This is a genomic window from Pseudomonas sp. TWI628 (assembly GCF_039673865.1).
In the GTDB taxonomy this organism is placed as follows: domain Bacteria; phylum Pseudomonadota; class Gammaproteobacteria; order Pseudomonadales; family Pseudomonadaceae; genus Aquipseudomonas.
The window spans coordinates 56,262-99,980 of the sequence record NZ_JBDJMM010000027.1; the positions used below are offsets into that span (position 1 = coordinate 56,262).

Below are 43,719 nucleotides of genomic sequence, written 5' to 3' on the forward strand. Positions count from 1 at the left end.
GCTCGATCGCGTGTTCGGCTTTCATCGTTCAGACTCCCGGCCAGCACGTGCCGCACGTTCCTGCAGGCGGCGGGCACCGGCTTCGTCACCCTGGGCAGCCAGCAACGTGGCCAGGTGCAACAATGCCTCAGGATGCTGCGGCTCCAGGTACAGTGCCTTGCGATAAAGGCTTAACGCCTGTTGTGCATCACCTTGCGTATCGCTCAGCAGCCCCAGCCAGTAATAGACCTGGGCCTTGGGTGGGAACTGGCGCAGGTAGCGCTCGCAGCTGGCGCGGGCCTGGGCGCTGTCACCGGCATTGGCCTGGCGCGCGATGTTGGCCAGCAACTCGCTCTCGCTCTCCTGCGGTTCGGCTGCCAAGGCAGCAGGTGGCACCACACGCAGGGGCCGCGCAGGTGGCACCGATGCGGGCCGCGGGCGGCTTGAAACCACCGCAGCGGGCAGCTGCCGTAGAGGCTGGGCGGGTACAGCCGGCACATCGGCAGGCTGACGAACGTAGGCAAACGACTGGGCAATGCCCAGCGGCCGCATGCCCAACCGCGCCAGCAAGCTGCCTTCGGCAGGGCCAATGAACAGCACGCCCTGCGGTTGCGCCAGGCGCTTGAGCACTTCGAACACCCGCTGCTGGGTCGGTACATCGAAATAGATCAGCAAGTTGCGGCAGAACACGAAATCGTACTGGCCATTGCGGCCGGCCAACGCCGGGTCGAGCACGTTGCCCACTTCCAGATTCACCTGCTGGCGTACCCGCTCATCCAGCTTGTGGCCGTCTTCATGTTCACGGAAATGCCGCTCGCGAAAGCCAAGGTCGGTGCCGCGGAACGAGTTGCGCCCATAGACGCCCTGTATGCCTCTGGCTACCGAGCTAGGGCTGATATCGATACCGTCGATACGAAAATCGGCCGGGTTCATACCCGCATCGAGCAAGGCCATGGCCAGCGAATAAGGTTCCTCGCCGGTGGAGCACGGCAGGCTCAGCAGGCGCAATGGCCGCTCACCGGCCAGTTCGGCCAGCCGTTTCTGGGCCAGGCCGACCAGCGCAGTGAACGACTCCGGGTAGCGGAAGAACCAGGTTTCCGGGACGATCACCGCCTCGATCAGGGCCAGTTGCTCATCCGGCGATTGCTGCAGGCGCACCCAGTAGTCATCCAGATCAGCGGCATGCAACGCGACGCAGCGCTGGCGCAGGGCCCGCTCCACCATCGGCACGCCAACCGACTCGACATCCAGGCCGATACGTTCCTGCAGGAAGCGGAAGAAACGTTGCTCGCTCATGGCGCCACCTGTTCTGGCGCTTGCGGGAACAGCAGTTCGCGCACGCGCTCTGTCAGCAGGTCATCCACGTCTATCCGTTGCAGCAGGCCCTGGGCGTCCTGGCGGACCGGGCCCAAATAGCGCGCTTCGCCGTTGTCCAGGCCATAGGGCTGGAACTCATCCGCCATGCAGCGCAAGGTTTCGGTCGCTTGCTCAAGGATCAGGCCCAGCACCTGTTCGTGACGGTAACGCACCAGCACCAGACGCGTGCTGGTGCGCTCGGCGGCCGGCTGGGCAAAGCTCAGCGCGCTGAGGTCGACCACTGGCACCAGGACACCACGATGCGCCAGGATGCCAGCCACCCAGGCCGGCGCCTGGGCAATCGGCTTGAGCGGCCGGCGTGGCAGCACCTCGATCACTTCGCGCACATCCAGGGCAAAGCGCTGCTGGTTGAGGCGAAACTGCAGGTACAGCGTGCCCTTGGCGCTGGCCACCGCTGCCGGGGAAGAATGCAGGTCGGTCATGGTGGTCAGACTTTGAAGCGCGATACACCACCGCGCAGGCCGGCGGCCACCTGGCTCAACTCATCGATGGCGAAGCTGGCCTGGCGCAGCGACTCCACCGTCTGGGTGCTGGCATCGCTGAGCTGAGCCAACGCCTGGTTGATCTGCTCGGCACCAGTGGCCTGGGCCTGCATGCCCTCGTTGACCATCAGCACCCGCGGCGCCAGGGCCTGGACCTGGTGAATGATCTGGCTCAGTTGTTCACCCACCTGCTGCACCTCGAACATGCCCCGGCGCACTTCTTCGGAGAACTTGTCCATGCCCATCACCCCGGCCGATACCGCCGACTGGATCTCGCGCACCATCTGTTCGATGTCGTAGGTGGCCACGGCAGTCTGGTCGGCCAGGCGTCGCACCTCGGTGGCGACCACGGCAAAGCCACGACCATATTCGCCGGCCTTTTCCGCCTCGATGGCGGCATTGAGCGAGAGCAGGTTGGTCTGGTCGGCCACCTTGACGATGGTCACCACCATCTGCGTGATGTTGCTGGCCTTTTCGTTGAGGATGCCCAGCTTGGCGTTGACCAGATCGGCGGCGCCCATCACCTGGTGCATGGTTTCTTCCATGCGCGCCAGGCCCTGCTGGCCAGAACCGGCCAGGCTCGAGGCCTGGTCAGCGGCGGAGGTAACCTCGGTCATGGTGCGCACCAGGTCACGCGAGGTGGCGGCGATTTCACGCGAGGTGGCGCCGATCTCGGTGGTAGTGGCGGCGGTTTCGGTGGCGGTGGCCTGCTGCTGCTTGGAGGTGGCGGCAATCTCGGTGACCGACGTGGTCACCTGCACCGACGAGCGCTGCGCCTGGGCCACCAGGTTGGCCAAGGCTTCGGCCATTTCGTTGAAGCCGCTTTCGATGGCGCCGAATTCATCCTTGCGGTCCAGGCTCATGCGCATGCTCAGGTCGCCCGAACGCAGTTTGTCGAGGGCATGCACCACGCGTTGTACCGGTGCGGTGATGGCGCGCATCAGCAGCAAGCCGCATATGCCGGCAGCCACGATCGCCAGCAGCAGCGAGACCATCATGCTGCCCTTGGCAGTGCTCACGGCACTGACAATTTCATGGGTCGCCGCGTCTGCCGACTGACGGTTGTGCTCGATCACCGTGTTGAGGTGCTTGCGCCCTTCCACCCAGGCCGGGGTGAGCGTTTCGACAATCAGCCGTTCGGCTTCGGCGTAGTTGTGCTGCCGATAAGCTTCAAGCACCTGGCCGACGATCTTCAGGTAGTTTTCCTCAAGTTTGACGAAGGTGTCGAAGCGCTCCTGGTCGTCGGTATCCTGGATGGTGCCCTGGTAGCTGGCCATGTACTGCTTGAGGCGATCCTCGAAGCTCTTGAACAGCTCCATGTCGGCCGGGGTGATTTCACGGCGGTTGGACAGGCCCACCAGCTGCTGGCTGGTGACGTAGCTGTCAACCCAGGCGCTGCGGATCATCGAGCTGTAGTAGACACCTGGAATGCTGTCTGTCCCCACGGCCTCCTCGGCACTTTCGATCGTCACCAGCCGCGAGTAGGCGGCTACGATCATCAGCAGCATGATGGCGATGATCACGGCGAAACTTGCCAGGATCCGTTGGCGCAAGGTCCAGTTCTTCACATTCAGCCCTCAGGAATTCACAACGAGCGGGAAAAATCGCCGAAGTATAGCCCAGGCTTCCTACGCTTTTGCGGCTGAAATGCGAGGTATTCAGGCCTCTATCCCTGACGGACAGGCCATTTGCCCGTTCATTGGCCTGCGGCAAGCCGCACCTGGCTCTCCAGTTCCTGGCGCAGGGCCGGGTCAAGGCGCAACTGACGGGCCAGTTCGTCGAGGTAGGCGCGCTCCATGAAGTTTTCCTGATCGACCATCATCACGCTGGCCAGGTACATCTCGGCCGCCATCTCCGGCGTTTGCGCGGCGCGGGCGACTTCGGCCGGGTCCAGCGGCTTGTTCAGCTCATCGTGCAGCCAGTGCTGCAGGTCGCGGTCGCTGTCCAGGCGGGTGAGCTCGCCTTCGATCAGGGCACGCTCGCGGTCATCGATATGGCCATCGGACTTGGCCGCCGCCACCAGTGCACGGAGCACCGCCTGGCTGTGCTGCTCGGCCTGGGCCGGCGGCAGGCGGTCGAGGGTTTGCGGCTCGGCGCCCTGGCCTGCGCCCTGGCGTGCCTGCCAATTGCCATAGGCCTTGTAGGCCAGCACCCCCAGCGCGGCCAGGCCACCGTAGGTGAGCACCTTGCCGCCATATTTGCGGGCCTTCTTGCTGCCCAGCAACAGGCCCAGCGCCCCCGCCCCCAAGGCACCTCCTCCGGCCCCGGATAGCAGGTTGCCCAACCCACCAGCGCCAGCCGACGGTTTGCCCGCAGCAGATTGCTTGCTGAGCAGCTCCTGGCCGGATTTGAGCAACTGGTCGAGCAGGCCCCGGGTGTTCATGCGCATGTCTCCACGGTACGGAAAGGAACGCCCAGAGTAAGGCTTGCCACCCGGCACGCCACCCAAGGATTTGCTTCCGGATGTTGCGTTAGCTGGCAAAAAGCCAACTAGACTCGTCATCGCCAAGCACTTGCACAGGCGACTACGCTTATAACCATTGCTTCACTGCTTTCTTGACGACTGCCCCGACCAAGATCTCCAAGAAGAGGGAACACCATGTCAGTGCACAAGACCGCATTGCTCGGCGCCGCAACCGGCGCGCTGCTGGCCAGCGCCGGCCTGCAGGCTGCCGAGATGCCCAAGGCCCTGGGCGCCGGCGAAGGCCGGCTGGATATCGTCGCCTGGCCCGGCTACATCGAGCGCGGTGAAAGCGACAAGGCCTATGACTGGGTCACCGGTTTCGAAAAGGAAACCGGCTGCAAGGTCAGCGTCAAGACTGCGGCCACTTCCGATGAAATGGTCAGCCTGATGACCAAGGGCGGCTACGACCTGGTCACCGCATCCGGCGACGCCTCGCTGCGCCTGATCGTCGGCAAGCGCGTACAGCCCATCAACACCGCGCTGATCCCCAACTGGAAAAACATCGACCCGCGCCTGCAGAACGGTGACTGGTACGTGGTCGACAAACAGGTGTATGGCACGCCGTACCAGTGGGGCCCGAACGTGCTGCTTTACAACACCAATACCTTCAAGCAGCCACCGACCAGCTGGAACGTGGTGTTCGAGCCGCAGGACCTGCCCGATGGCAAGCCGAACAAAGGCCGCGTGCAGGCGTATGACGGGCCGATCTACATCGCCGACGCGGCGCTGTACCTGAAGACGGCCAAACCCGAACTGGGCATCAAGGACCCGTACGAACTCAATGAGGCGCAGTACAAGGCCGTGCTCGAACTGCTGCGCCAGCAGCAACCGCTGATTCACCGTTACTGGCACGACGCCACCGTGCAGATGAGCGACGTGAAGAACGAAGGCGTGGTCGCCTCCAGTTCGTGGGGCTACATGGTCAATGGCCTGAAGGCCGAGAACCAGCCAGTTGCCTCGACCATCCCGAAGGAAGGCGCTACCGGCTGGGCCGATACCACCATGCTGCACAGCGAGGCCAAGCACCCCAATTGCGCCTACAAGTGGATGGACTGGTCGCTGCAACCCAAGGTGCAGGGCGATGTCGCCGCCTGGTTCGGCTCGTTGCCGGCAGTGCCGGCAGCCTGTACCGGCAGTGAACTGCTGGGGGCTGAAGGGTGCAAGACCAACGGTTTCGACAACTTCGACAAGATCGCCTTCTGGAAAACCCCGCAGGCCCAGGGCGGCAAGTTCGTGCCGTATAGCCGCTGGACCCAGGATTACATTGCGATCATGGGCGGGCGCTGACGCCGGTTGATAGCCGGTACCGGCCTCTTCACGGGTTTACCCGCGAAGAGGCCGGTACCGGAGACAGACATTGTTCGGAGCCCATGCATGCCCCTAGCCGTCCAGTTCACCCAGGTTTCCCGCACCTTCGGCGAGGTCAAGGCCGTCGACCAGGTCAGCATCGACATCGATGACGGCGAATTCTTCTCCATGCTCGGCCCCTCCGGCTCGGGCAAGACCACCTGCCTGCGCCTGATCGCCGGCTTCGAGCAACCGAACAGCGGCTCGATCCGCATCCATGGCGTCGAAGCCGCTGGCGTGCCGCCCTACCAGCGCGACGTCAACACCGTGTTTCAGGACTACGCCCTGTTCCCGCACATGAACGTGCGCGACAACATCGCCTATGGCCTCAAGGTCAAGGGCGTGGCCAAGGCCGAACGCCATGCCCGCGCCGAAGAAGCGCTGGCCATGGTCGCCCTGGCCGGCTACGGCGAACGCAAACCGGCGCAGCTTTCCGGCGGCCAGCGCCAGCGCGTGGCCCTGGCCCGCGCCCTGGTCAACCGGCCACGGGTGCTGCTGCTCGACGAGCCGCTGGGGGCGCTCGACCTGAAGCTGCGCGAACAGATGCAGGGCGAATTGAAGAAGTTGCAGCGCCAGCTGGGCATCACCTTCATCTTCGTCACCCACGACCAGACCGAAGCGCTGTCGATGTCGGACCGGGTGGCGGTGTTCAACCGCGGGCGCATCGAGCAGGTCGACACGCCGCGCAACCTGTACATGAAGCCCGCGACCACCTTCGTCGCCGAATTCGTCGGCACCTCCAACGTCATCCGCGGTGACCTCGCCGAACAGCTCAGTGGCAGTCGCTCACCGTTTTCCATTCGCCCCGAGCATATCCGCCTGGTGGACATGCCCGGCCAGGCGCAAGACGTGCAAGTCAGCGGCCTGCTGCGCGACATCCAGTACCAGGGCAGTGCCACCCGCTATGAGGTGCAGCTGGACAGCGGCCAGCTGCTGGCCGTAAGCCACGCCAATGACCGCTGGCAGGCGCAACCACAGCCCTGGCAGGCCGGCCAGCACGTGCAGCTGCGCTGGCCACGCGAAGCAATGACCGCGCTGCAGGAAACCGTCCTGGCCGAGGCCCGCTGACATGCGCCGCGTATCCGACCTGCTGTACCGGCGCCCCAACCTCTACCTGGCATTGCTGTTGATCCCGCCGCTGACCTGGTTCGGCGCCATCTACCTGGGCTCGCTGCTCAGCTTGCTGTGGCAAGGCTTCTACACCTTCGACGACTTCACCATGGCGGTAACCCCGGAGCTGACCCTGGGCAACTTCGCCGCGCTGTTCAACCCGTCCAACTTCGACATCATCCTGCGCACCCTGGCCATGGCCGTGGCGGTATCGTTGGCCAGTGCGGTGCTGGCCTTCCCGATTGCCTACTACATGGCGCGCTACACCAACGGCAAGACCAAGGCGTTCTTCTACATCGCGGTGATGATGCCGATGTGGGCCAGCTACATCGTCAAGACCTACGCCTGGACCCTGCTGCTGGCCAAGGGTGGCGTGGCCCAGTGGTTCGTCCAGCAGCTGCACCTGGATGCCCTGCTGCAGGCGGTGCTGGCCGTGCCCGGCGTTGGCGGCAGCACGTTGTCGACCTCGCACCTGGGGCGTTTCATGGTGTTCGTGTACATCTGGCTGCCGTTCATGATCCTGCCGATCCAGGCCTCGCTGGAGCGCCTGCCGCCGTCATTGCTGCAGGCTTCGGCAGACCTGGGGGCCAGGCCTGGGCAAACGTTCTGGCAGGTGATCCTGCCGCTGTCGATCCCCGGCATTGCCGCCGGCTCGATCTTTACCTTCTCGCTGACCCTGGGTGACTTCATCGTGCCACAGCTGGTCGGCCCGCCGGGTTACTTCATCGGCAGCATGGTCTATGCCCAGCAAGGGGCGATCGGCAACATGCCGATGGCAGCGGCGTTCACGCTGGTGCCGATCGTGCTGATCGCGGTGTACCTGTCCATCGTCAAGCGCCTGGGAGCCTTCGATGCACTCTGAAAAAGCGTCTGTCGGCCTGCGCCTGGCGGCCTGGGGCGGGTTGCTGTTCCTGCATTTCCCGATCCTGATCATCTTCCTGTACGCCTTCAACACCGAAGACGCGGCATTCAGCTTCCCGCCCAAGGGTTTTACCCTCAACTGGTTTGCCGTGGCCTTCGCCCGCCCCGACGTGCTCGAAGCCATCAAGCTGTCGCTGCAGGTGGCCTGCCTGGCCACGCTGATCGCGCTGGTGCTCGGCACCCTCGCCTCGGCGGCGCTGTACCGGCGCAGCTTCTTCGGCAAGGAAAGCATCTCGCTGATGCTGATCCTGCCGATCGCCCTGCCCGGCATCATCACCGGCATCGCCCTGCTCTCGGCCTTCAAGCGCCTGGGGATAGAGCCCGGCGTGTTCACCATCGTGATAGGCCATGCCACGTTCTGCGTGGTGATCGTCTACAACAACGTGATCGCCCGCCTGCGGCGCACCTCGCAGAGCCTGATCGAAGCGTCCATGGACCTCGGTGCCGACGGCTGGCAGACCTTTCGCTACATCATCCTGCCCAACCTCGGCTCGGCCCTGCTGGCCGGCGGCATGCTGGCGTTCGCCCTGTCATTCGACGAGATCATCGTCACCACTTTCACCGCCGGCCACGAGCGCACCCTGCCGATCTGGCTGCTCAACCAGCTCAGCCGCCCGCGCGACGTGCCGGTGACCAACGTGGTCGCCATGCTGGTGATGCTGGTGACCATGTTGCCGATCCTCGGCGCCTATTACCTGACCCGTGGCGGCGAAAGCGTTGCGGGCAGCGGCAAATGACCCCCAAGGAGTCCTCCATGCAAAGCAAAATGCTGATCAACGGCACGCTGGTCGCGGGCGATGGCCCGACCTGGACCGTGCTCAACCCCGCCGAGGGCAGCGCCCTGGCGCAGATCAACGAAGCTACCGAGGCTCAGGTCGATAGCGCCGTGCGCGCCGCCGACCAGGCTTTCGACAGCTGGTCACAAACCAGCCCCAAGGAGCGCTCCCTGGCGCTGCTGGCCCTGGCCGATACCATCGAAGCCCATGGCGATGAATTGGCCCGGCTGGAGTCGCAGAACTGCGGCAAGCCGTTCGCTGCCGCCCTGAACGACGAAATCCCGGCCATCGCCGACGTGTTCCGTTACTTCGCCGGGGCCGCCCGCTGCCTTGGCGGCTCGGCGGCAGGCGAATACCTGCCGGGCCATACCTCGATGATCCGCCGCGACCCGCTGGGCGTGGTGGCCTCGATCGCGCCGTGGAACTACCCGCTGATGATGCTGGCGTGGAAGATCGCCCCCGCCTTGGCGGCCGGCAATACCGTGGTCATCAAACCCTCCGAATTGACCCCGTTGACCGCCTTGCGCCTGGGCGAGTTGGCGAAGGGCCTGTTGCCACCTGGCGTGCTCAACATCCTGTTCGGCCGCGGGCAGACGGTCGGCAACCCACTGGTTACCCACCCCAAGGTGCGCATGGTCTCGCTGACCGGTTCCATTCCCACTGGCGCGCACATCATTGGCGCCACCGCCAGCAGCGTGAAACGCATGCACATGGAGCTGGGCGGCAAAGCGCCGGTGCTGGTGTTCGACGACGCCGATATCGACGCAGCGATCGACGGCATCCGCACGTTCGGTTTCTACAACGCCGGCCAGGACTGCACCGCAGCCTGTCGCCTGTATGTGCAGGCGGGGATCTACGAGCGCTTCGTCGAGCGCCTGGGCAAGGCCGTTTCCAGCCTCAAGGCAGGCGTGCAGGATGCCGAAGATACAGAACTCGGCCCACTGATCAGCGCCCAGCACCGCGACAAGGTGGCTGGCCTGGTCCAGCGCGCCATCGCCCAGCCGCATATCCGCCTGGTGACGGGCGGCAAGGTGATTGCGGGGGATGGCTTCTTCTTCGAACCGACCGTGCTGGCCGACGCCTTGCAGGATGACGAGATCGTTCGCAACGAGGTGTTCGGCCCGGTGGTCTCGGTGACCCGCTTCAGCACCGAGGAGCAGGCGCTGGAATGGGCCAACGATTCCGAATACGGCCTGGCCTCATCGGTGTGGACCCGCGACACCGGCCGCGCCCACCGCCTGGCGGCGCGGTTGCAGTATGGCTGCACCTGGGTCAATACCCACTTCATGCTGGTCAGCGAAATGCCCCATGGCGGGCAGAAGCATTCGGGGTATGGCAAGGACATGTCGATGTATGGGCTGGAGGATTACACCTGTGTGCGGCATGTGATGATCAAGCATTGAAGGCAATGCCTGGATTGAGGCTTGGACCTCAAACCAGGCGCTTTCCTACATTGCCTTCAGCCCATTCCTGATCTTGCTTCCATTACTTTGTGATCATCGAAAACACACGATCAGGAAGCCAGAAGGCATGGAATATCGGGGACACCGAGCAATAGTGAAATACAGCAAAGAGGATCGCTTGTGGGTGGGGCATCTTTGCACCACCCGCGATATCGTCGGGTTTCATACCCGATCACGTCGAACGCTTTCTGGAGCCTTCAAAGAAGCGGTGGATGACTATCTGGAAGTCAAACACCAAGTCCGGATGTAACGCAACCATTGTGGGAGCCGCGCTTGCCGACGATGGGCCGCGAAGCGGCCCCACGATCTCAAGGTTGTTGCATAAATTGCCGGGGCCGCTTTGCGGCCCATCGCCGGCAAGCGCGGCTCCCACAGGGTCTACGGCCCTTATCAATCGCGCAAATCCGACTCGTGAATCGGGTTGGCGCGGCTGGTCGCCCGTTGATACTGCGCAGGCCAAGTGGCCTTGTTACCGCCCAGATCATCATCGGCATGCAGCGGCCAGTAAGGATCGCGTAGCAGCTCCCGCGCCAGGAAGATCACGTCGGCCTGCCCGGTGCGCAGAATATGCTCGGCCTGGGCCGGTTCAGTGATCATGCCGACGGTACCGGTGGCGATTTCCGCCTCCTTGCGCACGCGCTCGGCGAAGCGAGTTTGGTAACCAGGGCCAGTGGGGATTTCGGCGTTGACCGAGGTACCACCGGAGGACACATCGATCAGGTCGACACCCAGCACCCGCAGCCGACGGGCCAGTTCCACGGTTTCATCCGGGTTCCAGCCATCCTCAACCCAATCGGTCGCCGATACCCTGACAAACAGCGGCAATTCAGCCGGCCAGACGCTGCGCACCGCTTCGACCACTTGCAGGGTCAGGCGGATACGGTTCTCGAAGCAGCTGCCATATTCATCGCGGCGCTGGTTGCTCAGCGGTGAAAGGAACTGGTGCAGCAGATAACCATGGGCGGCGTGGATTTCGACCACCTTGAAGCCGGCCTTGAGCGCCCGCTCGGTCGAGGCGACGAAGGCGTTGATCACGTCCTGAATCTCGTCCTTGCTCAACTCGCGTGGTGGTGTGTGTTGCGGATCGAAGGCAATCTTCGACGGCCCCACGGGCTGCCAGCCGCCGTCTTCGAGCTTCACACTGCCCTGCTTGCCCAGCCACGGCCGATAGGTACTGGCCTTGCGCCCGGCGTGGGCCAGCTGGATACCGGGGACGGCGCCTTGAGCGGTGATGAAACGGGTAATGCGCTGCAACGGGGCAATCTGGTCGTCGTTCCACAGGCCGAGGTCTTCGGCAGTGATGCGACCATCGGCAGTCACCGCGACGGCTTCGCTGATGACCAGGCCAGCGCCACCCACGGCGCGGCTGCCCAAGTGAACAAGATGCCAATCGTTGGCTAGGCCATCGACGGCGGAATACTGGCACATCGGCGAGACCGCGATGCGGTTGGGCAGCGTCAGCTGACGCAGGGTGTAAGGCTCGAGCAGCAGGCTCATGAGGGCACCTCCCAAGGACTCCAATGGTGATCCGGCCCGGACACTCAAGTGCACATCCCTGGCCCGATGCCGGTCATTAATCAGACTAGACCAGATTGGTGGGGGGGAAGGTTCAGTGGGATTGCTGACTGGTCCGACGCATGTATCAGACGTTTCCTACGCATATGAACTGGCGGTGCCTGGCTGAGGAAAATATCCTACAAGCCCTGTCGACTCGCGTCTGATTGTCCCTGGAAACACCGCCCTTTAGGCTTTTCGTGTCGCTGAAAACATCAGCGATGCGGGTGTGGAAACCCGGACAATCTTCAAGTGCCTGTCGTAATGGCAGCTGTACACGGGAGGCCGTATGGCCTACCGGGGTTCCTTGAAGACCGGTTTTCCACCCCGTGTACAGTTGCCGCCCTTCGTGTGGAAACGGCGGTGGCAACTCCTTTAATCTTCAAGGAATTGCTATGAAAAAGATCGTCCCCGATCCACCCCATCATTTCGACCTTCCCTCCGACAAGACCCTCACCAACGCCGTCAGCGAGGGCATCGTGCCCATCGACCACGTGGTGATGAACGTCACCCATTACCTGATGCTTGCCTACAACCATTGCCACCGAACCCTCGATGCCATCGAAGATGACCGCACCCGGGAATCGCTGGTGAATGGGCTGCGTGCCATGCAGATTGCATGGGGCCAGGCGGATGCGCTGTCACTGGCCTTGGAGCGGAGTACCAACCTTCATTGAGGTTGGAGTTGCGGGCCTCTTCGCGGGTAAACCCGCGAAGAGGCCAGAACAGGCCATCAAAAAATTTCAGGAGAGGAATCGATGACCACAGACGACACCCAATTCACCGTCGGCAAAACCACGTTTTTCCAAGGCGAACACCAGACCCATCCCCTGTTCCGCATCGAACCCGGCATCCCCTGCCGGGATGCCCGCGAGCAGGCCTCGGAGTTGATGGGCTATGTAAGAGAGCTGACCATCATCGGCCTGATGGATGAAAAACCGATGATGATCTGGGCATCCCATTACCTGAGTGCCATGGCCAAGGCACTGATGGATGATGCCGAGCTAGGCATGACACGCTAACGTGTCTGGGCGGCCAGGTGTTCGCCGAAAGGACTGCAGCGCTCGATTTGTGCCCCACCGCAAAAACCAAGGCAGGCACCTGGCGATAAACTCAGCGCGGCTCCATATGCGCAATCATCAACTGCACACTCTCATTCCCACGAAACTCGTTCACATCCAGCTTGTACGCCAGCTCCACCCAACGCACCGTCGGGTTCGGCCACACCTCACGGTCTATACCAAAGGCAATACCATCCAGCCGCACCGAGCCACACTCACTCTTGAGCACCACCTTCAAGTGCCGCTCGCCGACCACGCGCTGCTCCACCAGCTGGAACACCCCATGGAACAGCGGCTCGGGGAAGTGCTGCCCCCAAGGCCCGGCATTGCGCAGGGCCTTGGCCAGGTCGAGGTGGAATTCTTCCACGGCCAGGCTGCCGTCCGAGAGCAGACGACCGGTCAGGTCCTCCTCACGCAGCTGGCGCCGCACTTCTTCATCGAAGGCTTCAGCAAACGCCGGGAAATTGCTTTCGGGCAGGGACAGCCCCGCCGCCATGGCGTGCCCGCCGAACTTGCTGATCAACTGCGGGTGGCGCGCCGCCACTGCATCCAGCGCATCGCGGATATGGAAGCCCGGCACCGAACGCGCCGAGCCCTTGAGCATGCCGTCGCCAGCATCGGCGAAGGCGATGGTTGGCCGGTGGTAACGCTCTTTCAGGCGCGAGGCGAGAATCCCGATCACGCCCTGGTGCCAATCGGCATCGAACAGGCACAGGCCATAAGGCATGGACTCGACCGGCAGGTCCTTGAGCTGGGCCAGAGCCTCGCGCTGCATGCCCTGCTCGATCGACTTGCGGTCCTGGTTCAGGTCATCCAGCTGCTGGGCCATGTCCTGGGCCAGGGCTTGGTCCTCGCACAGCAGGCATTCGATGCCCAGGCTCATGTCGTCCAGGCGCCCGGCGGCATTGAGCCGTGGGCCGAGGATGAAGCCGAGGTCGGTGGAGGTGATGCGCCGATGGTCGCGCCGCGCCACTTCCAGGATGGCCTTCAGGCCAGGCCGCGCGCGGCCGGCGCGGATGCGCTCGAGGCCCTGGTGGACGAGGATGCGGTTGTTGGCATCCAGCGGCACCACGTCGGCGACACTGCCCAGCGCGACCAGGTCGAGCAGCTCGCCGATGTTCGGCTGCGGCTGCGTGTCGTAACGCCCCAGGCTGCGCAGTCGGGCGCGCAGGGCCATGAGCACGTAGAAGATCACCCCCACGCCGGCCAGCGACTTGCTCGGGAATTCGCAACCAGGCTGGTTCGGATTGACGATGGCGTCAGCATCGGGCAACTGCTGGCCCGGCAGGTGGTGGTCGGTGACCAGCACCTTGAGCCCGGCAGCCTTGGCGGCGGCAACACCTTCAACACTGGAGATACCGTTATCGACGGTCACCAGCAGGTCCGGCTGGCGCTCGAGCGCCACCTGGACGATCTCCGGGGTCAGGCCATAGCCATATTCGAAACGGTTGGGCACCAGGTAGTCGACGTGGGCCGCGCCCAGCAGGCGCAGGCCGAGCACGCCAACGGTACTGGCGGTGGCGCCATCAGCGTCGAAGTCGCCAACGATAAGGATGCGCTGGCGCTGATCGAGGGCTTCGACCAGCAGGTCCACCGCCGCCTCGATGCCCTTGAGTTGCTGATACGGCACCAGCCGCGCCAGGCTCTTGTCCAGTTCAGCCTCGGACTGCACGCCGCGGGCGGCATACAGGCGGGTCAGCAGGGGTGGCAGGTTACCCAGAAATGGCAGGGTCGGGGGCAGCGGGCGGGGTTCGATACGCATGGTGTCTTCGGCAGTCAGGTGTCAGTCGGTTCAGCCACGCTCACCGAGCAGCCATTGCAGTTGCACTTCGTGCTGGCCACGGTCATCGGTGACGAACACGGTGCCTTCGCTGATCATCACATCCCACTTGATGGTACGTGGCATGTCGGTGGCCAGGACTTCCAGCACTTCCTGCGGCACGGCGGCAATGCTCAGGTTCTTCAGGCCTTTGACTGCGCTCACTACCTTGCCTTCCCACACGCGCAGGCTGCCGTAGGCCAGCAGGCTGGTGCGCTCGGTGCGGCGCGAGCACCAGGTCAGGCGATCGGCATCCGGCTGACCGACTTCGATCCAGTGCAGGATGCGGTCATCCAGGCTCTTTTCCCACAGCGCCGCTTCATCGACATCAGACAGGCCACGGCCGAACGACAGATTCTCGTTGTACCACAGGGCATAAGCCAGCAGACGCACGGCCATGCGCTCTTCGGTTTCCGAAGGGTGACGAGCGATGGTCTGGCGGACGTTTTCATACACGCCGCGATCGAGGTCGGTCAGGTTCAGTTCGAATTTGTAGGTGGTGGACGGCTGGGCCATGGTCGAATGGGCTTCGTGCGTAGAGAAAAGTCACCTAGTCTAACCGATCCTGCCTGCGCTTGCGCCGGAGCAGTATCGGTGGCTGCGGACCTATGCTAAAACCACGGCTCTGACCAGTTGCCACGGATGCCCCATGTCTACGCCCAGCAAACCCCTCGCCGGCCTGAAAGTCATCGAGCTCGGCACCCTGATCGCCGGGCCGTTCGCCTCGCGCATCTGCGCCGAATTCGGCGCTGAAGTGATCAAGGTCGAGTCGCCAGACGGCGGTGACCCGCTGCGCAAATGGCGCAAGCTGTACGAGGGCACGTCGCTGTGGTGGTTCGTGCAGGCGCGCAACAAGCAGTCGCTGACGCTCAACCTCAAGCACCCCGAAGGCCGTGAAGTGCTCAAGCGCCTGCTCGGCGAGGCGGACATCCTGATCGAGAACTTCCGCCCCGGCGTGCTGGAAAAACTCGGCCTGGGCTGGGACGTGCTGCACGCCCTCAACCCGCGCCTGGTCATGGTACGCCTGTCCGGCTTTGGCCAGACCGGGCCGATGAAGGACCAGCCGGGGTTCGGTGCGGTCGGTGAATCGATGGGCGGGCTGCGTTACATCACCGGCTTCGACGACCGCCCGCCGGTACGCACCGGGATTTCCATCGGTGATTCGATCGCTGCACTGTGGGGGGTGATTGGCGCGCTGATGGCACTGCGTCATCGCGAGGTTAACGGTGGCCAGGGCCAAGTGGTGGACGTGGCGCTGTACGAGGCGATCTTCGCCATGATGGAAAGCATGGTCCCGGAATTCGACGTGTTCGGGTTCATCCGCGAGCGTACCGGCAACATCATGCCGGGCATCACGCCCTCCTCCATCCACACCAGCGCCGACGGCAAGCATGTGCAGATCGGCGCCAACGGTGACGCTATCTTCAAGCGGTTCATGCAGGCCATCGGCCGCACCGACCTGGCCGATGACCCGAGCCTGGCCAGCAACGATGGCCGCGACGCACGCCGTGACGAGCTGTACGGGGTGATCGACCGCTGGGCCAACAGCCTGCCGCTGGACCAGTTGATGCAGGTGCTCACCGACGCCGAAGTTCCGGCCAGCCGTATCTTTTCGGCCGAGGACATGTTCAGCGACCCGCAATACCTGGCTCGGGAAATGTTCCTCCAGGCACGCCTGCCTGACGGCAAGCCATTCAAGATGCCGGGCATCGTGCCCAAGCTCTCGGACACCCCAGGCTCTGCCGAGTGGGTGGGCCCGAGGCTCGGCGAACACACCGATGCCGTGCTGGCCACCCTGGGCTATGACCAGGCGGCAATCGCCAGCCTGCGCCAGGCGGGCACGGTCTGAGGCTGCCGCAGATGCGTACGCTGGCCCTGTTCGGGGCGCTGCTGCTGACCCTGCTGGTGCCACCGGCACAGGGCAAGGAGCGCCTGCTGTGGCTGGTGCGCGACCTGCCGCCCTTCACCGTGTTCGAAGGCACGGAGAAAGGCCAGGGGGTTATCGACCAGATGCTACCGCTGCTGATCGAGCAGATGCCCGAATACGAGCACAGTATCGTCCGGGTCAACCGTGCTCGCGGGATCCAGATGCTTCAGGACCCATCCAGCTTTACCTGCGACCCGACACTGCTATGGACCGCGGAGCGCGCGAAGTTCGTACATTTCTCGCAACCGTCGCTCGGCGTGATGAGCAGCGGCGTGGTGGTGCGCAACACCGCTCAGACGATGCTGGCACCGTTCCTTGACGGCCAGCAGGTCGACCTCAAAGGCTTGCTCGGCAATACCCGGCTGAAGCTCGGCATCGTCGCCGAGCGCAGCTACAGCAGCCAGGTCGACGAGATCCTGCGCCAACTGCCCGACTCCGCGTTCAACCGCCATTACGGCAACGATGCCACAGCCAACCTGCTGCAGATGCAACAGCTCGGGCGCCTGCAACTGGTGCTGGGCTACTGGCCGGAAGTGCGCTACCTGATTCAGCAACACGGCGGCTCGCCAGCGGACTATCAGTTCCATCCGATCCAGGGCGTGGACCGCTACCAGTTCCTGCACGTGGGCTGCTCGGACACGCCGCTGGGGCGCGCCGCCATCAGCCATATCGACCAGTTGCTACCGGCCCTGCGCCTGAATACCCTGCCTGCCCTGTATGCACACTGGCTTGACCCCGAGCTGCGCGCTGCCTACCTGGAAGAGAGCAAGCACTTCTTCGAAGCGCGTTAGCCAGCGCGCAAAAGAAACCCCGGGCGCTGGGGAAGACGCCCGGGGCCAATCGAAAGTCCTCATGGACTTCCCGTGACAACCTGCCAGTACCGGAGCTGTGCACTGGCCGGCTGCCCCTGATGATTATGATAGGCCACTCAGGCAAAGGTTCCCTGTGGCTGCTGGCGCTGTTGCAATGCCGCAATCACACAGGGCTGCAAGCGCCCCTCGACAATCTGCAGGTCTCGGTGCAGGCCGTCTACCAGGTCGATCAGCAGGCTTTGCTCCTGCAGCTGGCGCTGGCTGACCGTACGTTGCAAGGCCGTGCCGCCGAGGCTGTCGTATACGGTCAATTGGCGGTTGCCGCTGGCATCCGTGGCTCCCAGCCTGGCCTGGTAGGGGGTAAGGGCGTCGTTGAGCAGTCTGCAGATTCTTTCCATCCGGATCACTCGCTTGTAATGGGACATGAAGGAACTGACCAGCAAGCGTGGCGAAAAGTTCGTTACGCCACGGCTGTGTCAGTGAGCATGCGTGGGCGACGTGACAGTTTGAATACGTTGCAGGGCTTGTTGCCAGCGCCCGACAGGCAAGGGCCAAGGGAGGTCGGCAAGGACCCACAGGCCTTGGCGCCGGGCTTCATGGGCGAGGTTCGGGCAGCCTGCACTGGCATGGCCGACGAACAGCACGGCACGGGCGCAACAGGCCCGTTCGAGCAGGGCCAGGCCGTCGCCCACGGCATGGTCGAGGATCAGCAGGTCGGCACTCGGTTGGCGGGCCAGGCAAGTGTCGAGGTCGGCCAGGTCGTGGGTGACGCGCACATTGAACAGGCCTTGGGCGTTGCAGGCCTGGTGCAGGAGGATCTGGTGGGATGGGCGTGCCGGGTGGATCAACACGTAGGGCTGTCGCATGTGCCGCTCCTTGGGGGAAGGACCGGTCACTCTAGGCAAGGCTTCAACAGCCTTACATAGGACAATTCCGATAGAGGTATAGGAAAATCCTGAAATCCGGGGCTGCTTTGCAGCCCCGACGTTCATGCGATTACAACGGCTTGCCGCGATTACCATGCTGGCTGACAAAGGCTTGAACAGCCTTCAGGTCATTGGCCAACACGGTGCAACGCTCTTCACGGCTGAACAGGTCGCTCAGGTGCGCCGGCAGTTCCAGCGCCTTGCCGACACCGGCCTTCTCCACCGCTTCCGGGAACTTGACCGGGTGTGCGGTGCCCAGCACCACCATTGGCGTATCCAGGCTGCGGCGGCACTCGCGGGCGGCCTTGACGCCGATCGCGGTGTGCGGGTCGAGCACTTCACCGGTGGCGGCGAACACCTCGGCAATGGTCTCGCAGGTCTGCTCGTCGCTGACCGCCAGCGAATCGAACAGCTTGCGTGCCTCGGTCCAGCGGTCTTGCTCGACGCTGAAGCCGCCACCCTGCTTGAAGGTGGCCATCAGCTCGGCCAGCGCGGCACCGTTGCGGCCATGCAGGTCGAACAGCAGGCGCTCGAAGTTGGACGAAACCATGATGTCCATGGACGGCGACAGGGTCGCGTGCAGGGTTTCCTTGACGTACTGGTTGCCGCTCATGAAGCGGTGCAGGATGTCGTTGCGGTTGGTGGCGACGATCAGCTGGCTGACCGGCAGGCCCATGTTGCGCGCCAGGTAACCGGCGAAGATGTCGCCGAAGTTGCCGGTCGGTACCGAGAACGCCACCGAACGGGCCGGGCCACCCAGCTGCAGGGCCGCGTGGAAGTAGTAGACGATCTGGGCCATGATCCGCGCCCAGTTGATCGAGTTGACCGCGACCAGGCGGGTGCCCTTGAGGAACGATTGGTCAGCGAAGCTGGCCTTGACCATTTCCTGGCAGTCGTCGAAGTTGCCTTCGATGGCGATGTTATGGACGTTGTCGCCGAACAGGGTGGTCATCTGCCGGCGCTGAACTTCCGACACACGCTGGTGCGGGTGCAGGATGAAGATGTCGACGTTCTCGCAGCTGCGGCAGCCTTCAATGGCGGCGGAGCCGGTGTCACCGCTGGTGGCGCCGATGATCACCACACGCTCGTTGCGCTTGGCCAGCACGTGGTCGAGCAGGCGGCCGAGCAGTTGCAGGGCGAAGTCCTTGAAGGCCAGGGTCGGGCCGTGGAACAGCTCCAGCACCCACTCGTTGCTGTTTAGCTGGCGCAGCGGGGCGACCGCAGCGTGGGCAAACTCGCCGTAGGTTTCTTCGAGGATCTTCTTGAAGTCGGCGTCGGCAATGCTGCCTTCGACGAACGGGCGCATCACCCGGAAGGCCAGCTCGTGATACGGCAAGCCGGCCCAGGAGGCGATTTCTTCCTGGGTGAAGCGAGGCAGGTTCTCAGGGACGTACAGGCCGCCGTCGCTGGCCAGGCCAGCCAGCAGCACGTCTTCGAAGTTCAGGGCCGGAGCCTGGCCGCGGGTACTGATATAGCGCATGGGTGCAAACCTTCGATGCTAGGGCCGCCCGAGCGGCCCGATTGGCAAATTAATTCAGCTGTTCGACGCGGATGCGCACGACCTTGCCGACCACGTCCTGCAGGGCTTCCAGAGCGACAATGGCGTCGTTGATGCGCTGCTCGACCACACCGTGGGTCAGCAGGATCATCGGCACCAGGCCGTCCTGCTCCTCGGCTTCCTTCTGCATGATCGACTCGATGTTGATGCCGCGCTCCGACAGGATGCTCGCCACCTGGGCCAGCACGCCCGGATGGTCCTTGGCCTGGATGCGCAGGTAGTAGGCGCTTTCGCAGGCTTCGATCGGCAGGATCGGGTGGGCCGACAGCGAGTCTGGCTGGAAGGCCAGGTGCGGCACGCGGTTTTCCGGGTCGGAGGTCATGGCACGGACCACGTCGACCAGGTCACCCACCACCGACGAAGCGGTTGGCTCCATGCCGGCGCCAGCACCGTAGTACAGGGTGGAGCCGGCGGCGTCGCCGTTGACCATGACTGCGTTCATCACGCCATTGACGTTGGCGATCAGGCGGTCGGCCGGGATCAGCGTCGGGTGCACGCGCAGCTCGATGCCTTCGGCGGTACGACGGGCCACGCCCAGGTGCTTGATGCGGTAGCCCAGCGCTTCGGCGTAGTTCACGTCAGCGGTGGTCAGCTGGGTGATGCCCTCGGTGTAGGCCTTGTCGAACTGCAGCGGGATACCAAAGGCAATGGACGCCAGGATGGTCAGCTTGTGCGCGGCATCGATGCCTTCGACGTCGAAGGTCGGGTCGGCTTCGGCGTAGCCCAGCGCCTGGGCTTCGGCCAGCACGTCGGGGAAGGCGCGGCCTTTCTCACGCATTTCGGTGAGGATGAAGTTGCCGGTGCCGTTGATGATGCCGGCCAGCCAGTTGATGCGGTTGGCCGACAGGCCTTCGCGGATCGCCTTGATCACCGGGATACCACCCGCCACTGCGGCTTCGAAGGCAACGATGACGCCCTTCTCGCGCGCCTTGGCGAAGATCTCGTTACCGTGCACGGCGATCAGTGCCTTGTTGGCGGTGACCACGTGCTTGCCGTTCTCGATGGCCTTGAGCACCAGATCGCGGGCGATGGTGTAGCCACCGATCAGTTCGATGACAATGTCGATTTCCGGGTTGCTCGCAACTTCGAACACGTCAGCGGTAATGGGGGTACCGGTAATCTGGCAGTTCGGGTTCTGCGAGCGCATGGCAATCTGTGCCACTTCAATACCGCGCCCGGCACGGCGGGCAATCTCCTCGGCGTTGCGCTGAAGTACATTGAAGGTTCCGCCACCGACGGTCCCCAACCCACAGATGCCTACTTTGACCGGTTTCACTGTGAACTCCCCATTGAACGGCCGGCGCCTTCACCGACCGTGAAACATGCCGTCACCCCATGACGACGGCGTATTGAATTGATTACTTGGCGGCCTGCTGCTGGCCGTCCAGGGCCAGTTTGGCCACTTGTGGTGCCGGCTGGTAACCCGGAATCACATGGCCGTTTTCAAGCACGATGGCCGGCGTGCCGTTGACGCCGATCTGCTGGCCCAGCTGGAACTGCTTGCTGACCGGGTTGGCGCACTTGGCAGCCTTGATTTCCTTGCCTTCGACCATCTTGTCCATCGCCGCGCGACGGTCGCTGGAGCACCAGACTGCCTGCAGCTGCTCGTCACCTGGCGAACCGAGGCCCTGGCGCGGGAAGGCGACATAGCGCACTTCGATACCGCGGCGGTTGAGCTCCGGCACTTCGGCGTGCAGCTTGTGGCAATACGGGCAGGTGGTGTCGGTGAAGACGGTGATGTGCGACTTGGTCTGGCCCTTGGCAGGATAAACCACGGTCTCGGCGGCTGGAATGCCGTTGATGAGCTTGGCAACGCCCTGACGCTCGGTCTTCTCGGTCAGGTTGACCGGCTTGCCGTCCTGCAGCTGGTACAGGTAACCCTGCATGACGTACTGGCCATCGGCGCTGGCATACAGCACCCGGCCGCCCTGCAGCTTGACTTCGTACAGGCCATTGAGCGGGCTGCTGCCGACGCTTTCCACCGGTACTTCGAGTTCGAGGTTCTGCAACGACTTGCGGATGGCCTGCTCGGCGCTGGCATTGCTGTCAGCCGCGGCAACGGCAAAGGTACTGGCCAGCGCCAACACGGCGGCGGCGAAAATCTGGGTCACGCGCATGGGGAACTCCTGGAGGCGGACAGGGGCCGGAGGGCGTCACCTGCAAAAAAAATCGCGGCGACCGTGCGGCCCTTGATGCAAACCGCCCAAGCCTACCACATCACGCTGCTGGTGAAGGGGCCTGCAAGGACCGGTCGGCGGAACATGAAAAACATTCATCCACGCGGATGGTGCTGGGCGTGCAGCTGCTGCAGCCGCGCCTTGGCCACATGGGTGTAGATCTGCGTGGTCGAAAGGTCGCTGTGGCCCAGCAGCATCTGCACCACGCGCAGGTCGGCGCCATGGTTGAGCAGGTGCGTGGCGAAGGCGTGGCGCAGGGTGTGCGGCGACAGCGGCTTGTCGATGCAGGCCACCCGCGCCTGGTGCTTGATGCGGTGCCAGAAGGTCTGGCGGGTCATCTGCTCGCCGCGCTGGCTGGGGAACAGTACATCACTTGGCCGGCCGTTGAGCAGTTCGGCGCGGCCGTCACGCAGGTAGCGCTCCAGCCAGACCACCGCCTCCTCGCCCATCGGCACCAGGCGCTCCTTGCTGCCCTTGCCCATCACCCGCAGCACGCCCTGGCGCAGGTTGACCTGGTCGAGGGTCAGGCTGACCAGTTCGGTCACGCGCAGGCCGCAGGCGTAAAGGACTTCGAGCATGGCGCGGTCGCGCTGGCCGATGGCTTCACCCAGGTCCGGGGCCTGCAACAAGGCTTCGACGTCGGCTTCCGACAGGGATTTGGGCAAGGGCCGGCCCAGCTGCGGCATCTCGACCTGCAGGGTCGGGTCGACAGCCACCAGCTTCTCGCGCAGCAGGTAACGGAAGAAGCCGCGCAGGCCGGAGAGAAAGCGCGCAGTGGAGCGTGGCTTGTAGCCTTGGTCGAGACGCCAGGCCAGGTGGTCGAGGATCAGTTCGCGGCCGGCGTCGGGCAGCGATACCGAATGCTCCTGGAGCCAGCCGTTGAACAGGGCCAGATCGCTGCGGTAGGAGACGCGAGTGTTGTCGGAAAGGCCTTTTTCGAGCCACAGGGCGTCGAGGAACTGGTCGATCAGGGGGTGGTCGAGGGCAGGCATGAAAACTCGGTGGCAAACGACGAAATGACGCTTAGTCTTTCATAACAACGCCGGCATAGGGAGCCCGAATGAGCGAACAGCAGATCCTTCTGAGTGTGGGCGGCATCGGCGCAGCTGCGCTGGCCTGCCAGTGGCTGGCCTGGCGCCTGAAACTGCCCGCCATCCTGTTCCTGCTGCTGTGCGGGATCGTCGCTGGCCCGGTGCTGGGCTGGCTGTCACCTGAAGCGCTGTTCGGCCCGCTGCTGATGCCTCTGGTGTCACTGGCCGTGGCACTGATCCTGTTCGAAGGCAGCCTGACCCTGCATATATCGCAGTGGCGGGAGATCGGCAGCGTGGTGCATCGCCTGGTAACGCTCGGGGCGCTGACCACCTGGCTGGTGATCGCCTTGGCCACCCATTGGTTACTGGGGTTCGAATGGCTGCTGGCGATCCTGTTCGGGGCCCTGACTCTGGTGACCGGGCCCACGGTGATCGTGCCCATGCTGCGCGTGGTGCGGCCAAACGCGACGATCGCCAACATCCTGCGCTGGGAAGGCATCGTCATCGACCCTATCGGTGCTCTGCTGGCCGTTGTGGTCTACAGCTTCATCATCGCCAGCGGCGACGGCCTGAGCCAGAGCCTGATCACCTTCGCCGGGGTGATCCTGTGCGGCTGCGCGCTGGGTGCCGCCGGTGGCTGGCTGCTGGGCCAGGTGATGCGTGCGCAATGGCTGCCGGAATACCTGCACAACCTGGCGTCCCTGGCCGCCGTGCTGGGCATCTTCATTGCCGCCAACCAGATCGTTCACGAGTCCGGGCTGCTGGCGGTGACGGTGATGGGCATGTGGCTGGCCAACATGCGCGGGGTCGATGTGCGACAGATCCTGCACTTCAAGGAAAACCTCAGCGTCCTGTTGATTTCCGGGCTCTTCATCCTGCTCGCCGCCCGCCTCGACCTGCAAGCCCTGTTGTCCCTGGGCCCGGCGGTTCTCGCCCTGCTATTGGTGATTCAGTTGCTGGCAAGGCCGCTGAATGTGCTGGTTTCCACTGCCGGGTCTGCGCTGAACTGGCGCGAACGCGCCCTGCTGGCCTGGATAGCACCCCGCGGGATTGTCGCCGCCGCGGTTTCGGCGGTATTTGCCATCCGCCTCGACCAGGCAGGCCACCCCTCGGCCTTGTTGCTGGTGCCGCTGACCTTCGCCGTAATCATCGGTACGGTGGTACTGCAAAGTGCTACCGCGCGGCCACTGGCGCGGCTACTCAAGGTTGCAGAGCCTGCGCCCAGCGGCTTTCTGCTGGTGGGCGCCAACCCGCCAGCACGCGCGCTGGCGAAAGCCTTGCAACAGCTTGGCTGCCGCGTCCTGCTGACCGATTCGAGCTGGGAAAACATACGGGCTGCACGCATGGATGGCTTGCCAACCTACTTTGGCAACCCAGCTTCGCAGCACGCCGACGCGCATCTGGACCTGGTGGGCCTCGGCCATTTGCTAGGGCTGTCGCCTGCTGGCGAACTCAACGCACTGGCGTGCGCTCGGTTTCGCCATGATTTCGGCCACAAGCGGCTGTTCGTGCTGGCCAGCGGGCTGGAAAACCGGCGCAGTGACAAGCATCGCGCCAGCGAAGAACACCGGGGGCAGTTACTCGGATCAAGCCCCATGACTTACCTGCAACTGGCCAATCGCCTGCTCGCAGGGGGCGAGTTGTTCAGCACCACGCTGACCGAAGCCTTCGGCTGGCAGCAGTACCTGGCGCTGCACGGCGAACGTGCGACCTTGCTGTTCGCCCGCGATGCCCACGGCTGGGTGCATGTTGCCTGCCCGGACGCCCCGCTCACCCCTCAGGCAGGCTGGACGCTGGTTTCACTGATCGACCCGCAGCCGCAAATGCCGCAGGCAACAACCGACAAGGCCCTGGCCGACCCGTGAGGGTCAGTTGCCGGGCAGCACCGGCACCGGGCGCTTGTCCTCGTCGATGGCGACAAAGCTGAACACACCGTGGATCGCCCGCTCGCGGCCATCCAGGTACATGTTCTCGACGAACACATCCACCTGCACCTGCAAGCTGGTGTTGCCGACCTTGATCACCGTACCCACCAACTCGACGATCGAGCCCGCCGGGATCGGGTGCTTGAAGTCGATACGGTCGGTGGACACCGTCACCAGCGGCAGCCGGCAGAAGCGCGTGGCGGCAATGAACGACACTTCGTCCATCCAGGCCAGCGCGGTGCCGCCGAACAGGGTGTTGTGGTGGTTGGTGGTGTTGGGGAACACCGCCTTGGTCACGCGGGTTACCGACAGTTCGGTGCGGCGCTGGATTTCCTGGTCTCGAGTGGTCATATCTGTCACTTTTCACGGGTTTCAAAACGCAAAAAAGCAGCCCGAAGGCTGCTTTTTTCTCGCTAGGCGGCCTTGGCCACCGGGCAAACTGCACTCAGGACAGTTTTTCCTTGATGCGAGCGGCTTTGCCGGACAGGTCGCGCAGGTAGTACAGCTTGGCTTTACGCACGTCACCACGACGTTTCACGGCCAGGCTGTCGATCTGCGGGCTGTAGGTCTGGAAGGTACGCTCAACGCCTACGCCGCTGGAGATCTTGCGCACGGTGAAGGCGCTGTTCAGACCGCGGTTACGCTTGGCGATGACAACGCCTTCGAACGCCTGCAGACGGGAACGATCACCTTCCTTCACTTTAACCTGGACGACGATGGTGTCGCCTGGTGCGAAGGTTGGGATTTCCTTGCTCATCTGCTCGGCTTCGAGCTGCTGGATGATCTTGTTGGTCATGCTGTGCTCCTAAGATGGATACTTGATCCACCATCGATACGTTTAACTATCGTCCCGCTCGCGGAGATATTCCTCGAGCAGCTTCTTCTCTTCTCCAGAAAGCGAGCGACTTTCCAGAAGATCGGCGCGTCGTTCGAAGGTCCTACCAAGGGACTGCTTCATCCGCCATCGCCGGATATGTGCATGGTTGCCACTTAGCAACACGTCGGGAACACGCTGATCCGCATACACCTCAGGTCGGGTGTAGTGCGGGCAATCCAGCAGACCGTCGGTGAAAGAGTCTTCCTCCGCCGAGTCCACATGCCCTAAAGCTCCGGGCAGCAGCCGTGTAACCGCATCGATCAGTACCATGGCCGGCAGCTCGCCACCGGAAAGCACATAGTCGCCAATCGACCACTCCTCATCGACATGAGCCTCGATAAAGCGCTCGTCGATGCCTTCATAACGACCGGCGATCAGGATCAACGATTCCTGTTCGGCCAGGCCTTTGACCGCCTGCTGAGTCAGCTTGCGGCCTTGTGGCGAAAGGTAGATCACCTTCGCCGCTGCTCCGGTCGCTTGCCTGGCGCTAACCAGGGCGTCTTCCAGAGGCTTGATTTTCATCACCATGCCCGGACCACCGCCAAACGGCCGATCATCCACGGTATGGTGGCGATCTGTGGTGTAGTCCCGCGGGTTCCAGCAAGTCACCTGAAGCAACCCCTGTTTCACCGCACGGCTGGTAATGCCGTACTCTGTGATGGCCGAGAACATCTCGGGGAACAGCGTGATGACGTCTACGCGAAGGTTACCCATCGTTTAGAAGTCCGCGTCCCACTCAACCCGCATCACGCCTGCTTCCAGGTCGATATCGAGCACGCATTGCGCCGTATAGGGCAACAGACGCTCGCGATCATCCAGGCTGCCTGCGCAGGGTTTGACCACCATTACATCGTTCGCACCGGTCTCCAACAGGTGATCGACCTTGCCGAACAGTTGTTCGTCCTGGTTGATGACCTTCAGACCCACCAACTGGTACCAGTAGTACTCGTCGGCAGCCAGGTTGGGCAAAAGGCTCCGCGCAATGCAGATTTCGTGACCACTCAGAAGACGGGCTTCATCACGATCATCGAGGCCTTTCAGTTTCACGACCAGGCCCTTTTGGGAGCCACGACCGCTGACCAGCTCGACCTGCTTTACCTTGCCTTCGTGCCGAAGCGTCCAGCGTGGATAATCCAACAGGTTTTCAATCGGATCGGTAAAGGAATACACCTTCACCTCGCCGCGAACGCCGTGAACCGAAAAAATCTTGCCAACGACGATAAGGTCGTCAGCCTTTTCTGGCGTCGCGTTCATACTGATTAGGCGGCAGCCTTGGCAGCGTCCTTCAGCAGCTGAGCAACGCGCTCAGACGGCTGTGCGCCCTGGCTCAGCCAGTAGGAAACGCGCTCTTGGTTGACCGACAGCTTGACTTCGGCGCCCGATGCGATCGGGTTGAAGAAGCCTACGCGCTCAACGAAACGGCCGTCACGGGCGTTACGCGAGTTGGTCACGGTCAGGTGGTAGAATGGGCGCTTTTTCGAGCCGCCACGGGCAAGACGAATGGTTACCATGTGAACATTGTTCCTATAGTCGGTGCTGCAAATCTGAATGCCAAATAGGCACACGGGTGCCCAAAAGGCCGCATATTCTCGGGGAATACACGGACATTTGCAAATGCCTTTTTCGGCAGAGCCCTGCCCTACCGTCCAGATTTGCCGGTTAAGCCACGGAATCCGTGGCCGTTGCCCCGCCGCAGCGGGGGTTCCGGGCGCCCGCTCATCTAAAAGCAGGCGCCCAAAATAGGGGTTACAGCTTCGGCATGCCGCCGCCCGGCAGCATCCCGCCCAGGCCGCGCATCATCTTGGCCATGCCGCCCTTGGCAGAGAACTTCTTCATCATCTTCTGCATCTGCTTGTGCTGTTTGATCAGCCGGCCGATGTCCTGCACCTGGGTGCCGGAGCCTAGGGCGATGCGGCGCTTGCGCGAACCGCTGATCAGGTCAGGGTCGCGACGCTCGGCCGGGGTCATCGAGTTGATGATCGCTTCCATCTGCTTGAACTGCTTCTCGGCCGCGCCCTGGGCATTGCCCATCTGCGACAGGTTGACCCCGCCGATGCTCGGCAGCTTGTCCATCAGGCCGCCCAGGCCACCCATGTTCTTCATCTGCTGCAGCTGGTCACGGAAGTCTTCGAGGTCGAAGCCCTTGCCCTTCTTCAGCTTCTTGGCCAGCTTGTCGGCCTTGGCCTTGTCAATGGTCTGTTCGGCCTGCTCGATCAGGCTGAGCACGTCGCCCATGCCGAGGATGCGCGAGGCGACACGGTCCGGGTGGAACGGCTCGAGGGCTTCGGTCTTCTCGCCCATACCGATGAACTTGATCGGCTTGCCAGTGATCGCACGCACCGACAGCGCGGCACCGCCACGGGCGTCACCGTCGACCTTGGTCAGTACCACGCCGGTCAGCGGCAGCGCTTCGCCGAACGCCTTGGCGGTGTTGGCGGCATCCTGGCCGGTCATGGCATCGACCACGAACAGGGTCTCGATCGGCTTGACTGCGGCGTGCAGGGCCTTGATCTCGTCCATCATGTCGGTGTCGATGTGCAGACGACCGGCGGTATCGACGATGACCACGTCGATGAATTTGAGCTTGGCTTCGCGGATCGCAGCTTCGGCGATGGCCACCGGCTTCTGGCTGATATCGGACGGGAAGAAGGTCACGCCGATGTCGTTGGCCAGGGTTTCCAGCTGCTTGATCGCCGCCGGGCGGTAGACGTCGGCCGAAACCACCATCACGCTCTTCTTCTTGCGCTCCTTGAGGAAGCGCGCCAGCTTGCCGGCGGTGGTGGTCTTACCGGCGCCCTGCAGGCCGGCCATCAGCACCACGGCTGGCGGCGCGGCGTTCAGCGCGAGGTCTTCGTTGGCCGCGCCCATCAGGCTTTCCAGCTCGGCCTGGACGATCTTCACGAACGCCTGGCCCGGGGTCAGGCTGCGCGATACCTCGGTGCCGACCGCACGGTCCTTGACACTGTTGACGAAATCCTTGACCACCGGCAGGGCAACGTCGGCCTCGAGCAGGGCCATGCGCACTTCGCGCAATGTGTCCTTGATGTTGTCTTCAGTCAGCTTGGCCTTGCCGGTGACATGGCGCAGCGTCTGTGACAGGCGGTCGGTCAGGTTTTCGAACATGGTGATCCTTTCAGGCCCAGTAAAAGCCGAGGTTTGTCAGGCACCCGCAGGGGAAATGTACACCCGCCAGGCACAGCAAGGCGGCGATTATAACGAAGTGCGACGGCGGCGCACACCTCGCTGCCGATCGGTCTGGATGGCCGGTGGCGTTCTATGCCAAACTCCGTCTCTTTCAGGGCTCTGCAACCAGGACTTATGGTTTCCTCACCCAGCCTCATCCCCAACCTGATCGCCGCCGGCTTATATATAGCTGCGGCCATCTACCAGGGCACCTACCTGGCCCAGGGCCGCAAGGCCGACAAACGCCTGCTTGGCCTGCTCGGCGCCCTCGCCGTGGTCGCCCAGAGTGGCGCGCTGTTCTTCCAGCTGATCACCCCGCTGGGGCTGAGCCTGGACTTCTTCAGCGCTGCCAGCCTGATCGCCGTGGCGGTCATCACCCTGACGCTGCTGGCCTGCCTGCGTATCCCGGTGGAAAACCTGCTGGTGCTGCTGTTCCCGCTCGGCGCCGTCACCGCCCTGCTGGCGCAGTTCGCCCCACCCGGCACGGTGCCGCTGATCGACGAAGAACCGGGCATCCTCGCGCACATCCTGCTGTCGATCCTGGCCTATGGCCTGTTCACCATCGCGGTGTTCCAGTCGCTGCTGTTGCTGCTGCAGGACCGCCAGCTGAAGAACAAGCACCCGTCCGGGCTGATCCGCAACTTCCCGCCGCTGCAGACCATGGAAAGCCTGCTGTTTGGCTTCCTCTGGGCGGGCTGGTGCCTGCTCTCGCTGTCGCTGATTTCCGGCTGGCTGTTCCTTGAGAACCTCTTTGCCCAGCATCTTGTGCACAAGACGCTGCTGGCGTGTGTGGCCTGGGTGGTGTTCAGCGTGCTGCTGTGGGGCCGCACCCGCCTGGGCTGGCGCGGGCACAAGGCGATCCGCTGGACGCTGGCGGGTTTCTGCCTGCTGATGCTGGCCTATTTCGGCAGCAAGCTGGTTCGCGAATTCATCCTGCATATCTGACGGTCGCCCATGGACACCCTGCCGTACGCACCGCTACTCGGCATTCTGGCACTGGCGCTACTGTGGTCGGCGTTGTTCAGCGCCGTGGATGCCGCCCGCCTGCAGCTCAATGGTTCGCTGCGCAACGGCGATGACGGCCAGCCGCTGCTGCCAGCCCAGGCACTGGTGCTGTGCGCCAGCCTGGGCAAACTGTTGGTGCTGGGCCTGGCGTGCCTGATCGGCCAACGCCAGAACGGCGAACACGGCTTCTGGCTGGCAGGCCTTGCCGCCGTGGCGGCCTTGCTGGTGTTCGCCGAGTTCCTGCCGCGGCGCCTGGCCCGGCGCAACCCGCAGGCCTTCATCAGCCTTGGCCTGAGCCTGCGCCCGTTTCCCCTCGCCCTGCTGCAACCTTTGGCCTGCCTGTTCGACGGCATCGCCAAGCTGCTGCTGCGACCGTTCCGCGTGCAGCCCACAGCAGTGGCCCTGCACCCGCAGGAAGATGACGACTACGACGAAGACGACGAGCACGAAGTGCCGCGCCACGGCCTGCTTGACGGCCTGCAATCGCTGGACAAGATCACCGTCAACGACATCCTGGTGCCACGCAACGAAGTCGACGGTATCAACCTTGACGACCCCATCGCGCACATCATCGAGCAGCTGATCGTCAGCCGGCACACACGCCTGCCGGTCTATCACAGCGACATCAACCAGGTCGAAGCGATCCTCAACACCAAGCTCATCAGCCACCTGCTGCCCAAGGCCGAGCTGACCCTGGAGCAACTGCTGGGTGCCTGCTACGAACCCTACTTCGTGCCGGAAAGCACCCCCCTGCAGATGCAGTTGCTGAACTTCCACAAGCAACAGCGGCGCCTGGGCGTGGTGGTGGACGAGTATGGTGAGGTGCTGGGCATCGTCACCCTGGAAGACATCCTCGAAGAGATCGTCGGCGAGTTCGAGGACGAACAGAGCCTCGACAACCCGCACGTGCACCCACAACCCGATGGTACCTTCGTCATCGAAGGCACCGCCTCGCTACGCGAAATCAACCGTACCCTGGGCTGGCACCTGCCCTGTGATGGCGGCCCGAAAACCCTCAACGGGCTGGTCACCGAAGCACTGGAAAGCATCCCGGAAAGTGCCGTTTGCCTGAAGATCGGCCGCTATCGCCTGGAAATCCTCGAAACAGAGGACAATTGCGCCAGCAAGGTACTGGTGTGGACCGTGACCCGATAGCTATACTCGGGTCACGCTTACCCAGCCCCGCCGTTCCGCCTGCTACCCGCACCCGGCGCCACACGGCCAGTCCGCTCCACTGACACGCCCCGCGGTCCTGCTTCAATACCCCGAACAGTGCCCGCTCCCGCCCCTACCCTCCTCGGGCTAATCGTCAGTTGCGCGAACACAACAACAATACGCTCCGGCGTCCGCAAATCTGTGCCTGCCTTCAACGCCTGCACTGGGCCACGGACAATGCATGGAACGGACCAGACTGTTAGGGACCTACTTAATGACAACCAGCACCTATGCCCAAGCGCCTGCCGCACCGGTCAACTCGCCTGCTCGGGTCGCCACTGCCAGTTTCATCGGCACCGCCATCGAGTTCTACGATTTCTACGTCTATGCCACCGCCGCCGCACTGGTGATCGGCCCGGTGTTCTTCCCGTCCGGGTCGGGCACCGCGCAGATGCTTGCGGCATTCATCACCTTCGGCATCGCCTTCCTTGCCCGCCCGCTGGGCTCGGCACTGTTCGGCCACTTCGGTGACCGCATCGGGCGCAAGTCGACCCTGGTCGCCTCGCTGCTGCTGATGGGCGTATCGACCACGTTGATCGGCGTGCTGCCGGGCTATGACAGCATCGGCGTGTGGGCACCGATCCTGCTCTGCCTGCTGCGCTTCGGCCAAGGCCTGGGCCTGGGTGGCGAATGGGGCGGTGCAGCGTTGCTGGCCACCGAAAACGCACCGCAGGGCAAACGCGCCTGGTTCGGCATGTTCCCGCAACTTGGCCCTTCAATCGGTTTCCTTGCGGCCAACGGCCTGTTCCTGACCCTGGCCATGCTGCTCAGCGACGAACAGTTCCGCGACTGGGGCTGGCGCATTCCGTTCCTGCTCAGCGCTGCATTGGTGATGGTAGGGCTGTATGTGCGCCTGAAGCTTGAAGAAAGCCCGGTGTTCGCCAAGGCAGTGGCCCGCCACGAACGCGTGAAAATGCCGGTGGTCGACCTGTTCGGCAAATACTGGATGCCAACCCTGCTGGGCGCAGCCGCCATGGTGGTGTGCTATGCGCTGTTCTATATCTCGACGGTGTTTTCGCTGAGCTACGGCGTGACCACGCTGGGCTACAGCCGCGAAACCTTCCTCGGCCTGCTGTGCTTCGCGGTGGTGTTCATGGCGTTGGCCACACCGCTGTCGGCGTGGCTGAGTGACCGTTATGGGCGCAAGCCGGTGCTGATCGTCGGTGGCCTGCTGGCGGTGGCATCGGGCTTTACCATGGAGCCGCTGCTGACCTCGGGTTCGACCACGGGTGTGGCGCTGTTCCTGGCCATCGAGCTGTTCCTGATGGGGGTGACCTTCGCGCCGATGGGGGCGCTGCTGCCTGAGCTGTTCCCGACCCACGTGCGATATACCGGCGCTTCGGCGGCGTACAACCTGGGCGGCATCGTCGGGGCCTCGGCGGCGCCGTTCTTTGCCCAGAAGCTGGTGAGCATGGGTGGGTTGAGCTGGGTAGGTGGCTATGTGTCGGCGGCGGCGGTGATCAGCCTGATTGCCGTGCTGTGCCTGAAAGAAACCCGCAATACCGAGTTGTAAACAATTGGGGCCGCTTTGCGGCCCCCAATCGGATCAGAACTCGACCTTGACCGCCTGCGAAGCACGGGTCGCCTTGGCCCGCGCAGCTTCCACCGACTCGTCACGCGCCAGGCACACCCCCATGCGGCGAGTGCCGTTGATTTCCGGCTTGCCGAACAGGCGAATAGCGGTGTCAGGCTCGCTCAGGGCAGCCCCCAGGTTGGCAAAGCTGGTCTGCTGCGACTGGCCTTCCGGCAGGATCACCGCCGAGGCCGACGGCCCGAACTGGCGCACCACCGGGATCGGCAGGCCGAGAATGGCGCGGGCGTGCAGGGCGAACTGCGACAAATCCTGGGAAATCAGGGTCACCAGGCCAGTGTCATGCGGGCGCGGCGAGACTTCGCTGAACCACACCTGGTCGCCTTTGACGAACAGTTCCACGCCGAACAGACCACGGCCACCCAGTGCATCGGTGACCGCCTTGGCCACGCGCTGGGACTCGGCCAGGGCTTTCGCGCTCATGGCCTGTGGCTGCCAGGATTCCTGGTAGTCGCCCTTCTCCTGACGGTGGCCGACCGGTTCGAGGAAGGTGGTGCCGCCCACATGGCGCACGGTCAGCAGGGTGATTTCGTATTCGAAGTCGATGAAGCCCTCGATGATCACCCGGCCCTTGCCGGCACGGCCGCCTTCCTGGGCGTAGTCCCAGGACTTCTGCAGGTCGGCATCGCTGCGCAGCAGGCTCTGGCCCTTGCCCGAGGAGCTCATCACCGGCTTGACCACGCACGGGTAACCGACGTCGGCCACGGCCTTGGCATAGTCCTCGAAGGTGTCGGCGAAGTGGTACGGCGAGGTTGGCAGGTCCAGCTCTTCGGCGGCCAGGCGGCGGATGCCTTCGCGGTTCATGGTCAGCTGGGTGGCGCGGGCGGTCGGCACCACGTTGAAGCCTTCGTTTTCCAGTTCGACCAGCGTGGCGGTGGCGATCGCTTCGATTTCCGGAACGATGTAGTGCGGCTTTTCCGCTTCGATGATCGCCCGCAGGGCAACGCCATCGAGCATGTTGACCACGTGGCTGCGGTGCGCCACCTGCATCGCCGGGGCGTTGGCGTAGCGGTCGACGGCGATCACTTCGACGCCCAGGCGCTGCAGCTCGATCACCACTTCCTTGCCCAGCTCGCCACAGCCGCAGAGCAGTACACGGGTCGCGGTTGGCGACAATGGGGTTCCGATACGGGTCATTTCAGGTCCTCGAAGGCGTCCGGGGCCGCACCAGGCTTGGCACGGCCCGCTGAAAAAGGACCCGTATTCTACACCATCAACCCGCTACAGCGGCCCGCCGCGCACGAAATGCCATGGCCAGCCAGACGGCCGTGACACCGGCGAATTTCGAGGCCATGGCGGTGCCGATCACCGCCGGTGTGAGGGCGCCGATCATGCCGAAGAAGATGAAGGTGTCCACCGGAATGCTCAGCGCCGAGCTCAGCCACAGGCGGTCACGCAGCGGCCGGCGGGTGACGCTGAACACCAGCCAGTCGATCAGCTCGGAGACAAAGAACGCGGTAGCGCTGGCCAGGGCGATGGCCGGCTCCGAGGTGGCGTACGACAGCACCAGGGCCAGCAGCATGGCGATCAGCGCGCCGTGACCGTAGCGGGTCTGGACCATGTCGCGCAGGATGAACACCAGGCCGCCCCAGCAGGACCAGATGATGTCCAGGTGCGGGGCGCTGGAGAAGGCGTAGTTGATCAGCACTACGCTACTGATATAGGCAATGAGATAGAACATGGCGAGCGGCCTGTGGGCAAGCCGCACAGATTACTTGATTTTGCGGTCAGTGCCCAATAATCAGGCCGGCTGCCACCGCCCGTTCATGGCACAGCTTCAGCACCGCCCGGCGCTCGGTATTGTCCATCCGCCCCCAGCGGCCGATCTCGGCCACGGTGCGCTGGCAGCCGGTGCAGATATCCTGCTCGTCCAGTGCGCAGATGCTCACACAAGGTGAAGCCACTGGCCGCTCCAGAGCAACTTCACTCATCGTCAACCACCAGCTCCCGCGCATAACGCTCGGCATTGTGTACATAGTGCGCGGCGCTGGCCTCGAGCATGCGCATCTGCTGTTCGGTCAGCTCGCGCACCACCTTGCCTGGCGAGCCCATCACCAGCGAACCGTCAGGGATTTCCTTGCCTTCCGGGATCAGCGCGTTGGCGCCGATGATGCAGTGCTTGCCGATACGCGCGCCGTTGAGGATGACGGCGTTGATGCCGATCAGGCTGTAGTCGCCAACCGAGCAGCCATGCAGCATGGCGTTGTGGCCAATGGTCACGCCCTTGCCCAGGGTCAGCGGCGAGCCCATGTCGGTGTGCATCACGGTACCGTCCTGGACGTTGCTGTCCTCACCGATGTCGATCAGCTCGTTGTCACCGCGCAGCACTGCACCGAACCACACGCTGGCACGGGCCTGCAGGCGCACTTTGCCAATCAGGGTGGCGTTGGGTGCGGCCCAGCTGGTGGGGTGGCATTCGACCCGATGGTCGCCCAGGCGGTATTTCATGTTCGCTCCTCAGCGGTTCACGCAGACGGCGGGATGTGCCCCGCTCAGATTTCGATGTAGCGCTCGGGGGGTTGATGCAGGCTGATACCGGCGTCATACAACAGATTGACCAGCTCGACGATCATGATCGCCGACAGCCCCCAGATCTTGTACTCGCCATAGCGGTAACTGGGCACGTACCAGCTGCGGCCCTGATAATCGATACGGTGGGTATGGTCACGCGGGTCCTGACGGAAGAATTCCAGCGGCACGCTGAAGACTGCCGCGATTTCGGCATCATTGGCGCGATATTCGACGAAATCCGGGATCAAGCCGACGAACGGGGTCACTTTCAGGCCGTGCAGGGAGATCAGCGGGCTGAGTGGGCCAACTACCTCCACCAGGCCGGGCGGCAGGCCGATTTCTTCCTCGGCTTCGCGTAGCGCGGTAAACACCAGGTCCGGGTCTTCCGGGTCGCGGCGGCCGCCGGGAAAGGCGACTTCGCCGCCGTGGGTCGACAGCCCCTTGGCACGCAGAGTCAAGACCAGCTCAGGCGCTTCGCTGCGGGTAATGGGCAAAAGTACCGCCGCCTCGGGGAACCGTCGGTCGGTTTCCAGTGAAGCGGGTTGGTGGTTGCTCATTCGGCGAAGTAGCTCGTCCAGCATTGCGCACTCTCGTTTCCAAGGCCTGCCTTGCATGATGCACCAAAGCCGCGAAGCACCCAAGCCCCGTGCGCTTGCGGCAACCCTGCCAGGCGCGCCAAGATAACCCGATCAATAGGGAAGACAGCATGAAATTTTGCAGCGCGTGCGGCCAGCCGGTCATTCAGCGGATCCCCGAGGGCGACAGCCGCCTGCGGTTCGTCTGCGAGTATTGCCAGACCATCCACTACCAGAACCCCAACATCGTCGCCGGCGTGCTGCCCACCTGGGGTAGCCAGGTGCTGCTGTGCCGCCGCGCCATCGAGCCGCGCCGCGGGTTCTGGACGCTACCGGCGGGCTTCATGGAAAACGGCGAGACCCTCGACCAGGCCGCCCGTCGCGAAACGGTCGAGGAAGCCTGTGCCCAGGTCGGCGACATGGCCCTGTACCAGCTGTTCGACCTGCCGCACATCAACCAGGTGCATGTGTTCTTCCGTGCCGAGCTGGCCGACCTGGCTTTCGCCGTCGGCGTCGAAAGCCTGGAGGTGCGATTGTTCGAGGAACACGAAATACCGTGGGGTGAGCTGGCTTTCCGCACCGTCACTCGCACACTAGAATGCTATTATCGCGACCGCATCAGGCAGCACTACCCGATAGGCCATGAATACCTGCCTCCGATGACTGTTTCGCCCACCACTTAAGCTCGCAGGTACTGCTTCATGCGTTGGTTGTTCGCCCTTTTCTGCCTTTGCGTTACCACGGTGTCCCAGGCGGCCTTCACCGAAGTCATCATTCGCAAGCCTCAACCGCCCGCGCCGGCCCAGTCGCAATCCCAGGCGGCCATGCAGCCGCTGATCGACAAGGTGCTGGTGATCAAGTCCGAACGGCGCCTGCAGCTGATCAGCCGCGGCGAGCCGCTGAAGACCTACCGCATCTCACTGGGCAAGCAGCCCAAGGGCGCCAAGGAACGCGAAGGCGACAAGAAGACCCCGGAAGGCCTGTACTGGCTGGACTGGCGCAAGGAAAGCGACCGCTTCAACCTGGCCATGCACATCACCTACCCGAACATCAGCGACGCCGCCCGCGCCACCCGCGAAGGCTGGAGCGCCGGCAGCATGATCATGATCCACGGCACGCCGGTCGACGATAACTACCCCGAGTGGTACTTCCACACCCTCGACTGGACCGATGGCTGCATCGCCATGCGCAACCGCGACATGCAGGAAGTGTGGGACCTGGTCCGCGATGGCACCCTGATCGAGATTCGTCCTTGATAGTCCTACATTCAGATTGAGCCTGTAGGACCTTTCATACTTCAGATGCACACCTTCCCTACGCCCTGCAGAGGCCGGGGACTGCATCCAACCGACAGCATTAATTTTTAGCATCCACGCAAACGAGTACGTAACCCGTACGCCAATTGCGAGGGTGCTTCATGCCAGGCCCACTCCGTCACTCCGCCAGCAGGCTGCTCGCCGGTTGCCTGGCTGGCATGCTGATCTCCCACACGGTCCTGGCTGACGACCCCGCCAGCCTGCAACTGCGCGACCAGCAACAATCACTGCGGCAATTCGAACAGCAACAGCGGCTCAAGCGCTGGCAACAGCCGCCCTTGCCTGAACGAGACGAGCAGGCCCCGGCCCTGCCGACCGACAGCCAGTGCTGGGCCGTGTCCGGCCTGCGCATCATCGGCAACCGCCAACTTGCGGATCAGGCACTCAAGCCCGCTCTGCGCGAGCAGCTTCAGCCCTGCATGGGCATCGATGACATCAATAGCCTGCTCCGGGGCATCACCCAGCTGTATGTCAGCGCGGGATTTCCGACCAGCCGTCCCTACCTGCGCCAACAACCTCGGGATGGTGCGCCACTGGACATTGTCATCGTCGAAGGCTTTGTCGAATCCATCGAGCTCGACGCCCCCGAGCTGCCATTGTTTTTGCCCGGCGCCTTCCCTGGCGTGCTAGGCGAGCCCCTTTACCTACCCGCCCTCGAGCAGGGCCTGGACCAACTCAATCGCCTGCGCGCCTATGACGTGGGCATGGACCTGCTGCCCGGCGAACTGCAGGGCGGTACCCGGGTTGTGCTGCAACCGCGCAAGATCGGCTCGCGCTGGCACCTGGACAGCCGCCTCGACAACCGCGGCAGTGAGCTGACCGGCCGCCACCGGCTTAACCTGGGCTTGGGTCTGGACAGCCCGCTGGGGCTCAATGACGACCTGCGCGTGTCGTTGCTCTCCAGCGTCTTCCACGCCCCCGGCCAGGTGCAAGGCATCACGCTGTACTACAGCGTCCCCTACGGCCCCTGGACCTTTGCCCTCAACGCCAGCCAACTGACCTACGACGCACCGCTGCCGCACAGTCGGCAGACCAGCGACGGCAGCAGCAGCTACCAGGGCCTGAGCGTCGAGCGGATGCTGTGGCGCAACCAGCAAGGCATGCTCAGCGCCAGCGCACGGCTGGACCGCAAGCAGCTGGTCAACCGCAGCGCGGGTGCCGTCATCAACCAGCAGAGCCCGACACTTACCAGCATTGAGGCTGGCATCAACCTGCTGTGGCTCGAAGGCGGGTTATGGAACGGGTATGTGGGTGTTGCCCAAGGCCTGGACTGGTTCGCTGCCGACGAGTCGCCATTGGGTGCGGAACGCCTGCGCCCGGATTTTCGCAAGTACCGCGCCAGCCTGCTGCATCTGCGCCAGGGGCCGCCTGAAACACCTTGGCGCTGGCAAAGCGAGCTGGCCTTGCAGTACAGCGAACACGCGTTGCCTGCCGTCGAGCAATTACTGGTCAGCGACGACTCGACGGTACGCGGCTTTCGCCTGCGCACCTACTCCGGCGCCAGCGGCGCGGCCTGGCGCAATACCTTCAGCCAAGCCCTGCCAGCGGACTGGACTCACCCCCTGCAGATACGCCCTTACCTTGGCCTGGATGTGGGCTGGGCCCGGTCAGCCACTGGCAAACCCTCACAACGCCTGGCAGGCGCAGCCGCCGGCATCGAACTGAGCCAGCCGAACGCCCGGCTGCGCCTCGACTACCAACGCGCCCTCTACACCAGCGACCTGCCCCGCTCCCGCCTGGAGCCCGGCTTCTGGGTACTGGAGTGCACCTTGAGCATTTGATTCACCCACAACAAAGAGAACGAGAACATGCAGATACTCTCGCCGTTACCGTCTACCCGCCCGGACACCTTGCGCTGGGCCATCTTCCTCGCCCTGCTCGGCCCCACCAGCGCCCTGGCGCAGGGTGGGCTGGAGGCCGCCAGCGGCCCGGCAGGCACCCCCATCATCAACAACGATCATGGCGTACCGGTGATCGACATCGTCCCACCCAACGCCAGTGGCCTGTCGCATAACCAGTTCCTCGACTACAACGTCGCCCGCCCCGGCGTGGTGCTGAACAACGCCCTGCAGGCGGGCCAGTCGCAACTGGCTGGCGCCCTGGCCGCCAACCCGCAGTTCCAGGGCCAGGCAGCATCGACCATTCTCAACGAGGTGGTCAGCCGCAACGCCTCGCTGATCGAGGGCCCGCAGGAGATCTTCGGCCGCCCTGCCGACTACATCCTCGCCAACCCCAATGGCATTACCCTCAATGGCGGCAGTTTCATTAATACCACCCGCGCCGGGTTCGTGGTCGGCACACCTGAATTGCAGGATGAACAGCTGCGCAATTTCAACACACTGAATGCCAGTGGCACGTTGCAGGTGCTTCAGGGCGGTCAAAGCAATGCCGAAGGTGCGCTTGATCTGATTGCACCCAAGGTGGACCAGAAAGGATTGCTCAAGGCCAAAGGCAACCTTGACGTAATCGTCGGCCGCAATCGCATCGCTCATGCCGATGGCCAGATCCTCGAACACCTGCCGGGCACCCCGTCGAGCATCGACGCCAAGCTGTTCGGCGCCATGCGCGCCGGGCGCATTCGCGTGGTGAGTACTGCCGAAGGTGCGGGCGTGCGCATGGGGCCGGTCGAATTCAAGGCGGATGAGGGTATCGACGTTCAATCGGCCGGCACCCTGACGATCAGTGGCTCAGGCGAGCAATACGCCACACTCAACACCAAGCACGGCGCGCTGCGCCTTGGCGCCGCTGACGACCTGACGCTGCACAGTGTCGATGGCCAGGCCGAGCGAATCGAGGTCAAGGCCGGGAACAAACTGACCCTGGATGGCGAGACCCGTCGGGCGCTCAGCAAAGACAAGGACAACTGGCGCAAGAAAACCCTGTTCATCACCCATGAAACCTATGACAGTGAGCGCACCACCACGCAGACCAATCAGCAAGGCACGCGCCTGCTGGGGCGGGACAGTGTACTGCTGGAGTCCGGTGGCGACATGCACCTGGTGGCCGCCGATATCAATGTGCTGGAAGAACTGACCCTCGCCAGCGGCGGCGACCTGGACATCGCAGGCGGCCTGGACAGCGAGCGCATCGAACAAACCATTCGCCACCGCAAGCATCTGTGGAGGGGGGATCGCGATACCGAGCAGTTCAAGGAAACGGCCAAACCCAGCGAGTTGAACGCCAATCGCATGACGCTGAAGGCAAGCAATACCGTCAAGGTACGCGGCAGCACATTGCAAAGCCGCAGTGACATGGCCATCAACGGCAAGCAGGTAGAAGTCGGCACCCTGGCGCTGCAAGACAGCAACACAGAAAGCGGCTACCGCGGCGACCTGGTGTCCGGGACATTCTTCGCTGACCGCAAAGGTAATGACACTCAAGGCCAGACCGTCGCTGGCAGCCGGGTTATCGCAGGCGGCAAGCTGGATGTGATTGCCGACCAGGTGACCATCAAAGGCAGCACGGTCACCGGCACCTTGGACGCGGTGCTCTACAGCCAGAAAGGCCAACTGATCATAGAGGCGGACCACGCTCGCAGCACCTCGACCGATCATGACAGCAGTAGCCAGGTGTTCGGCCTGTTCGGAAACGATGACAAACGCACCACCCAGAAAGATCAGGTACTGATCAGCGATGTGTCCTCCAATAGCAACCTGCGCCTGGCCAGTGCCGAAGAGCTGCGTATTCAGGGCGCCAAGGTCGAGGCCGGCCAGCACCTGCAAGTGGAAGCCAAGGGCGATGTGCTGATCGGCAGCGCACAAGCGGTCAACGAAAGCGAAAGCCGCGACCAGCAACGGGGTATGACTGCCAGTGCCCGGCAAACCCAGGCAGCCGAAGACGGCAAGCCGGAGTCGCGCCAGTATGCGGCGGGCGTGGCTTATGAAGTGACCACCGGCACCGAAAAAGTGCGCGACACCACGCAGGTCGCCAGCGAACTGAAGGGGGCTACGGTTGGCCTGAAAAGCGAGGGGCGCCTGCAAGTCAACGGCTCCAAGGTTCAGGCAGCTGCCGGCGACCTCGATGTGCAGGCCAGGCAAGTGACGCTGGGCGCCACTCGCAATGAGCGCGAGTCGACCACCAGCACAAGCCAGAGCGGCGGCGGTCTGACCGTTACCGGCGGCATCGACCGCCTGGGCAGCCTGTTCGAAGGCCATCACAACAGCACCGTGGTGACCGAACGCGACAGCAAAGCCCAACGCAGCGAACTGCAGGCCAGTGGCAACGTGAAAGTCGATGCTGACGAACTGGTGACCGAAGCCGCACGCGTCACTGCCGGGGATACCCTCAACGTCAGCGCCAAGCGCATCGACAACCGTGCGGTTCTGGATACCCATGATCGGGAAGAACTCCGCAACGAATGGTCCGGCAGCCTCGGCGCCAGCGTCGAGTACCGCGACCTGACCCGGCCGATCGAACGGCTGGTGCTGGGCGAAGAAGCCGCGCGCTTCCAGCAGGCATCCCCCGAAGACGCCATGGTGGCCCCCAGCGTCGGTGCCGACATGACCGTCGAGCACCTTAAACGCCTGGAAAACCAGCGCCGTGGCATTGCCCAGGTGAGTGAGCTGTCGGGTGCGAAAGTCGCGGTCAAGGCCGACACCCTCGACGACCAGGGTACCGCCTGGCGTGCCAATGCCGGCCAACTGCAGATCGAGGCTCAGACGCACACGATGCGAACCGCCGAAAACACCCAGGAGGACAGCGTGCAGCGCCTGGCCTTTGGTGGAGACCTGCGCATCGACACCAGCTCCGGCAGTGACCTGAATGCCCGCGGCGCGGGCAAGGGTGGCTCGCTGGACAAGCAGACAATGGCCAGCACCGCAGTGCCCGGCAGCCTTTATGGGCAACAGGGCATTCAGGTTCAGCTGGGTAGCGATGGTCAATATGAGGGCACACGCATCGAGGGTGGCGAAGGTGAAGTGGTCATCCACAGTGAAGGCAACCTGTCGCTGCCCCAGGCCAACGACCGCACCGAGGAGTTGACCCGTCAGCTTGACGGCAATGCTTGGGCCAAGGTCGGCAACCGCCCTGGCAGCACCGGCCTCGATGGCCGTGGTTACCTTGACCACGCGCAGCTGCAAACCGTGCAAACCAAGGCGCACGTCGCACAGATCGACGCAAAGGGTGAAGTCCGCCTGAGCAGCGCGGGTGATCTGTCGCTGGAAGGCACCCGCATCGGCAGTCGCGAAGCCAAGGTGGGCGATATTCGCCTGCACAGCGATGGCCTGCTGCAGGTCAAGGCAGGCAATGACACCCAGCAAGCCAACGGCGGCAAACTCGGTGGTGGCATGGAGCTGGCAGCCACGATGGGTGAGACCAAGGGCGGCGGCATCGGTGGCCATTTCACCCATGGCACGCAGGATGAAAACGCCCGTCAGGCCGTCGATGCCCAGTTCGCCAGTGCCGGCAAGCTGACCCTCGGCAGCGCTGCTCGCGAGGATATTGCCCTGCACCTGGAGGGCCTGCAGGCATCCGCCGAGCAAATCGAGCTCAACGCGTCCAACGGCGGCATGCTGATCGAGGCTTCCTCCAATCAGGAGCAGCGCAACAATCTCGAGATCAGCGCCGGTGCCGGTTTCAACATGAGCGCAGGCGCCACCGACACCCGTGGCCTGCATGGCCGGGCCAAGGTCGAGCTGGACAAGCGCGACAACCAGACCTGGAAGGCCAGTAACCTGCGCGCCGAAACCATTGACCTGCAAAGCCGCGGTGATACCCGCATCGAAGGCGCCAGCCTGGAAGCCGGGCGCATCACCAGCGCGATCGATGGCGACCTGCGCATCGCCAGCCGCGAGGACAGCGTCGACACGCTGACGGTGAAGGGCGATGCACGCTTGAGCCAGGAGAAGAACCCGCAAGGTTACGTCAACGCCGCCACCTCGCTGGCCGGGCCACTGGGTGGCAAGGTCCAGGAAAAGGCCGGCTCGGCCTTGAGCAAGGCTGACCCGGGCTTCTCGCCGACCTTCAGCCTTGAGGTGTCGCACGTGCAGCGCGACAGCGTGGGGCAGCAGGCGGTGCTCAAGGGCAGTGACGGTATCGAGCTGAAGGTGGGCGGTGATGCCCAGCTGGTTGGCGCACGGCTGCAGTCGGCCAAGGGCGCGGTCGCGCTTGATGCCAGCTCGGTGAGCCGGGAAACCCTGAGTGGCAATGATTACCGTCGGGATGTGTCGGTCGATGCGTCCAATTCGCCGGTGGACCTGGGTACGGCGATTGCCGACTTGGCCAAGGGCAAAGGCGCGGCGGATGGCGAGAATGCGCTGGACCTGGGGTTGCTGAGGACCAGTGGGCATAGTCGCAGTGAACAGTGGGTTTCCAGCGTGCAGGGGGATAAGGCGGAGTAAGGGGTTAGGCGCGGATGTGCCTGCCTTGGGAGGTTCAGCGCCTGTCAGATCGAGCGCCGCCCGCGCGGCGCATCGCGAGCAAGCTCGCTCCTACATTTGTTGCAACGTGGCCATGCCTGTTAGGCCATGGTTGTCAGCCTTGTTGGCATGACGGGATTTTGAGGTGGGCATTGATGCCGCCTCACCTGACGAGAGACATGCGCCAAGGCGGGCAACCATGGCCTGTCAGGTTCGGTACGTTGCAACAAATGTAGGAGCGAGCTTGCTCGCGATGCGCCGCGCGGGCGGCGCGAGGGTGTCAGAAATTTTGTGTTCGGGCATAACATGAGTAAGAGGTGCATGTATGCCAACCAAAAAGAAACCCTTGCGTGACCTGCCCAAAATCCCCAAAGAGCTGCT

General features: G+C 63.5%; 42 protein-coding genes (1 of these 42 cut by a window edge). 17 read left to right on the top strand and 25 right to left on the bottom strand.

Going from position 1 to position 43,719, the window contains the following annotated elements; genetic code table 11:
• The 5 genes from ABE528_RS20545 to ABE528_RS20565 all read right to left on the bottom strand — a co-directional run.
• Positions 1-25 carry the beginning of a chemotaxis protein CheW gene (locus ABE528_RS20545; RefSeq protein WP_346653936.1) on the bottom strand. It extends 641 nt beyond the left edge of the window, so 25 of the gene's 666 nt are visible here — the first part of the coding sequence; the start codon lies at positions 23-25; the stop codon falls past the left edge of the window.
• Positions 22-1,275, bottom strand: coding sequence for a protein-glutamate O-methyltransferase CheR (locus ABE528_RS20550; protein WP_152958124.1), 1,254 nt, complete (start codon positions 1,273-1,275; stop codon positions 22-24). The genes ABE528_RS20545 and ABE528_RS20550 overlap by 4 nt, the downstream gene beginning before the upstream one ends.
• Entirely contained in the window at positions 1,272-1,778 is a 507-nt protein-coding gene (locus tag ABE528_RS20555) for a chemotaxis protein CheW (protein WP_152958125.1), read from the bottom strand. Before ABE528_RS20555 ends, ABE528_RS20550 begins: the two co-directional genes overlap by 4 nt.
• Before the next feature lie 5 nt (positions 1,779-1,783).
• Positions 1,784-3,406 (bottom strand): methyl-accepting chemotaxis protein, encoded by a 1,623-nt coding sequence (locus ABE528_RS20560; protein WP_346653937.1) that lies wholly within the window; start codon positions 3,404-3,406, stop codon positions 1,784-1,786.
• A gap of 128 nt (positions 3,407-3,534) precedes the next feature.
• A complete protein-coding gene (locus ABE528_RS20565) occupies positions 3,535-4,221 on the bottom strand; it encodes a tellurite resistance TerB family protein (RefSeq protein ID WP_346653938.1) in 687 nt (228 codons plus the stop codon).
• A 216-nt stretch (positions 4,222-4,437) separates the two neighbouring features.
• On the opposite strand from ABE528_RS20565, the gene ydcS reads away from it, so the two are divergent.
• From ydcS to ABE528_RS20590, 5 genes are all read left to right on the top strand, one after another.
• A complete protein-coding gene (gene ydcS / locus ABE528_RS20570; RefSeq protein ID WP_152958127.1) occupies positions 4,438-5,589 on the top strand; it encodes a putative ABC transporter substrate-binding protein YdcS in 1,152 nt (383 codons plus the stop codon).
• 87 nt (positions 5,590-5,676) lie between these two features.
• On the top strand, positions 5,677-6,717 hold the full coding sequence (locus tag ABE528_RS20575; protein ID WP_152958128.1) for an ABC transporter ATP-binding protein: 1,041 nt from the start codon (positions 5,677-5,679) through the stop codon (positions 6,715-6,717).
• Between the two features lies 1 nt (position 6,718).
• Positions 6,719-7,621 carry an ABC transporter permease gene (locus tag ABE528_RS20580; protein WP_152958129.1) on the top strand — a complete coding sequence of 301 codons (903 nt, stop codon included), beginning with the start codon at positions 6,719-6,721 and terminating at the stop codon, positions 7,619-7,621.
• A complete protein-coding gene (locus tag ABE528_RS20585) occupies positions 7,611-8,417 on the top strand; it encodes an ABC transporter permease (RefSeq protein WP_261942894.1) in 807 nt (268 codons plus the stop codon). Before ABE528_RS20580 ends, ABE528_RS20585 begins: the two co-directional genes overlap by 11 nt.
• 17 nt (positions 8,418-8,434) lie before the next feature.
• Positions 8,435-9,859, top strand: a complete 1,425-nt coding sequence (locus ABE528_RS20590) for a gamma-aminobutyraldehyde dehydrogenase (protein ID WP_346653939.1) — start codon at positions 8,435-8,437, stop codon at positions 9,857-9,859.
• Between the two features lie 450 nt (positions 9,860-10,309).
• Here the strand turns inward: ABE528_RS20590 and ABE528_RS20595 are convergent, their stop codons facing one another.
• Positions 10,310-11,416 carry an NADH:flavin oxidoreductase/NADH oxidase gene (locus ABE528_RS20595; protein ID WP_152958132.1) on the bottom strand — a complete coding sequence of 369 codons (1,107 nt, stop codon included), beginning with the start codon at positions 11,414-11,416 and terminating at the stop codon, positions 10,310-10,312.
• A 452-nt stretch (positions 11,417-11,868) separates the two neighbouring features.
• On the opposite strand from ABE528_RS20595, the gene ABE528_RS20600 reads away from it, so the two are divergent.
• The gene (locus ABE528_RS20600; RefSeq protein WP_152958133.1) at positions 11,869-12,150 is read left to right on the top strand and encodes a hypothetical protein; all 282 of its coding nucleotides are present in this window, start codon (positions 11,869-11,871) and stop codon (positions 12,148-12,150) included.
• Between the two features lie 81 nt (positions 12,151-12,231).
• Positions 12,232-12,495, top strand: a complete 264-nt coding sequence (locus ABE528_RS20605; protein WP_159411560.1) for a DUF3077 domain-containing protein — start codon at positions 12,232-12,234, stop codon at positions 12,493-12,495.
• A gap of 91 nt (positions 12,496-12,586) precedes the next feature.
• Here the strand turns inward: ABE528_RS20605 and recJ are convergent, their stop codons facing one another.
• On the bottom strand, positions 12,587-14,296 hold the full coding sequence (gene recJ, locus ABE528_RS20610) for a single-stranded-DNA-specific exonuclease RecJ (protein WP_346653940.1): 1,710 nt from the start codon (positions 14,294-14,296) through the stop codon (positions 12,587-12,589).
• A 30-nt stretch (positions 14,297-14,326) separates the two neighbouring features.
• On the bottom strand, positions 14,327-14,869 hold the full coding sequence (locus ABE528_RS20615) for a YaeQ family protein (RefSeq protein ID WP_103445451.1): 543 nt from the start codon (positions 14,867-14,869) through the stop codon (positions 14,327-14,329).
• Positions 14,870-15,002: 133 nt separating this feature from the next.
• On the opposite strand from ABE528_RS20615, the gene ABE528_RS20620 reads away from it, so the two are divergent.
• Both ABE528_RS20620 and ABE528_RS20625 read left to right on the top strand, forming a co-directional pair.
• Entirely contained in the window at positions 15,003-16,202 is a 1,200-nt protein-coding gene (locus ABE528_RS20620) for a CaiB/BaiF CoA-transferase family protein (protein WP_346653941.1), read from the top strand.
• Entirely contained in the window at positions 16,199-17,071 is an 873-nt protein-coding gene (locus ABE528_RS20625) for a TIGR02285 family protein (protein ID WP_346653946.1), read from the top strand. Before ABE528_RS20620 ends, ABE528_RS20625 begins: the two co-directional genes overlap by 4 nt.
• 137 nt (positions 17,072-17,208) lie before the next feature.
• On the opposite strand, the gene ABE528_RS20630 is transcribed toward ABE528_RS20625, so the two are convergent.
• The 6 genes from ABE528_RS20630 to xerD form a co-directional block, all read right to left on the bottom strand.
• Positions 17,209-17,490 carry a DUF3509 domain-containing protein gene (locus ABE528_RS20630; RefSeq protein WP_152958141.1) on the bottom strand — a complete coding sequence of 94 codons (282 nt, stop codon included), beginning with the start codon at positions 17,488-17,490 and terminating at the stop codon, positions 17,209-17,211.
• Between the two features lie 78 nt (positions 17,491-17,568).
• Positions 17,569-17,958 carry a histidine kinase gene (locus tag ABE528_RS20635; protein ID WP_152958142.1) on the bottom strand — a complete coding sequence of 130 codons (390 nt, stop codon included), beginning with the start codon at positions 17,956-17,958 and terminating at the stop codon, positions 17,569-17,571.
• A 130-nt stretch (positions 17,959-18,088) separates the two neighbouring features.
• Positions 18,089-19,498 (bottom strand): threonine synthase, encoded by a 1,410-nt coding sequence (thrC, locus tag ABE528_RS20640; RefSeq protein WP_027920098.1) that lies wholly within the window; start codon positions 19,496-19,498, stop codon positions 18,089-18,091.
• A 49-nt stretch (positions 19,499-19,547) separates the two neighbouring features.
• Positions 19,548-20,852, bottom strand: coding sequence for a homoserine dehydrogenase (locus ABE528_RS20645; RefSeq protein WP_060485691.1), 1,305 nt, complete (start codon positions 20,850-20,852; stop codon positions 19,548-19,550).
• 82 nt (positions 20,853-20,934) lie between these two features.
• The gene (locus ABE528_RS20650; RefSeq protein WP_152958143.1) at positions 20,935-21,693 is read right to left on the bottom strand and encodes a thioredoxin fold domain-containing protein; all 759 of its coding nucleotides are present in this window, start codon (positions 21,691-21,693) and stop codon (positions 20,935-20,937) included.
• Between the two features lie 155 nt (positions 21,694-21,848).
• The gene (xerD, locus tag ABE528_RS20655) at positions 21,849-22,745 is read right to left on the bottom strand and encodes a site-specific tyrosine recombinase XerD (RefSeq protein ID WP_152958144.1); all 897 of its coding nucleotides are present in this window, start codon (positions 22,743-22,745) and stop codon (positions 21,849-21,851) included.
• Between the two features lie 68 nt (positions 22,746-22,813).
• On the opposite strand from xerD, the gene ABE528_RS20660 reads away from it, so the two are divergent.
• Complete coding sequence (locus ABE528_RS20660) at positions 22,814-24,649, top strand: sodium:proton antiporter (RefSeq protein ID WP_346653942.1); 1,836 nt, start codon at positions 22,814-22,816, stop codon at positions 24,647-24,649.
• A 3-nt stretch (positions 24,650-24,652) separates the two neighbouring features.
• Here the strand turns inward: ABE528_RS20660 and ABE528_RS20665 are convergent, their stop codons facing one another.
• The 6 genes from ABE528_RS20665 to ffh all read right to left on the bottom strand — a co-directional run bounded on the left by ABE528_RS20665 (position 24,653) and on the right by ffh (position 28,709).
• Entirely contained in the window at positions 24,653-25,060 is a 408-nt protein-coding gene (locus ABE528_RS20665; protein WP_152958146.1) for an acyl-CoA thioesterase, read from the bottom strand.
• Positions 25,061-25,154: 94 nt separating this feature from the next.
• Positions 25,155-25,505, bottom strand: coding sequence for a 50S ribosomal protein L19 (gene rplS / locus ABE528_RS20670; RefSeq protein ID WP_023629812.1), 351 nt, complete (start codon positions 25,503-25,505; stop codon positions 25,155-25,157).
• 42 nt (positions 25,506-25,547) lie between these two features.
• A complete protein-coding gene (gene trmD / locus ABE528_RS20675; protein ID WP_003252146.1) occupies positions 25,548-26,300 on the bottom strand; it encodes a tRNA (guanosine(37)-N1)-methyltransferase TrmD in 753 nt (250 codons plus the stop codon).
• A gap of 3 nt (positions 26,301-26,303) precedes the next feature.
• Positions 26,304-26,840, bottom strand: coding sequence for a ribosome maturation factor RimM (rimM, locus tag ABE528_RS20680; RefSeq protein WP_054887025.1), 537 nt, complete (start codon positions 26,838-26,840; stop codon positions 26,304-26,306).
• Positions 26,841-26,845: 5 nt separating this feature from the next.
• Positions 26,846-27,097, bottom strand: coding sequence for a 30S ribosomal protein S16 (rpsP, locus tag ABE528_RS20685; protein WP_027920106.1), 252 nt, complete (start codon positions 27,095-27,097; stop codon positions 26,846-26,848).
• A 235-nt stretch (positions 27,098-27,332) separates the two neighbouring features.
• Complete coding sequence (ffh, locus tag ABE528_RS20690; protein WP_152958147.1) at positions 27,333-28,709, bottom strand: signal recognition particle protein; 1,377 nt, start codon at positions 28,707-28,709, stop codon at positions 27,333-27,335.
• Between the two features lie 195 nt (positions 28,710-28,904).
• On the opposite strand from ffh, the gene ABE528_RS20695 reads away from it, so the two are divergent.
• The 3 genes from ABE528_RS20695 to ABE528_RS20705 all read left to right on the top strand — a co-directional run bounded on the left by ABE528_RS20695 (position 28,905) and on the right by ABE528_RS20705 (position 32,502).
• A complete protein-coding gene (locus tag ABE528_RS20695) occupies positions 28,905-29,714 on the top strand; it encodes an inner membrane protein YpjD (protein WP_152958148.1) in 810 nt (269 codons plus the stop codon).
• Positions 29,715-29,723: 9 nt separating this feature from the next.
• A complete protein-coding gene (locus tag ABE528_RS20700) occupies positions 29,724-30,929 on the top strand; it encodes a transporter associated domain-containing protein (RefSeq protein WP_152958149.1) in 1,206 nt (401 codons plus the stop codon).
• A 274-nt stretch (positions 30,930-31,203) separates the two neighbouring features.
• Complete coding sequence (locus tag ABE528_RS20705; RefSeq protein WP_152958150.1) at positions 31,204-32,502, top strand: MFS transporter; 1,299 nt, start codon at positions 31,204-31,206, stop codon at positions 32,500-32,502.
• A gap of 33 nt (positions 32,503-32,535) precedes the next feature.
• On the opposite strand, the gene purT is transcribed toward ABE528_RS20705, so the two are convergent.
• From purT to ABE528_RS20730, 5 genes are all read right to left on the bottom strand, one after another.
• Positions 32,536-33,717 carry a formate-dependent phosphoribosylglycinamide formyltransferase gene (gene purT, locus ABE528_RS20710; protein WP_103445466.1) on the bottom strand — a complete coding sequence of 394 codons (1,182 nt, stop codon included), beginning with the start codon at positions 33,715-33,717 and terminating at the stop codon, positions 32,536-32,538.
• A 76-nt stretch (positions 33,718-33,793) separates the two neighbouring features.
• The gene (locus tag ABE528_RS20715; RefSeq protein ID WP_152958151.1) at positions 33,794-34,261 is read right to left on the bottom strand and encodes a VUT family protein; all 468 of its coding nucleotides are present in this window, start codon (positions 34,259-34,261) and stop codon (positions 33,794-33,796) included.
• A gap of 46 nt (positions 34,262-34,307) precedes the next feature.
• Positions 34,308-34,511, bottom strand: a complete 204-nt coding sequence (locus ABE528_RS20720; RefSeq protein WP_152958152.1) for a DUF1289 domain-containing protein — start codon at positions 34,509-34,511, stop codon at positions 34,308-34,310.
• Positions 34,504-35,028 carry a gamma carbonic anhydrase family protein gene (locus ABE528_RS20725; RefSeq protein ID WP_110637284.1) on the bottom strand — a complete coding sequence of 175 codons (525 nt, stop codon included), beginning with the start codon at positions 35,026-35,028 and terminating at the stop codon, positions 34,504-34,506. Before ABE528_RS20725 ends, ABE528_RS20720 begins: the two co-directional genes overlap by 8 nt.
• A gap of 44 nt (positions 35,029-35,072) precedes the next feature.
• Complete coding sequence (locus tag ABE528_RS20730; protein WP_110637286.1) at positions 35,073-35,672, bottom strand: CoA pyrophosphatase; 600 nt, start codon at positions 35,670-35,672, stop codon at positions 35,073-35,075.
• Positions 35,673-35,797: 125 nt separating this feature from the next.
• On the opposite strand from ABE528_RS20730, the gene ABE528_RS20735 reads away from it, so the two are divergent.
• From ABE528_RS20735 to ABE528_RS20750, 4 genes are all read left to right on the top strand, one after another.
• Entirely contained in the window at positions 35,798-36,349 is a 552-nt protein-coding gene (locus ABE528_RS20735) for an NUDIX hydrolase (protein WP_152958154.1), read from the top strand.
• 18 nt (positions 36,350-36,367) lie between these two features.
• On the top strand, positions 36,368-36,922 hold the full coding sequence (locus tag ABE528_RS20740; protein WP_152958155.1) for a L,D-transpeptidase family protein: 555 nt from the start codon (positions 36,368-36,370) through the stop codon (positions 36,920-36,922).
• Between the two features lie 161 nt (positions 36,923-37,083).
• Positions 37,084-38,763, top strand: coding sequence for a ShlB/FhaC/HecB family hemolysin secretion/activation protein (locus tag ABE528_RS20745; protein WP_346653943.1), 1,680 nt, complete (start codon positions 37,084-37,086; stop codon positions 38,761-38,763).
• A gap of 27 nt (positions 38,764-38,790) precedes the next feature.
• The gene (locus ABE528_RS20750) at positions 38,791-43,320 is read left to right on the top strand and encodes a hemagglutinin repeat-containing protein (protein WP_346653944.1); all 4,530 of its coding nucleotides are present in this window, start codon (positions 38,791-38,793) and stop codon (positions 43,318-43,320) included.
• Positions 43,321-43,719: the final 399 nt, after the last annotated feature.

Bases quoted from the DNA above. Each gene is read 5' to 3' on its own strand.
- ABE528_RS20550 (WP_152958124.1), bottom strand. From the start codon at position 1,275: ATGAGCGAGCAACGTTTCTTCCGCTTCCTGCAGGAACGTATCGGCCTG.
- ABE528_RS20555 (WP_152958125.1), bottom strand. From the start codon at position 1,778: ATGACCGACCTGCATTCTTCCCCGGCAGCGGTGGCCAGCGCCAAGGGC.
- ABE528_RS20565 (WP_346653938.1), bottom strand. From the start codon at position 4,221: ATGAACACCCGGGGCCTGCTCGACCAGTTGCTCAAATCCGGCCAGGAG.
- ydcS (WP_152958127.1), top strand. From the start codon at position 4,438: ATGTCAGTGCACAAGACCGCATTGCTCGGCGCCGCAACCGGCGCGCTG.
- ABE528_RS20575 (WP_152958128.1), top strand. From the start codon at position 5,677: ATGCCCCTAGCCGTCCAGTTCACCCAGGTTTCCCGCACCTTCGGCGAG.
- ABE528_RS20580 (WP_152958129.1), top strand. From the start codon at position 6,719: ATGCGCCGCGTATCCGACCTGCTGTACCGGCGCCCCAACCTCTACCTG.
- ABE528_RS20585 (WP_261942894.1), top strand. From the start codon at position 7,611: ATGCACTCTGAAAAAGCGTCTGTCGGCCTGCGCCTGGCGGCCTGGGGC.
- ABE528_RS20590 (WP_346653939.1), top strand. From the start codon at position 8,435: ATGCAAAGCAAAATGCTGATCAACGGCACGCTGGTCGCGGGCGATGGC.
- ABE528_RS20595 (WP_152958132.1), bottom strand. From the start codon at position 11,416: ATGAGCCTGCTGCTCGAGCCTTACACCCTGCGTCAGCTGACGCTGCCC.
- ABE528_RS20600 (WP_152958133.1), top strand. From the start codon at position 11,869: ATGAAAAAGATCGTCCCCGATCCACCCCATCATTTCGACCTTCCCTCC.
- ABE528_RS20605 (WP_159411560.1), top strand. From the start codon at position 12,232: ATGACCACAGACGACACCCAATTCACCGTCGGCAAAACCACGTTTTTC.
- recJ (WP_346653940.1), bottom strand. From the start codon at position 14,296: ATGCGTATCGAACCCCGCCCGCTGCCCCCGACCCTGCCATTTCTGGGT.
- ABE528_RS20615 (WP_103445451.1), bottom strand. From the start codon at position 14,869: ATGGCCCAGCCGTCCACCACCTACAAATTCGAACTGAACCTGACCGAC.
- ABE528_RS20620 (WP_346653941.1), top strand. From the start codon at position 15,003: ATGTCTACGCCCAGCAAACCCCTCGCCGGCCTGAAAGTCATCGAGCTC.
- ABE528_RS20630 (WP_152958141.1), bottom strand. From the start codon at position 17,490: ATGGAAAGAATCTGCAGACTGCTCAACGACGCCCTTACCCCCTACCAG.
- ABE528_RS20635 (WP_152958142.1), bottom strand. From the start codon at position 17,958: ATGCGACAGCCCTACGTGTTGATCCACCCGGCACGCCCATCCCACCAG.
- thrC (WP_027920098.1), bottom strand. From the start codon at position 19,498: ATGCGCTATATCAGTACCCGCGGCCAGGCTCCGGCCCTGAACTTCGAA.
- ABE528_RS20650 (WP_152958143.1), bottom strand. From the start codon at position 21,693: ATGCGCGTGACCCAGATTTTCGCCGCCGCCGTGTTGGCGCTGGCCAGT.
- xerD (WP_152958144.1), bottom strand. From the start codon at position 22,745: ATGCCTGCCCTCGACCACCCCCTGATCGACCAGTTCCTCGACGCCCTG.
- ABE528_RS20660 (WP_346653942.1), top strand. From the start codon at position 22,814: ATGAGCGAACAGCAGATCCTTCTGAGTGTGGGCGGCATCGGCGCAGCT.
- ABE528_RS20665 (WP_152958146.1), bottom strand. From the start codon at position 25,060: ATGACCACTCGAGACCAGGAAATCCAGCGCCGCACCGAACTGTCGGTA.
- rplS (WP_023629812.1), bottom strand. From the start codon at position 25,505: ATGACCAACAAGATCATCCAGCAGCTCGAAGCCGAGCAGATGAGCAAG.
- trmD (WP_003252146.1), bottom strand. From the start codon at position 26,300: ATGGGTAACCTTCGCGTAGACGTCATCACGCTGTTCCCCGAGATGTTC.
- rimM (WP_054887025.1), bottom strand. From the start codon at position 26,840: ATGAACGCGACGCCAGAAAAGGCTGACGACCTTATCGTCGTTGGCAAG.
- rpsP (WP_027920106.1), bottom strand. From the start codon at position 27,097: ATGGTAACCATTCGTCTTGCCCGTGGCGGCTCGAAAAAGCGCCCATTC.
- ffh (WP_152958147.1), bottom strand. From the start codon at position 28,709: ATGTTCGAAAACCTGACCGACCGCCTGTCACAGACGCTGCGCCATGTC.
- ABE528_RS20695 (WP_152958148.1), top strand. From the start codon at position 28,905: ATGGTTTCCTCACCCAGCCTCATCCCCAACCTGATCGCCGCCGGCTTA.
- ABE528_RS20700 (WP_152958149.1), top strand. From the start codon at position 29,724: ATGGACACCCTGCCGTACGCACCGCTACTCGGCATTCTGGCACTGGCG.
- ABE528_RS20705 (WP_152958150.1), top strand. From the start codon at position 31,204: ATGACAACCAGCACCTATGCCCAAGCGCCTGCCGCACCGGTCAACTCG.
- purT (WP_103445466.1), bottom strand. From the start codon at position 33,717: ATGACCCGTATCGGAACCCCATTGTCGCCAACCGCGACCCGTGTACTG.
- ABE528_RS20715 (WP_152958151.1), bottom strand. From the start codon at position 34,261: ATGTTCTATCTCATTGCCTATATCAGTAGCGTAGTGCTGATCAACTAC.
- ABE528_RS20720 (WP_152958152.1), bottom strand. From the start codon at position 34,511: ATGAGTGAAGTTGCTCTGGAGCGGCCAGTGGCTTCACCTTGTGTGAGC.
- ABE528_RS20725 (WP_110637284.1), bottom strand. From the start codon at position 35,028: ATGAAATACCGCCTGGGCGACCATCGGGTCGAATGCCACCCCACCAGC.
- ABE528_RS20730 (WP_110637286.1), bottom strand. From the start codon at position 35,672: ATGCTGGACGAGCTACTTCGCCGAATGAGCAACCACCAACCCGCTTCA.
- ABE528_RS20735 (WP_152958154.1), top strand. From the start codon at position 35,798: ATGAAATTTTGCAGCGCGTGCGGCCAGCCGGTCATTCAGCGGATCCCC.
- ABE528_RS20740 (WP_152958155.1), top strand. From the start codon at position 36,368: ATGCGTTGGTTGTTCGCCCTTTTCTGCCTTTGCGTTACCACGGTGTCC.
- ABE528_RS20745 (WP_346653943.1), top strand. From the start codon at position 37,084: ATGCCAGGCCCACTCCGTCACTCCGCCAGCAGGCTGCTCGCCGGTTGC.
- ABE528_RS20750 (WP_346653944.1), top strand. From the start codon at position 38,791: ATGCAGATACTCTCGCCGTTACCGTCTACCCGCCCGGACACCTTGCGC.